The sequence below is a fragment of the Thauera aromatica genome, from assembly GCF_023093595.1.
Classification (GTDB): Bacteria; Pseudomonadota; Gammaproteobacteria; order Burkholderiales; family Rhodocyclaceae; genus Thauera; species Thauera aromatica_A.
On the sequence record NZ_JALLIK010000110.1, the window covers coordinates 114550 to 172220 of the forward strand.

Genomic DNA, 57671 nt, shown 5'->3' on the forward strand with positions numbered 1-57671 from the left:
GCCTGGCCGAACCTGCCCGCCCTCGACACCCTGACCGATTATCGGCCGCGCGTCCCCTTGCGCGTCTATACCGCCGACGGCCACCTGCTCGGCGAGTTCGGCGAAGAGCGGCGCGACGTGGTGCGCATCGCCGAAGTGCCCTCGGTGCTCAAGCATGCGATCCTCGCCGCCGAAGACGAGCGCTTCTACGAACATCCGGGCATCGACCTGATGGGGCTCGTGCGTGCCGCGCTCGCCAATCTGTCTTCCGGCGGCCGCAGCCAGGGGGCGTCGACGATCACCATGCAGGTCGCGCGCAACTTCTTCCTGACGCGCGAAAAGACCTACAACCGCAAGCTGTACGAGATCCTGCTCGCACTCAAGATCGAGCAGAACCTGTCCAAGGACCAGATCCTCGAGCTCTACATCAACCAGATCTACCTCGGCCAGCGCGCCTACGGCTTCGCGGTGGCCGCACGCGCCTATTACGGCAAGCGCCTGGACGAGCTGACCCTGCCCGAAGCGGCGATGCTCGCCGGCCTGCCGAAAGCGCCGTCGGCCTTCAACCCGGTCGTCAATCCGGCGCGCGCCGCAGTACGCCAGCAATACGTGCTGCGACGCATGCTCGAGACCGGACTGATCGACCCGTCCCAGTACGAGCACGCGCTGACCTTCGCCACGCCGAAGCAGGGGCAGCGCGACAGCACCGCGGTACGCCGGCAGCAGGACCTGTTCGTCGCCGGCGGCGAGCACGTTGCCGAGATGGCGCGCCAGATCGCCGTCGAGCAGTTCGGCGAGCAAGCCTACGAACTCGGCATCCGCATCGTCACCACGGTCACGCGCAAGGACCAGGAAGCGGCCTACGCGGCGCTGCGCAAGGGGGTGCTCGACTACGACCGCCGCCACGGCTACCGCGGCCCGGAAGCCTTCGTCGACCTGGCGGCGAACGAAACCAGCGCCGAACGCTTCGATGAACTGCTCGGCGACACCGCCGACCACGGCGACCTGCTCGCCGCCCTGGTGCTGAAAGCCTCGCCGAAGGAGGTCACCGTCTATCGCCGCGGGCGCGAATTCCGCATCGAGGGCAAGGGCCTGCGCTTCGCCGCACCGATGCTGGCCGACAAGGCGCCGCAGAGCCGGCGTATCCGCCGCGGCGCAATCGTGCGCCTGCGCGACACCGGCAAGGGCGACTGGGAACTCGCCCAGCTGCCCGAAGTGCAGGCCGCGCTGGTGTCGCTCGATCCACACAGCGGCGCAGTGCGCGCCCTGGTCGGCGGCTTCGATTTCGACCGCACCAAGTTCAACCACGTCACCCAGGCGCTGCGCCAGCCGGGCTCGAGCTTCAAGCCCTTCATCTTCTCGGCCGCGCTCGAACGCCATTTCGGCCCCGGCGACGTACTTGCCGACGAGCCGCTGTACTACCCCGCCGGCGTCACCGGCAGCCAGGACTGGGAGCCGAAGAACTACGACGGCAAATACGCCGGCCCGATGACGCTGCGCGAGGCGCTGACGCGCTCCAAGAACATGGTGTCGATCCGTCTGCTGGAGCGGATCACGCCCGAATACGCGCGCGACTACATCACCCGCTTCGGCTTCGACGCCGCCCGTCACCCCCCCTACCTGACCATGGCGCTCGGCGCCGGCACCGCGACCCCGTGGGAGATGGCCGCCGGCTACGCGGTGTTCGCCAACGGCGGCTACCGCGTCGAGCCCTATGTGGTGAAGGAAATCTACGACAACGAAGGCCGGCTGATCGCCCGCATCGACCCTCCTGTCGCCGGGCGCAGCGCGCCCCGGGTGATCGACGCACGCAATGCCTGGCTGATGGATTCGATGATGCGCGACACCGTCCAACACGGCACCGCGACCCGGGCGCGCAGCCTCAAGCGCGGCGATCTCGCCGGCAAGACCGGCACCACCAACGACTACGTCGATGCCTGGTTCTGCGGCTACCACCCCGAGCTCGTCGCCGTCACCTGGGTCGGCCACAGCCAGCCGCGCAACCTCGGCCGCGGCGAGACCGGCGGCGCCGCCGCGCTGCCGATCTGGATCGACTACATGGGCAGCGCGCTCGAAGGCGTCCCCGAAGTGCAGCGCCCCCGCCCCGACGGCCTGCTCCTGGTCGACAACGGCCTGCACAGCGGGCAGGACTACCACTACGCCGAGTACGCCCCGCCCGAACCGGCGCCGGCACCGGGCTGGCTCGAGCAGCTGTTCGCCGGCGACAAGCCCAGGCAGATCCTCCACGCCCCGATGGAAGCGCCCGAGGAAGCGATTCCGGCGCTTCCCCCGGCGGCCGCTGCGCATCCGCTGCCGCGTCCGGCGCAGGCTCCGGCACCGGTCGAAGAGCGCGCGCCGGTGCCGATCCGGCGCTGACCGCAGGCTGCGCCCGGCGCCGCCGGTTCAGGCCGGCGGCTGCAGGTCGATCGCTTCTCCCGCCTGCGCCCCGAGCAGCGCCGCGAGCATCGTCCACAGCTCGGTGCCGTCCCGGGTATTGACCCAGCGCCCGCCTTCGGGACGGAAGTGAAAGCCTCCCGACTTGGCCGCGACCCAGATCTCGCGCGCCGCGGTGTGGCGGTTGAGGATCATCTTCGTACCATTGGCGAACTCGAGCTCGAGCACGCCGCCGGGCTTGGGCTCGATGTCGATGTCCACGCCGCAGTCTTCCAGCGCATGCTCGATGCGGGCGAGCTCGGCCTCGGCCAGGGCATTGAATGCAGACTCTTCCATGCTGACTCCTTCTGTTAGGATTCCGGTTTTTTGCGAACGACGGCGATGCGAGCCCACTTTCCTGCGATCGCGCTTGCCTGCGCGCTACTGACGGCCTGCGGCATCAAGGGGCCGCTCTACCTCCCCGCGCCCGCCACCACCGGCCAGCCGGAACCGGGCGCCGATCATAGCAAACCCATCATCCCGCCGGACCTGATTCCCGAGCCTCTGATCGAATGAATCCCCCCGCCCCGCTCCCCCCGACCGCAGCACGCCCCTCCTGGCCCGTGCCCACCCTGCACGCGCACGACGGCGCACTGTGGCTGGAAGGCCTCGCCCTCGCCGAGCTCGCCGCCCGCTTCGGCACGCCGACCTACGTGTATTCGAAAGCCGCGCTGGAAGCCGCTTTCGCCGGCTGGCAGGAAGCTCTCGCCGGGCGCCGCGCGCTCGTCTGCTATGCCGTGAAGGCCAACTCCAACCTCGGCATCCTGTCGGTGTTCGCCCGCCTCGGCGCCGGCTTCGACATCGTCTCGGGCGGTGAGCTGGCACGCGTCCTGGCGGCCGGCGGCGAAGCCGGCAAGGTGGTGTTCTCCGGCGTCGGCAAGACCCGTGCCGAAATGCGCCAGGCCCTGCAGGCCGGCATCCGCTGCTTCAACGTCGAGTCGGCCGCCGAACTCGAACGCCTGGATGCGGTGGCCGGCGCGCTCGGCACCCGCGCACCGGTCGCGCTGCGGGTCAATCCCGACGTCGACCCGAAGACCCACCCCTACATTTCCACCGGTCTCAAGGGCAACAAGTTCGGCGTCGCTTTCGCCGACGCCCACGCCCTCTACCGGCGCGCCGCGGCGCTGTCCAACCTGCGCGTCACCGGCGTCGCCTGCCACATCGGTTCGCAGCTGCTCGACCCGGCGCCGATGGCCGAGGCCGCGCACAAAGTGCGCGGGCTGGTCGAGCGGCTCGCCGCCGACGGCATCGCCCTCGACCATGTCGACCTCGGCGGCGGCCTCGGCATCCGCTACCGCGACGAGGCTCCGCCCGCCGTCGCCGACTACCTCGCTCCGCTGCTCGAAGCCTTCGAGGGCTGCACGCAGGAACTGTGCTTCGAGCCCGGGCGCTCGCTGGTCGGCAACGCCGGCCTGCTGCTGACCCGCATCGAATACCTGAAGCCGGGCGAGACGAAGAACTTCGCCATCGTCGACGCGGCGATGAACGATCTCGCCCGCCCCGCCCTGTACGACGCCTGGCACGAAGTAGTGGCGGTGGCACCGCGTGCGACGGCGGCGCAGCGCTACGAGATCGTCGGCCCGATCTGTGAAAGCGGTGACTTCCTCGCCCACGACCGCAGCCTCGCGGTGGCCGAGGGCGACCTCCTCGCCCTCCTTTCGGCCGGCGCCTACGGCATGACGATGAGCTCGAACTACAACACCCGGCCGCGCGCCGCGGAAGTCATCGTCGACGGCAGCAGCGCGCACCTGGTGCGCGCGCGCGAGACCGTGACCGAGCTTTACGCCGGGGAAAAAGCGCTGGATTGAACTCAGGGCAGGGAGGGCGCGGCGGCACGAGCCGGCAGATTCTCCGCCTCCTCGTACAGCGCCCGCCCGAACGCCTTCCACGCCGGCCCGCCACGGGTGTGCACCCCGATCTGCGCGCTCTGGCGCATGGTGACCAGCATCAGCTCGGAAAGCGCGAAAAATTCCCCCTTGCTCCGCTCCATCAGATCCGGGTGGCGCAACAGGCCGATACGGCATGCCGGCGAGCAGCTCAGCGCCTCGCGCGCCAGTGTCCGCAGACGCGCCGTGTCGTCCCAGTCGAGGTTGATCACCCTGGCGTAACGGCGGATTTCCCGTTCGAGCGCCTGTGCAGTTTGATCGTAGTGCCCGAATCCACTCATGCTCTTTCCCGTCCTCTGGCCGCGCCCCGAGCCGGCATCGTCGGTCGCTGCTGCAGCTAAAATGGCGCTCTCACCGGAGCGCCGAAGGCAGGGATTCTACCCCCCTGCGGCGCATCCTGCTCAGGAAACCTGCATATGCAATTCGACTTATCGCCGATAGCCTTCCAGCGTCTGCTCGCCGCCCTGGCCCTGACCCTGGTTCTGGCACCAGGCCTCCAGCGCCCGGCTCTCGCCGACGGCCCCCTGCCGCCACCGGTAGCGCTCGCGCTCGGCGCCGCCGGCATCCCCGCCGCGGCGGCTGCGGTCTGGGCGCAGCCGGTCGATGGACAGCAACCCGTCCTCACCCTGAACGCCGCGCAGCCGATGAACCCGGCCTCGGTGATGAAACTGGTCACCGCCTTCGCCGCCTTCGAACGGCTCGGCCCGGCTCACACCTGGCGCACCCGGATCGCCGCCAGCGGCACGCTGCGCGAGGGCGTGCTGCACGGCGACCTCTACCTGGTGGGCGGCGCCGACCCGATGCTCGGCCAGGAGCGCCTGTGGAAGCTGCTGCGCCGGCTGCGCGCGCTCGGCATCAAGCACATCGCCGGCGACATCGTCCTCGACGCCTCGGCGCTGCGCCTGCCGCCGCACGACCCCGACGCCTTCGACGGCCGCGGCCTGCGCCCCTACAACAGCGGCCCGCACGGCCTGCTGCTGCAGTACAACACCGTGCTCCTCGGCCTGTTCCCGGGCCGCGCCGCCAGCGAACCGGTGGCGCTCGCCGCCGAACCGCCGCTCGCCGGCGTCGTCATCGACAACCGCATCCTGACCTCGGACGCGCCCTGCGGGCTGTGGTACGGCGACCTCCAGGCCCGCCTCGAAGCCGGCCCCCGCCTGGTGCTGAGCGGCAGCCTGCCGGCCGCCTGCGGACCCCGCACATGGAGCGCGGCGCCGCTGCCGCCGGCCGACTTCGGCATCGCCCTGGTGGCCGGGCTGTGGGCCGAAGCGGGCGGCAGGGTGGACGGCAGGGTGCGCCCCGGGGTGCTGCCCACCGCCAGCCGCGAACTGCTCGGCGACGACTCCCCGCCGCTCGCCGAAGTCGTGCGCGAGATGAACAAGTGGTCGAGCAACGTCATCGCCCGCCAGCTCCTCGCCACCCTCGGCGCGCACAGCACAATCGGCGACGCTGAGGCGGACACCACCCTCCCCCCGGCGACGCCCGGGGATCGGTCGCCGGTGCCGGACATGGTCGCCGGCGGTGCCCGCGCGGCCGTGGCCCTGGTCGCCGCCGCCGGGATCGACACGACCGGGCTGGTGATCGAAAACGGCTCCGGGCTGTCGCGTATCGAGCGCATCCGCGCCGACAGCCTGGGCCAGCTCCTGCTCGCCGCCTGGCGGCGGCCGTGGATGCCGGAATTCCTCGCCGCACTGCCGCTTGCGGGCGTCGATGGCACCGCCCGCGGGCGCCTGGCCGCCAGCCCGGCGCGCGGCCACGCCCACATCAAGACCGGCACCCTCGACGGCGTCCGGACGATGGCCGGCTACCTGCTCGACCGCCACGGCCGCCGCCACGCGGTGGTGATGATGGTCGCCCACCCCGAAGCCGCGAGCGCTGCCGCCGCCCAGGACGCGCTGCTCGAATGGCTGTGGGCCAACGGGGCGCCATAGGCGGCCCGCCGCTCAGCGCATCGGCAGCGTGCGCCGCCCGGCCAGCACCCACCAGCCGCGCCCCACCCGGTACACCACCCACAGACCGAGCAGGGCGACGACCAGCAGCGCGAACGGAAAGCCGATCACGGTGAGCACCATCAGCACCGCCAGCGCGACCCACAGCACGGCGAACCAAAAAGTGCGGATCTGCCAGCGGAAATGGCTCTCCAGCCAGGTACCGCGCACCGCGGCCTGGTTCCAGTAGTTCAGCACCACCGCGGCGATCGACGGCAGGCTGGCGATGAAGCTGCCGACGATGGTCGCCGAGCCGACGACCCCGGAAAACACCGCGAAGGCGTGCAGGGCATAGACCAGATGGGCGACGGTGACCATGTTCTCGCTCGGCTGGCCGGCCTGCAGGGGCGGGGGGGAAGGTTCGGGATAGTTCATGGGCAGAAGAGCCTCCGCTCGGGATGGAATGGAAAGTCCGCCGGGCCGGCAGCCGCCCGGACCCTATGGCCCGCTCCGGCGCATTCGCCGCAACGATACCCCGGGGCGGCCTTCGCGCACACCCACTTCACAAGCCGAACTCGGCCCAGCGCGCGTCGACCCGGTGCTTGACCGCCTCGTCCATGACGATCGGACGCCCCCATTCGCGGTTTGTTTCGCCCGCCCACTTGTTGGTCGCATCCAGCCCCATCTTGCTCCCCAGCCCGGCGACCGGGCTGGCGAAGTCGAGATAGTCGATCGGGGTGTTGTCGACCAGCGTGGTGTCGCGGGTGGCGTCGATGCGCGTGGTCAGCGCCCAGATCACCTCCTTCCAGTCGCGGATGTCCACGTCGTCGTCCACCACGATGATGAACTTGGTGTACATGAACTGGCGCAGGAAGCTCCAGATCCCGAACATCACGCGCTTGGCATGGCCCGGGTACTGCTTGCGGATGCTGACCACGGCGAGGCGGTAGGAGCAGCCTTCGGGCGGCAGGTAGAAGTCGACGATTTCGGGAAACTGCTTCTGCAGCAACGGCACGAAGACCTCGTTCAAGGCCAGGCCGAGCATCGCCGGCTCGTCGGGCGGCTTGCCGGTATAAGTGCTGTGGTAGATCGGGTCGCGCCGCATGGTGATGCGCTCGATCGTGAACACCGGGAACTCCGAGACCTCGTTGTAGTAGCCGGTATGGTCGCCGTAGGGGCCTTCGGGCGCCATGTCGCCGGGGTGGATCACGCCTTCGAGGACGATTTCGCTCGAGGCCGGTACCTGCAGCTCGGAGCCGAGGCAGCGTACCAGCTCGGTCTTCGCCCCGCGCAGCAGGCCGGCGAACTGGTATTCGGAGATCGTGTCCGGCACCGGCGTCACCGCGCCGAGGATGGTCGCCGGATCGCAGCCGAGCACCACCGCCACCGGGAAGGGCTCACCGGGGTGGGCGAGCTGGTGTTCGCGGAAGTCGAGCGCGCCGCCGCGATGCGCCAGCCAGCGCATGATCACCCGGTTGCGACCGATCACCTGCTGGCGGTAGATGCCCAGGTTCTGGCGCTTCTTGTGCGGCCCGCGCGTCACCACCAGCCCCCAGGTGATCAGCGGCGCGGCATCGCCCGGCCAGCAGTGCTGGATCGGCAGCCTCGCCAGATCGACCTGATCGCCTTCCCACACCACCTGCTGGCAGGGGGCGGAGCGCAGCACCGACGGCGTCATGTTGAGCACCTGCTTCAACACCGGCCACTTCTCCCAGGCGTCCTTCAGCCCCTTCGGCGGTTCGGGCTCCTTGAGGAAGGACAGCAGCTTGCCGACTTCACGCAGCGGCGTGCGCCAGTCGCCGGCGGCGCCGTCGACCTCCTCGCCCATCCCCATCGCCACCCGTTGCGGCGTGCCGAACAGGTTGGCGAGCACGGGAATGGCCTGGGCCACGCCCTGCGTCACCGGCTGCTCGAACAGCAGCGCCGGGCCGCCGGCGCGCAGCACGCGGTCGGCGATCTCGGTCATCTCGAGGTGGGTGTCGACCGGCGCGGTGATGCGCTTGAGTTCGCCGCGGGCTTCGAGCTGGGTGAGGAAGTCGCGCAGATCGTCGTATTTCATGCGGAGTCTCGGACGGGGGGCGGAAGAGGTGGGGAAGGACGCCGGCAGCCGGCAGACGCGGGCGGCGGCGCACCGGCCCGCGGCGCGCCGCCGCGGGTTCAGCGGTGGGCGTTGATCGCGTCGCGGGTGTCGAGCGCGGCGCGGCGGGCGGCGGCGGCGAAGTCCTCGTCCGCTCCGGCGTACAGGATCGCACGCGAGGAGTTGATCATCAGCCCGGTGCCGTCGGCGCTGCGCCCGGCGGCCACGGTCGCGGCGATGTCACCGCCCTGGGCGCCGATCCCCGGCACGAGCAGCGGCATCTCGCCGGTGAGCGCGCGCACGCGGGCGATCTCGTCGGGGAAGGTGGCGCCAACCACCAGCCCGCAATTGCCGCTCGCGTTCCAGTCCTCGGCGACCAGGCGGGCGACGCGCTCGTAGAGTTTTTCCACCCCGCCGCCGGGCCTGCCGACCTCAAGAAACTGCAGGTCGGAGCCGCCGGGGTTGGAGGTGCGGCACAACAAAATCACGCCCTTGTCAGCGTAAGCCAGATAGGGCTCGACCGAATCGCGCCCCATGTAGGGATTGACCGTGATCGCGTCCGCCCGGTAGCGCTCGAACGCCTCCACCGCATACTGCCCGGCAGTGCTGCCGATGTCGCCACGCTTGGCGTCGAGCACCACCGGGGTGGCCGGATGGCGCTCGTGGATGTGGGCGATCAGGGCTTCGAGTTGGTCCTCGGCGCGCTGCGCGGCGAAGTAGGCGATCTGCGGCTTGAAGCAGCACACGAAGTCGGCGGTGGCATCGACGATGGCCTTGCAGAACTCGAAGACGGCGTCCGCGCGCCCCTCGAGGTGGGCGGGGAAGCGGGCCGGATCGGGGTCGAGGCCGACGCACAGCAGGCTGTCGCGCTGCTGCCACGCGGCGCGAAGGGCGCTCATGAAATGCATGGGAGAAGAGTCCGGGTTGGGTGCGGGCTGAATGATAAGCCGGATCGCCGCCCGGGAGCGCATCGCCGCACGGCGCCCGGAGGGGAGGACAAGGGATGGGAAAAGTCGCGCCGACGAGCACGCGCAAGGCGCTCGGCAAACGCCCCGCCCTCCCCGCGCACCAGATGGCGGACGCCCAGCGGCGACGCGGGCGAGAGGCGCGCTGCGCTCAGATGCCGAGCATCTTCATCGCCTTGGCCAGCGTATCGACGGACTCCTGGTGCTTGCCGGCCTGGTGAAGCATTTCACCCTCGGCGCGCAGCTTCTGTACTTCGGCGAGCTGTTCGGCGCTGAGCGCCGGCTTCATCGACAGCGCCTCGTCGATCTTCTTCATGTCGGCGGGGCAGTGGAAGGCGAACGCCGCCGATGAAGACAGCACGGCCAGCGCGGCCAACAGCGGATAGCGGATTTTCATTGTGGCTCTCCTGGTGTGCGGGCACCTGCCCGCTCACCGTTGACCGGCCACGCGGCGAAGGGTTGCGCAGATGACGGCGGATTCATTTCCAGACCTCGCGCCAAGCATGGAATTCACTGGGCCTTAGGCGATATCGGGCAATGTTGCCTTCGTGAAGACTGAGCAGTTGGGTCTCGACCACTTCAATGAATCGTTCGCGATCCGGTGCCTCGATCCGCTCCTGCGCAAAGTGGTGGATATGGCTGATTGCCTGTGGTTTGCTCAGTTTTTCATGAACCACGGTCGCGACCACTTGAGTGATGCGCTGCCTGTGCTGCAAACGGAAGGGATCAGGGTCGCCCAGCGACTGGCGCACAGCAGAATAGCGCGCGCAGGATCGTTTGTAGGCCCATACAAAGACGTCGCGCAACAACTCGATGCGATTGAGTTCATAGATACCCAACATGGCGCTGATGTAAGTTGTCTGCGAGACATCGACGAAGGACAGCGGGCAGAGGTTGCGCCGAATCAGCGAAATATTGGCAGCCAGGCGGGAAACCCGCTTATTGACATCCTCAAAGGGCTGCAAATACGGCAAATGCACCATGGCAAAAAACGCCTGTTCGAAGGGGTCTCGTATGGCAGCGGCCGTATCCAGCACCTGGTCAAAACACTCCTCGATCCGTTGTGGCCCTTCCAGCGGCAGGAATGTGGTCCGGCCAATGCCAACGGCAATCGTGCGCAAGCGGCCACTGGCGGTGGGGTCGTCCAGCAGGTTATCGGACAGCAAGGCGTGCAGGTTGAGCAGGGTATAGCGGTTGAAGCCAATCTCCCCGGCCGAGTCGATCAAGAATTCGATGGCCTCCTTGTGATTCAGAATCATCTGCGCTTCGAGTGCATCCTTACCTGATGCGGCCTCGCCAGCCGAAATCAATCGTTCGGTTTCCAGAAGGGAATAGGTGTTGCCCTCCAGTCGGCTGGAGTTCCAGGAGAGGTCGATCAGCAGACGATTGGCCAGTTGCCGTGCATAGGTTCCCGCAGGTTCATTGCTGCTGACGGCTTGACCCTTTGATAGCAGTTCGTCTCGAATCACTTCGCTGAGGTAGTAGGTTTCGTTGGGTCGGTAGTCATCCAGAAATGCGCGGTTGTAGCCAACGGGCGTGCGCTGCGCCAAGGGTTGCCGGACCTGTTTCTCGACCGCTTTCGCTTCAGGTGATAGGGGAATCAGGATTTCTGCGTGAGCGGTTGCAGTTATCGTCAGGACGACATTTCCCTGCCCCCTGACCACCTTGCCACGCAGATATTTGACCGCGCGGCCCTGGCCTTCACGACGCACTCGCTCCTGAGCAATCAGGCTGTTGAGCCAGCGCTGCAGCGTTCGACGGCTAGGCGGCGCAGACAGGTTTTCTTCAATCTGCTCGATGCTGGCGCCGTCGGGAAAGCGAGCGATGGCTTCAAGAACAGCCTCGTAAGTCTCTGTCGGGATCATTCTGGCCACGGTTCTTCCTGTCGCGCACCGCCTAAATTGCGACACCAAACGGGATCGAGTGTCGCGATACCATTATCGCGACACTCGATTGTGTCGCGCAATCTCTCCCAGGCACTCAAGGAGTTCTTGTGCCGCCTGGGTGACCGTCAATTCCAACGCCGGCAAAACATCCTCGCGCAGGGTTTCGCCGGGGTGCGGGGGCCGCCGCAGGGGGGGCCGGAGTGCTTCGGGCACGATGTCACTCTCCCCGCCGGAGCCCGGCTGGCTGCGCAGCGGCCCCGGCTCAATGCAGCCGGCGCAGCAGGTCGTCGATGAAGATGCCGGCGAAGATCGCCCCGCCGACCCAGTTGTTGTGCAGGAAGGCCTTGAAGCAGGGAGCACGCTCGCGGCCACGGATCAGGGTGTAGTGGTAGAGCGCGAGGCCGCAGGCGATGAGCAGCCCGAGGTAGAAGGGCAGACCGCTGCCGGCGAGGGCGCCGGCCAGGGCGAGCAGGGCGAAGGCGGCTGCATAGCAGCCCATCACCGCGGCGACGTCGAAGCGGCCGAAGGTGATCGCCGAAGTCTTGATGCCGATCTTGAGGTCGTCGGGGCGGTCGACCATCGCGTACTCGGTGTCGTAGGCGATCGCCCACAGGATGTTGGCGAGCAGCATCAGCCAGGCCAGCGCCGGCACCTCGCCGAGCACCGCGGCGAACCCCATCGGGATGCCGAAGCCGAAGGCGATGCCGAGATAGGCCTGAGGAATGGCGAAGAAGCGCTTGGTGAACGGGTAGCTCACGGCGAGGAACAGCGCCGGCAACGACAGCCAGCGTACCAGTGGGTTGAGCGGCAGGATCAGGACGAAGGCGATCGCCGCGAGCGCGCTCGCCAGCAGCAGGGCTTCCTGCCCGCTCACCGCGCCGGTCGCCAGCGGGCGGCTCTTGGTGCGCTCGACGTGGCCGTCGAAGCCGCGGTCGGCGTAGTCATTGACCACGCAGCCGGCCGAGCGCATCAGGAAAGTGCCGACGACGAAGATCGCCAGGATATGCAGCGGCGGCCAGCCGTCGGCGGCGAACCACAGCGCCCACAGCGTCGGCCACAGCAGCAGCAGGGTGCCGATCGGCTTGTCGATCCGCATCAGGCGGGCGTAGAGGGGTAATTTGTCGGTCAGCGTCATCGATCCGGCTCCCGGGAAAAACCGGCCGATGATACCGCGCCCGCAAGGCTGCATGGCAATCGAGCCGAGCCGTCGACCGAAACCTGCCGCCCCCCTCGCTCAGGCGCGCAGCAAGGCTTCGCGCCCACCCAGCCAACGCGTCATCAGCGCCTGCGCGAGGGCAGGCTCATGGCTCAGGAGGTGCTCGGCGAGCTCACGCGCGGGTTCGATCAGCGCGGCGTCGGCTTCGAGGTCGGCGTAGCGCAGCAGCGGCACCCCGCTCTGGCGCGCGCCGACGAACTCGCCCGGACCACGGATGCGCAGATCCTCCCGCGCAATGACAAAGCCGTCGGTGTGCTCGTAGATCACTTTCAGCCGCGCGCGGCCGGCTTCCGACAGCGGCCGGGCGAAGATCAGGATGCACTCCGATTCGGCCGCGCCGCGCCCCACCCGACCGCGCAGCTGGTGGAGCTGGGCGAGGCCGAAGCGTTCGGCGTGCTCGATTACCATCAGGCTGGCGTTGGGCACATCGACGCCGACTTCGATCACGGTGGTGGCGACCAGCACGTCCAGCGCGCCGGCGGCGAACGCGGTCATGGTCGCGGACTTCTCATCGGCCTTCAGCCGACCATGAACGAGGCCGACGCGCAGTTCGGGCAGCGCCGCGGCGAGAGCGTCGAAGGTTTCCTGCGCAGTCTGCAGCTGCAGGGCTTCGGAGTCCTCGATCAGCGGGCACACCCAGTAGGCCTGGCGCCCGCCCGCGCATGCCGCACGCAGACGGGCGACGACCTCGTCGCGGCGCGCCTCGGACACCAGCCGGGTGCGGATCGGAGTGCGCCCGGGCGGCAGCTCGTCGAGCACCGAGACGTCGAGGTCGGCGTAATGGGTCATCGCCAGGGTGCGCGGGATCGGCGTCGCCGACATCATCAGCAGGTGCGGGCGCAGCGCCGGGTCCGCGCCCCCCTTCTCGCGCAACGCCAGGCGCTGGCGCACACCGAAGCGGTGCTGTTCATCGACGACGGCGAGCGCCAGCCGCGGCAGGATCACCGGATCTTCGATCAGCGCGTGGGTGCCGACCGCGAGCAGCACTTCGCCGCGCGCGAGGCGCGCGAGTTCGGCCTCGCGCGCGCGCTTTCTGCGGCTGCCCGACAGCCAGGCCACCTCCAGCCCGAGCGGCGCCAGCCAGGCGGCGAGCTTCTTCCAGTGCTGCTCGGCGAGGATCTCGGTGGGCGCCATCATCGCCGCCTGCCAGCCGTTTTCCGCCGCCTGCAGCATCGCCAGCGCGGCGACCAGGGTCTTGCCGCTGCCGACGTCGCCCTGCAGCAGGCGCTGCATCGGGTGCGGCGCGGCGAGGTCGGCGGCGATGTCGGCCACGGCGCGCGCCTGCGCCGCGGTGAGGCGAAACGGCAGCGCCGCGAGCAGGCCGGCGCCCAGCGTGCCGCGTCGCGGCAGCGGCGGCGCGGCGCGCGCACGGCGCGCCAGATAGGCACGGCGCAGCGACAGCTGCTGGACCAGCAGCTCCTCGAACTTGATCCGCCGCCAGGCCGGATGCGCGCGCCGCTCGAGGGTCACCGGGTCGGCATCGGGCGGCGGATGGTGGAGTTCGCGCAGCGCAGCGGCGAAGCCGGGCAGATCGAGGCGCGCACGCCAGGATGGCGGCAGCAGTTCATCCTGCGCTTCGCTGCACAGGGCGCGCTCCACCAGCTTGCGCAAGGTCGCCTGGCCGACCCCGGCGGTCGTCGGGTACACCGGCGTCAGCGCCTCGGGTAGGCCCTCGTCCGCTGCCACCACGCGCACCCGCGGATGCACCATCTCGTCGCCGAAGAAACCGCCGCGCACTTCGCCGAACAGGCGCACGCGGCGGCCGACGGCAAGCTGCTTCTGGTGCGAGGGATAGAAATGCAGCCAGCGTGCGGCCACCATGCCGGTGGCGTCGCGCACGCGGGCGACGAGCTGGCGGCGCGGATGGAGCACGACTTCACAGGACGCCACCTCGCCCTCGATCTGGGCCGGAAAACCGGGGCGCAGCGCGGCGATCGGCGTCAGCCGGGTCTCGTCCTCGTAGCGCAACGGCAGGTGGAGCAGCAGATCGCGCGGGCGGAGCAGGTCGAGCTTTGCCAGCCGCGCGGCAAGCGCGCCACCGACTCCGCTCCAGCCCTGTTCCGCTCCGGCCACGCCCGGCGCCCCGCTTTCCGCCTGTCAGTCGAGCACCAGCACCAGGTCGGCCTCGACCAGCGCGCCGCGCGGCAGTTCGCGCACACCGACGGTGGCGCGCGCCGGGTAGGGCTCGGCGAAATAGCGCGTCATGACTTCATTAACGGTGCCGAAATTGCCCAGGTCGGTGAGGTAGATGGTGATCTTGACGACGTCCGCAAACGAACCACCGGCCGCCTCGGCCACCGCCTTCAGGTTGTCGAACACGCGCACGGCCTGGGCCTCGACGCCCTCGACCAGCTGCATCGTCGCCGGATCGAGGCCGATCTGACCGGACAGGAAAACCTGGTTGCCGGCCTTCACGGCCTGGGAATAGGGGCCGATCGCGGCGGGGGCGTTGGGGGTGGAGACGATGCTTCGGGCCATGACATGAACCTCGGGGATGAGAAAGCGGGCATTGTAACCGGGCCCTCCTTCCTGCACGCCGGCAATCCCCCCGTGCGGTCGTGCGCATCGCCACCGGAGCGGGCGGTGGGAGAGAGGCCCGACCCGACCCGACCCGGCCCGGCCGCCTTCAGCCGCCCTTGAACTGCGGCTTGCGCTTGTCGAGGAAGGCGGTGACGCCTTCGACGAAATCCGCATCCGCGGAACAGCGACCGAACGCTTCGGCCTCGCTTTGCAGCTGGGCCTGCAGCGAGGCGTCGTGCGAATCGAGTAGCAGGCGCTTGATCTCGGCCTGGGTGCGGCGCGGCCCGGCCAGCAGGCGGGCGGCCAGGCGCGCGACTTCGGCATCGAGTTCGGCCGGCGCGGCGACCCGGTTGAGCAGCCCGAGGCGGAGCGCTTCGGCGGCGTCGAAGCGCTCGCCCAGCAGCAGCAGCTCGGCGGCGCGGCGGCGGCCGACGATACGCGGCAGGAAGTAGGACGCGCCGCCATCGCCGGGCAGGCCGATGCCGACATAGGCGGTGGTAAACAAGGCGTTGTCCGCGGCGACGGCAAAATCGCAGCCGGCCATCAGCGACAGGCCGAACCCGGCGCAGGCCCCGCGCACGCGGGCGATCACCGGCTGCTCCAGGCGCTGCAGGGTGTCGATCACCGGATTGACGTGCTGCTCGATCAGCGCGCGGAACGCCGCCTGGCGGCTCTCTTTCGACAGGCTGAAGTGGCGGGCGAAATCCTTCAGGTCGCCGCCGGCCATGAAGTGATCGCCGGCGCCGGCGATCACCACCACGCCAAAATCATGGCGTGCTCCCAGTTCGCGCACGGCGGCGCCGAGGTCCTGCATCATTTCCACCGACAGCGCGTTGAGCGCGGCGGGGCGGTTCAGGGTGAGGGTGGCGACATCGTCGCGGACGTCGAGCAGTACGGTTCCGGCCATGAAGATCCTCGAATAAAAATGCCCGCGCCCGCGTTCGACACGGCGGGCACGGGCACGGCGGCGGGGGCGCCGGAGAGGCGAGGCCGACGCGCCCGGCGCGGGACTCAGCCGCCGAAGTCGTCGAGCATGATGTTCTCGCGCTCGACGCCGAGATCGAGCAGCATCTTGATCACCGCGGCGTTCATCATCGGCGGGCCGCACATGTAGAACTCGCAATCCTCGGGCGCCGGGTGGTCCTTGAGGTAGTTCTCATAGAGCACGTTGTGGATGAAGCCGGTGTAGCCGGTCCAGTTGTCCTCGGGCAGCGGATCGGACAGCGCCAGGTGCCAGGTGAAGTTCGGGTTCTCCGCGGCCAGCTTGTCGAACTCGTCCACGTAGAAGGCCTCGCGCATCGAGCGCGCGCCGTACCAGAAAGTGATCTTGCGCGTGCTGTGCAGGCGCTTGAGCTGATCGAAGATGTGCGAGCGCATCGGCGCCATGCCGGCGCCGCCGCCGATGAACACCATCTCGTGGTCGGTGTCGCGGGCGAAGAACTCGCCGAACGGGCCATACACCGTGACCTTGTCGCCCGGCTTGAGGCCGAACACCCAGGACGACATCTTGCCCGGCGGAATGTCGTCGCGCCCCGGCGGGGGGGAGGCGACGCGGATGTTGAACTTCACCACCCCCTTCTCGTCCGGGTAGTTCGCCATCGAGTAGGCGCGGATCACGGTTTCATCGACCTTGGAGACGAAGCGCCAGAGGTTGAACTTGTCCCAGTCGCCGCGGAACCGGTCCTCGATGTCGAAGTCCTCGTACTTGACCACGTGCGGCGGGCACTCGAGCTGGACATAGCCGCCGGCGCGGAAATCCACGCTCTCGCCTTCCGGCAGGCGCAAGGTCAGCTCCTTGATGAAGGTGGCGACGTTGGGATTCGATTCGACCGTGCATTCCCACTTCTTGACCCCGAAGACTTCTTCCGGGACCTGGATCTTCATGTCCTGCTTGACCGGAGTCTGGCACGACAGGCGCCAGCCGGCGCGGGCGTCGCGCTTGGTGAAGTGCGATTCCTCAGTGGGCAGCATCGAGCCGCCGCCCTCCTTGACGATGCACTTGCACTGGGCGCAGGTGCCGCCGCCGCCGCACGCCGAAGGCAGGAACAGGCCGTTGCCGGCGAGGGTCTGGAGCAGCTTGCCGCCGGCGGGGACGATGAGCTTGTGCTCGCCGTTGATGTCGATGGTGACGTCACCGCTGGCCACCAGCCGCGAACGGGCAACGATGATGAAGACCGCGAGCGCGAGCACGATCGCGGTAAACATGCCGATGCCGAGGATGATTTCGGTATTCATGCGTTCATTGCCTCCTTACAGCTGCACGCCGGAGAAGGACATGAAGCCCAGCGACATCAGCCCGATGGTGACGAAGGTGATGCCCAGGCCCTGCAGCCCCGCGGGCACGTCGCTGTACTTGAGTTTCTCGCGGATGCCGGCAAGGAGCGCGATCGCCAGCGCCCACGAGGCCCCCGAGCCGATGCCGTACACCGTGCTCTCGGCCAGCGTGTAGTCGCGCTCGACCATGAACAGCGAACCGGCCATGATTGCGCAGTTGACCGTGATCAGCGGCAGGAACACGCCGAGCGCGTTGTAGAGGCTGGGCACGTACTTGTCGAGCAGCATTTCGAGGATCTGCACGATCGCCGCGATCACGCCGATGTAGGACAGCAGGCCGAGGAAGGACAGGTCCACGTCGGGCAGGCCGGCCCAGGCGAGCGCGCCGTCGCGCAGCAGCCAGGTGTAGATCAGGTTGTTGGCCGGCACGGTGATGGTCTGCACCACGACCACCGCGATGCCGAGGCCGATCGCGGTCTCGACCTTCTTCGAGATGGCGATGAACGTGCACATGCCGAGGAAGAAGGCGAGCGCCATGTTCTCGATGAACACCGCACGCACGAAGAGGCTGATGTAATGCTCCATCTCAGTAGGCCTCCTTGGTGATCACCTGCGGCGCCATCCGGAACGCGGGCTTCTCGACCTGCTCGGTCCTCCAGGTGCGCAGCGCCCAGATGATCAGGCCGATCAGAAAGAACGCCGACGGCGGCAGCAGCAGCAGGCCGTTGGGCACGTACCAGCCGCCATCCTTGGCGAGCGGAATGATCTCGACGCCGAACAGCTTGCCTGCACCGAGCAGCTCGCGGATCACCCCCAGCGTGAGCAGCATCGCGCTATACCCAAGGCCGTTGCCGATACCGTCGAAAAAGGACAGGCCCGGCGGGTTCTGCATCGCGAAGGCCTCGGCGCGGCCCATCACGATGCAGTTGGTGATGATCAGGCCGACGAACACCGACAGCTGCTTGGACAGGCTGAACGCATAGGCCTTGAGGATCTGGTCGACCACGATCACGAGCGAGGCGATGATCACCATCTGCACGATCATGCGGATCGACCCCGGGATCTGGCTGCGGATCATCGAGATGAACATGCTCGAGAACCCGGTCACCAGGGTCAGCGCGATCGACATCACCAGCGCCGTCTGCAGGTTCGAAGTGACCGCCAGCGCCGAGCAGATGCCGAGGATCTGCAGGCCGATCGGGTTGTTGTGGAAAATCGGGTTGAGCAGGACTTCCTTGACGGTGGGTTTGGACATGATCAGGCCCCCTGTGCGCTACGCAGCCGGGCGAGGTAGGGGCCGAAGCCCTGCTCGCCGAGCCAGAATTGAAGCAGACGATCGACGCCGTTGCTGGTCAGCGTGGCGCCGGCCAGGGCATCGACCTGGTGACCGGCGTCCGCGCTCGCCGGATCGACGCCGCCCTTGACGATGCGGATTACCGGCTTGCCGGCCGCATCGAACAGGGTCTTGCCCGGCCACAGCGCCTTCCACTTCGGGTTGTCGACTTCGCCGCCCAGGCCCGGCGTCTCGGCGTGCTGGTAGAAGCCGAAGCCGACCACGGTATTGAGATCCGCCTTCACCGCCATGAAGCCGTGCAGCGTCGACCACAGGCCGTAGCCGCGCACCGGCAGGATCAGGGTGTCGAGCGCGCCGTCCTTCTCCACCAGGTACACGGTGGTGAAGCGCTCGCGGCGCTTGATCAGCGCGATGTCCTGCTCGCCCGCCAGGGCGGTCGACAGCTTCGGGTCCCGGGCCGCCTTCAGCGGGTCGAACACCGCCGGATCGTAGGCCTCGGTGTATTCGCCGCTTTCCAGATCGACCACTTTCGCGCGGATGCGGCGGGCGAAGAGCTCCTTGACCTCGCGTGCCGACATGCCCGCCCCGCCCAGCCCGGCGATGGCCAGGATGCTGCGCTGCTTGTCGAGCTGGCGGTTCTCGATCTGCACCGGCTTCAGCGACACCGCCGCGCCGGCGACGAAGATCGAACTGACCAGACTGACCGCGAGCGCCACCAGCAGCGTGCGGACGGTCGATTCCTTCTTACTGGACATTACGCGCGAGCCTCCGCTTGATGTTGGCCGCGACCACGAAATGGTCGATCAGCGGCGCACACAGGTTGGCGAACAGGATTGCCAGCATCATCCCTTCGGGGAAGGCCGGGTTCACCACCCGGATCAGCACCACCATGACGCCGATCAGGGCGCCGAAGATCCACTTGCCGGTGTCGGTCATCGATGCCGACACCGGGTCGGTGGCCATGAACATCATCCCCAGGGCGAAGCCACCGACGACCAGGTGCCAGTGCCAGGGCATCGAGAACATCGGGTTGGTGTCCGAGCCGACGGAATTGAAGACCAGGCTCATCGCGATCATGCCGAGCATGACCCCGGCGACGATCCGCCACGAGGCGATCTTCATCAGCAGCAGCACGCCGCCGCCGATCAGCAGCGCCAGGGTGCTGGTCTCGCCGATCGAGCCGGGCATGAAGCCGAGGAAGGCGTCGGTCCAGGTGAGGCCGCTCGCCACCACCTGGTCGATGCCGCCGGCGGCGGCCTGCGACAGCGCGGTGGCGCCGGTGTAGCCGTCCACCGTGGTCCACACCCCGTCGCCCGACATCTGCGCCGGATAGGCGAAGAACAGGAAGGCGCGCCCGGTCAGCGCCGGGTTGAGGAAGTTCTTGCCGGTACCGCCGAACACTTCCTTGCCGATCACGACGCCGAAGCTGATCCCCAACGCCACCTGCCACAGCGGGATCGACGGCGGGCAGGTGAGCGCGAACAGCACCGAAGTGACGAAGAAGCCCTCGTTGACCTCGTGGCGACGCACGGCGGCGAACAGCACTTCCCAGAAGCCGCCGACGATGAAGGTGACCAGATAGATCGGCAGGAAGTAGGCCGCGCCATGAACGAAGTTATCCCACAGGCTGCCGGGGTCGAACCCGGCCAGCGCACCGATGAGGCCGAAGCGCCAGCCTTCCTGCGCCGCCATCAGCCCGGAGTTGGCGGCGAGGATGGTGTTGGCCTGGTAGCCGGCGTTCCACATCCCGAACAACATCGCCGGGAAGGTGCACAGCCAGACCGTGATCATCATCCGCTTGAGGTCGAGGCCGTCGCGCACGTGCGCGGTGCTGCGGGTGACACTGGCCGGCTTGTACAGGGCGGTGTCGATGGCTTCAAACAGGGCGTAGAACTTCTCGTACCTGCCGCCCTTGTCGAAATGATGCTCGATGCTGTCGAGCCAGGAGCGCAGACTCATACTCAACCCTCCTTCTCGATGCGCGTGAGGTTGTCACGCAGGATAGGACCGTACTCGTACTTGCCGGCACAGACGTAGGTGCACAGGGCGAGGTCTTCCTCGTCCAGTTCAAGGGCGCCGAGCTTCTGCGCCATCTCGGTGTCGCCGACGATCAGCGCGCGCAACAGCTGGGTGGGCAGGATGTCGAGCGGCATCACTTCTTCGTAGTTACCGATCGGCACCATCGCCCGCGGGCTGCCGTTGGTGCTGGTGGTGAAGTCGAACAGGCGCGCGGGGTCGAGCTTGGAGAGGTAGAGGTTCATCACCGAATGCTTGTTCACCCCGGCGCGCAGGTAATGCAGCATCTCGCGCTCGGTGCCTTCCTCCAGGCACGACACCTGCAGGTGGTAACGGCCGAGGTAGGCACAGGCGCCGCGCGACGTGCGCCCGCCGAACACCGACCCGGAAATCACCCGCACCTTTTTGCCGACCCGGATCTCGCCGGCGGTCAGCTCGTCCAGGTTCGCCCCCAGCCGGGTGCGCACCAGGCGGGGTTTGCCGATCATCGGCCCGCCGAGCGCGACCACCCGCTCGACCCACAGCCGGCCGCTGGCGAAGAGTTTGCCGACGGCGATGACGTCCTGGTAGTTGAGGTACCACACGCTCTTGTGCGCATCGGCCGGATCGAGAAAATGGATGTGGGTGCCCGGCAGGCCCGCGGGATGCGGCCCGGCGAAAGCTTCGGCACCGACATCGGCGAGCCCCGCGCCCGGCAACCGGGCACCGGCGGCATGGCACACGACGACGCGGGCGATGCGCGCCAGCACTTTCAGGCCGCGCTCGAAATCGGCCTCGTGCTCGGCGATCACCACCGCCGGATCGGCCGCCAGCGGATGGGTGTCGATCGCGGTGACGAAGATCGAACTCGGCTTCGCGTCGACCGCCGGCACCTTGCTGAAGGGACGCGTACGCAGCGCCGTCCACAATCCGGAGCGGATCAGGTTGTCGCGCACCTGGGCATCGGACAGGGCGCCGAGCTCGGCGTCGCCGTAGCGCGCGAACTCGACCGCGCTGTCGGCGGCGTTCTCGTCGTCGAGGTCGATCACCACCGATTGCAGCGCACGCTGCTCGCCGCGATGGATCGCGCTGACCGTACCGGCCCCGGGCGCGGTATACACCACGCCGGGCGTCTTCTTGTCGGAAAAAAGGACCTGTCCGAGCTTGACCCGGTCACCGACCTGCACCGCCATCGTCGGCTTCATGCCGTGATGGTCGAAGCCGATGACGGCCACGCTGCGCACGGCACGCCCGGCCTCGATGCGCTGCGCCGGCGCACCGGTGATGGGCAGGTCCAGGCCGCGTTTGATTCTGATCATGCGCTTCTCGCCCAAAGACTCGTGAGAATGAACGAGGCCTTTCCCCCCTTGGCAGCCTGCTGCTACCGGACGGGGGGACAGGCCTCGCGTCGACAAACGGGCGGATTATAAAAGATTGTTACCGAACGATCACCTCGACTTTGGCTGGAGTTTACGTGGATTGCGTTCCCGGCCGGGACACGGCCTGCCCGGCAGGCGGCCCCGGGCACGCTCAGACGCGCTCGAACACCCCTGCCGCCCCCATCCCGGTGCCGATGCACATGCTGATCATGCCGTAGCGCAGGGCGGGGTCGCGCCGCATCGCCGCGATCAGGGTCGCGCTGCGAATCGCCCCGGTGGCGCCGAGCGGATGACCCAGCGCGATCGCCCCCCCGAGCGGATTGACTCGCGCCGGATCGAGCCCGAGTTCGCGCATCACCGCCAGCGCCTGGGCGGCGAACGCCTCGTTGAGTTCGATCCAGCCGATCTCGCCGAGCCCCACCCCGGCGCGCGCGAGGGCGCGTGGAATGGCCTCGACCGGCCCGATCCCCATCAGCTGTGGCGCCACCCCGGCCACCGCATAGCCGGCGAAACGGGCGACCGGCGCCACCTCGTAACGCTTCAGCGCCGCCTCGCTCATCAGCAGCACCGCGGCCGCACCGTCCGACATCTGCGAGCTGTTGCCCGCGGTCACCGAGCCGCGCGCGGCGAACACCGGCTTGAGCTTCGCCAGACGCTCGGGCGAAGCGTCCGCGCGCGGTCCTTCATCGTGCTCGACGACGCGCTCGATCACCCGCACCGCGCCGTCCTCGCCCGGCACATGTGACTGCACCGTGTATGGCCGGATCTCGTCGGCGAAGCGCCCGCCGGCGATCGCCGCGCAGGCGCGGCGGTGCGATTCGAGGGCGAAGGCATCCTGGTCGGCGCGGCTCACCTGCCACTGCGCCGCCACCTTCTCCGCGGTCAGGCCCATGCCGTAGGCGATGCCGACGTTCTCGGCACGGGCGAAGATCGCCGGGTTGAGGCTGACCTTGTTGCCCATGATCTGCGGCATCGCGCTCATGCTCTCGGTGCCGGCGGCGATCATCACGTCGGCCTCGCCGAGGCGGATGCGGGCGGCGGCATCGGCCACCGCCTGCAGGCCCGAGGCGCAGAAGCGGTTGATCGTGACGCCGGGCACGCGCTCGGGCAGGCCGGCGAGCAGCAGCCCGATGCGCGCCACGTTCATGCCCTGCTCGGCTTCGGGCATCGCGCAGCCGGTGATCACGTCACCGATCTCGCCGGCGTCGAGCGCGGGCACCGCGGCCGCTACCGCAGCCAGCACCTGCGCCAGCAGGTCGTCCGGGCGGACGTGGCGGAAGGCGCCGTTGCGCCGCGCCACCGGAGTGCGCAGCGCGGCGACGATGTAGGCGTCCTGAATCTGCTTGCTCATGGCTCGTTCCTCGCTCAGTTGCGCAGCGGTTTGCCGGTTTCCAGCATGTGGGCGATGCGCTGCCGGGTCTGTTCGGTCTGCAGCAGGGCAACGAACTGGGCACGCTCGACGTCGAGGATCCACTGTTCGCTGACCGCCGCCCCCGATTCGACCTCGCCGCCGCACAGCGCGGTGGCCGCGGCCTTGGCGACGCGGTAGTCGTGTGCGGAAATGAAGCCGCCCTCGGCCATGTTCACCAGCATCAGCTCGCAGGTGGCGATGCCGTTGCGCCCGGCCACGGTCAGCGCCGGGTTCGGCAGCGGCGGATGCCAGGCCGACTCCGCCATCGCGCGCGCGCGCCGGATCGCGGCATGGAGCAGCTCCCCGGAGTGGAACAGGATGTCGTCGGCGGTGGTGCCGAAGCCGAGTTCGACCGCTTCGCGCGCGCTCTTCGCCACGGTGGCCAGGGCGATGGTCTGGAAGGCGTTCTGGATGTAGGGGAAGACATCGCCGCCGGCCGCACGCTGCGCCAGCGCATGCGCCTGCACGGCGAAGGCCTTGCAGCCGCCGCCGGCCGGAATCAGGCCGACCCCGGCCTCGACCAGACCGACATAGCTCTCGAGCGCGAACACCCGGTGCGCGGCGTGCATCGCGAACTCGCAGCCGCCGCCCAGGGCCATCCCCTGCACCGCGGCCACCACCGGCACCTGGGCATGGCGGATCGCCATCGAGACACGCTGGAACTTCGCCACCATGCGCTCGAGGAGAGCGAACTGGCCCTCGGCGCAGGCTTCGGCGAGCTGCTGCAGGTTGGCACCGACCGCGAACGGCGCCGGATGCCAGATCACCAGGCCGTCGAGTTCGGCCTCGGCGCGTGCAATCGCTTCGAGCAGGCCGTCGACGGCGACGCTGCCGATCGCATGCACCCGCCCGCTGAGCGACACGATGCCGATCCGCGCATCCTGATCGGGGCGGCACCACAGGCGCACTCCGCCCTGCCCGGCCGGGCTTTCCCACAAGGTTTCGCCGCGCGCATCGGGCGCCTCGCCGAGCACCCGGTCGGGGTAGAGCTGGCGCCGATACACCGGCAGCGCGGTGCGCGCCACCAGGGTGTCGGCGGCAGCGCTGTAGGAGCCGGCCGGCGCATGCACGCCGTCACGCCCGGCCACCCAGGCCGGCAGCGGCACCGCCGCCATCGCCCGACCATGGGCGATGTCGTCCTCGATCATCGCCGCCACTTCGCGCCAGCCTGCCGCCTGCCAGGTCTCGAACGGCCCCTGCGCCCAGCCGAAGCCCCAGCGCATCGCCAGGTCGACGTCGCGCGCGTTGCCGGCGATGGTGCCGAGGTGATGAGCGCAGTAGTGGAACAGGTCGCGGAACACCGACCACAGCAGCTGCGCCTGGGGGTGCGGATGGGCGGCGAGCGCGGCGAACTTCTCCACCGGGTCCTTGAGGGCGAGGATCTCCTCGACGTCGGGGAAGAGCTCGCCGGCGCTGTCGCGGTAGCCCCCCGTCGCCGGGTCGAGCACCTGGACGCGCCCGCCATGCTTGCGGTAGATGCCGGCGCCGCGCTTTTGCCCCAGCGCCCCTTGTGCGATCAGTGCCTGGAGCCAGTCGGGGACGACGAAATGGCGGTGCCAGGGATCGGCGCTGCCGCCCCCCTCCTCGCCGAGCGTCGCCTGCAGGGTGCCGACAACGTGGGCGAGGGTGTCCAGCCCGACCACGTCGGCGGTGCGGAAAGTGGCGCTCTTCGGACGCCCGATGCGGGTGCCGGTGAGCAGATCGACATCGTCGAAGGCCAGACCGAGGCGCGCGGTGTGGTGAATCACGGCGAGAATCGAGAACACGCCGACGCGGTTGGCGAGGAAACCGGGAGTGTCCTGCGCGCGCACGATGTTCTTGCCCAGGCGGGTGGTCAGCCAAGCCTCGAGCGCATCGACCAGCGCCGGCTCGGTGTCGGCGGTGGGAATCAGCTCGACCAGCGCCATGTAGCGCGGCGGGTTGAAGAAATGGACCCCGCAAAAGCGCGCCCGCCGCGCCGCCGGCAGCCCGGCCGAGAGCGCGGCGATCGACAGCCCCGAGGTGTTGGAAGCGAACACCGCATCGGCGCGCAGGTGGGGGGCGACGCGGGCGTAGAGCGCGAGCTTCCACTCCATCTTCTCGGCGATCGCCTCGATCACCAGGTCGCACTCGCCCAGCCGGGCGAGGTCGTGCTCGTAGCTGGCGGCCTCGATGTAGTGCGCACAGCCGCGCGCCGCCAGCGGCGCCGGATCGAGCTTGACGAGCCCGGCGATGGCGCGCGCGGCGACGGCGTTGGCCGCGCCCTCCGGCGCGGCGAGGTCGAACAGGATCACCGGAATGTCGGCACTGGCGCAATGGGCGGCGATCTGCGCCCCCATGACGCCGGCGCCGAGCACGGCGATCTTGCGGATGATCAGTCGATTCACTTGGGCCTCCTCCCCGCGGGGTGCGGTGTGCTCAGGAATGGGTCGGTGGAGCGGGTCGCTCGGGCGCAGTCGGCGACGCCGGTGGAGGCGACGCCGGTGGAATCAGCTGCTTGCGCCCGTGCTCGTCGAGCGCGACGTAGGTCAGCCGCGCCTCGGTCACTTTCACCACCACCGGGTTCTCGAGGTCGCGCTCGGCATACACCTCGACGTCGACGGTGACCGAGCTGCGCCCGGTGGCGACGACTTCGGCGTAGAAGCTGACCAAATCGCCGACCGACACCGGCTGGCGGAACGCGAAGGAATTCACCGCCACCGTCGCCACCCGGCTCCGGGCGCGGCGGTGGGCGGGAATCGCGCCAGCGATGTCGACCATCGACATGATCCAGCCGCCGAAGACGTTGCCTTCGGGGTTGAGGTCGGCCGGCATCGGCATCACCCGCAGCTCGGGCTGCCGGTGCGCCGGCAGGCAGGTCCGGGGATCGGGGCTATCGTTCATCGTCGGAGAGGCTCCACGGCAAGGTCGCGCCGCTCAGGGCGCGGGAGTAGGATTACGACCCGGGTTACGACCCGCGGATGCGGCGCCGAGGGCCTCGGCGAGGCCGAAATCGAGGGGAAAATCGTCGACGCGGATGACCTTGTCGCGGAGCCGGTTGCGGCGCTCGACGAGAGCGTATTCCTCGGCGCCGATCACGCCGGCATCGCGCGCGCGCCGCCACACTTCATCGACGTCGCCGCTGGCGAGCACGCCGGGGCTGAAGCGGCCCTCGCGCTCGGCCTGCCTCAGGCGCGCCTCGACCGGCTCGGCGGCGAGGGTGGCGGCGAGCGCGGCTTCGAGCGCCCCCAGCGGCTCGTCGACGTCCTGCGGCAGATGGACCGCGGCGGTCAGGCGGTCGCGAGTGGGAGAGGGCTCGATCAGCAGCGCCGCGACCTGATGGCCGAGCTGATCGGAAGGCACCACGTAGGGATGGCCGAGGGGGAACACCACCACCCGGCGCAGCAGCGCGGCGGCGAGCTTGTTGGGGAAGTTCGCGATCACCCCTTCGAAGGCGAGCTGGATGCGGAACATGCAGTCCCAGATCGCCCAGTGCATCAGCGGTGCGTCTGCGGCCTGGCGGCCTTCGGCCTCGTAGCGCTTGAGCGTCGCGCTCGCCAGGTACATCAGCGACAGGATGTCGCCGAGCCGCGCCGACAACTTCTCCTTGCGCTTGAGCGCGCCGCCCAGAATGCCCATCGAGAGATCGGCGAGGAAGGCGAACGCGGCCGAGAAGCGGGTCAGCTGCTGGTAGTAGCGCCGGGTCTCGGGGGCGACGTCGGCACCGACGCGGACGAAGTGCGAGCCGGTCAGCCCCATCACCAGGGCGCGCGCGGCGTTCGACGCGGTATACGCGGCATGGCCCCACAGCGCGCGGTCGAAGGCTTCGAGATCGCCGCCGCGGGCGGCGTCCATTTCGGCGAGCACCCAGGGATGGCAACGGATCGCGCCCTGGCCGAACAGGATCAGGCTGCGGGTGAGGATGTTCGCCCCCTCCACCGTGATCCCGACCGGAATCTGCTGGTAGGCGCGGCCGAGGAAGTTCTGCGGCCCGAGGCAGATGCCCTTGCCGCCGATCACGTCCATGCCGTCGTTGACGGTCTGGCGGGCGCGCTCGGTGACGTGGTACTTGACGATCGCCGACACCACCGCCGGCTTCTCGCCGAGGTCGAGCGCGCCCGCGGTCAGCACCCGCGCGGCGTCGCTGAGGTAGGTGTTGGCGCCGATCCGGGTGAGCGCCTCCTCGACCCCTTCGAAGCGCCCGATCGGCGTCCTGAACTGCTGGCGCACGCGGGCGTAGGCCCCCACCGCGCGCGCGGTGAGCTGCTGCATGCCGGCGTTGGAGCCCGGCAGCGAGATCGAGCGCCCCGCCGCCAGGCACTCCATCAGCATCCGCCAGCCCTGCCCGGCCATCGCCGGGCCGCCGATGATGAACTCCAGCGGCATGAACACGTCCTTGCCGCGCACCGGGCCGTTCATCCACACCGCGTCGAGCGGGGCGTGGCGGCGGCCGATGTCGACGCCCGGATGGTCGCGCGGCACCAGCGCGCAGGTGATGCCCACATCCTCGTCGCCGCCGAGCAGGCGCTCCGGGTCGTAGAGACGGAACGCCAGCCCGAACACCGTGCACACCGGCGCCAGGGTGATGTAACGCTTGTCGAAGCTGACCCGCATGCCGAGCACTTCGGCGCCGTTCCATTGCCCCCGGCACACCACCCCGGCGTCGGGAATGGAGGCCGCGTCCGACCCTGCCCACGGGCTGGTGAGGGCGAACGCGGGAATCTCGCGCCCGCTCGCCAGCCCCGGCAGATAGCGCTGCTTCTGCTCGGGCGTGCCGTAGTGCAGCAGCAGCTCGGCGGGGCCGAGCGAGTTCGGCACCATCACCGTCACCGCCGGCGTCGACGACCGCGTCGCCAGCCGGGTGATGACTTCGGAATGGGCGAGGGCGGAGAAGCCTTTCCCGCCGTATTCCTTCGGGATGATCATGCCGAGAAAGCCGCGCGCGCGGATGAACGCCCAGACTTCGGCGGGCATGTCCTGACGCCGGGTGCAGTCCCAGTCCCGCACCATCCGGCACAGCTCCTCGGTGTCGTTGTCGACAAAGGCACGCTCCTCGGCGCTCAGCTGCGGCCACCGCAAGGCGGCGAGCTTCGCCCAGTCCGGGCGACCGGCGAACAGCTCGCCCTCCCACCACACGGTGCCGGCTTCGAGGGCGTCCTTCTCGGTCTGCGACATCGTCGGCAGGGCGCGACGGAAAAGCGCGAACACCGGCGCCGTCAGCCACCTGCGGCGCAGCGCCGGGTTGCGCAGCACGTACATCGCCGCGGCGAACGCGGCCATCGCCAGCACGGTCAGCGCCGGCGCCCAGTCCGCCGCCCAACCCAGCGCCGCGAGCCAGGCCAGCCCGGCCCACAGCCAGGCGAAGGACACCGCGCGCCGGGCGACGAGGCCGACGACCAGCACGGGAAGCACCATCAGGACCAACCAGACCATCTTTGTCTCCAGGCTTGGCGGAGCCTGCGTCCGGCTCCGGGAACGGCGCCCACCGGCGCCGGCCAGCTCCCATCATAGCCGCCATGCCATGCACCCGGGCAAGCGCAGACCCCGCCAGCAGCGGCAAGCTTGCCCGTGCGCTGTTCCAAACCGGCCGCATAACGGCGACAATCCGGACTCAAACGCCTGCTTCGATCGCGCCGACACCCCCTCCGGCACGCATCGGCAGGCACGCGCCGTCGGTCCCGGCATGGTCCACCTCTTCGCGCCGCGACCCCGTTTCGGTCCTCACGCTCATCCCTTTTCTCCTTCCGTTCATGTCATGCTCGATTTCGACACCGCCCTCGCCTTCCTCGGCATCAGCTTCCTGATCACCCTCGCCCCCGGCCCCGACAACCTGATGGTGCTGGGGCAAAGCCTGGCGCGCGGGCGCATGGCCGGATTCGGCATCGCACTCGGTTGCGCGCTGGGCTGTTTCACCCACACCTTGTGGGCGGCGCTGGGGGTGAGCGCGGCGCTGGCCTCCTCACCCACCGCCTTTCTCGCGCTCAAGCTCGCCGGCGCCGCCTACCTGGCCTGGATCGGCATCAACGCCCTGCGCCATGCCGCTGCCGTGCACCTGGACGCCGCCGCCCCGCAGCCCCCCGCACCGTGGCACGCCTACCTGCGCCGCGGCTTCATCGCCAACGCAATCAACCCCAAGGTCGCGCTCTTCTTCCTTGCCTTCCTGCCGCAGTTCGTGCGCCCCGCCGACGGCGCCGCCAGCGTGCAGATGGCCCAGCTCGGCCTGCTCTTCGCCGCCCAGACCGTGCTCATTTTCGGCGCCCTCGCCTTCGCCGCCGGCGGCATCGGCCGCCTCCTCGCCCGTCGCCCCGGTGCCGGCGCCTGGCTCGAGCGCATCGCCGGCCTGCTCTTCATCGGCCTCGCCTTGCGCCTGGTGGTCGACGACGCGCCCCTGCCCGCCGCGGCACGCTGAGGCGGACGATGCGACGCGCCCCTGCCGCCGCCCTCCCCGGCCCCGAACCCGCCCAGCGCCACGACTGGCAGACGCTCAAGAGCCTGCTGCCCTTCATCTGGGCCTACAAGGGCCGGGTGATCTTCGCGCTCGGCTGCCTGCTCGCCGGCAAGGGCGCCAACGTCAGCGTGCCGATCGTCTTCAAGCATCTCATCGACGGCCTCTCGCTCACCACCGAACAGGCGTTCATCGTGGTCCCGGCCGCGCTGCTGCTGGCTTACGGAGTGCTGCGCTTTTCCGCCTCGCTATTCACCGAGCTGCGCGAGATCGTCTTCGCCCGCGTCACCCAGCAGGCGGTGCGGGCGATCTCGCTGCGCGTGTTCCGCCACCTGCACGCGCTGTCGCTACGCTTTCACCTCGAGCGCCAGACCGGCGGCCTGACCCGCGACATCGAGCGCGGCACGCGCTCGATCGGCTCACTGATCAGCTACACGCTGTACTCGATCCTGCCCACCCTGGTCGAGATCGGCCTGGTGATCGGCATCCTGCTCGTGCAGTACGACGCCGTGTTCGCGATCATCACCCTGGTGACGCTGGCGCTGTACATCGTGTTCACGGTGCAGGTGACGAACTGGCGCACCGCGTTGCGCCGCCGCGCCAACGAGCTCGACTCGGCGGCCAACGCGCGCGCGATCGACAGCCTGATCAACTTCGAGACGGTCAAGTACTTCAACAACGAGGCCTTCGAAGCGCGCCGCTACGACGACGAACTGCAGAAATGGACGAAGGCGCAGGAGACCAACCAGTATTCGTTGTCCGCGCTCAACATCGGCCAGGCCGCGATCATCGCCGTCGGCGTCACCGCGATGATGTGGCAGGCCGCCGACCGGGTGGCGGGCGGGGCGATGACGATCGGCGACATCGTGCTGGTCAACGCCTTCCTGATCCAGCTCTACATCCCGCTCAACTTCCTCGGCGTGATGTACCGCGAACTGCGCCAGGCGCTCACCGACATCGAGCGCATGTTCGGCCTGATGCACGAGCACCGCGAGATCGCCGACGCCGCCGATGCGGTGGCGCTGCCGCCCGGCCCGGCCGGGGTGCGCTTCGAGCACGTCGGCTTCGCCTACGACGCCCGCCGGCCGATCCTGTTCGACGTCGATTTCGACATCCCCGCCGGCAGCACGGTGGCGGTGGTCGGGCACTCGGGCTCGGGCAAATCGACCCTGGCACGCCTCCTGTACCGTTTCTACGACGTCCAGGGCGGCGCCATCCGCATCGACGGCCATGATCTGCGCCAGCTCACCCAGGACAGCCTGCGCGCGGCGATCGGCATCGTCCCCCAGGACACGGTGCTGTTCAACGACACCCTGTTCTACAACATCCAGTACGGTCGCCCCACCGCCAGCCGCGCCGAAGTGGAGGCCGCCGCCCGCGCCGCGCAGCTCGAGGACTTCATCGCCCGGCTCCCCGAAGGCTACGACACCCGGGTCGGCGAGCGCGGCCTGAAGCTGTCCGGCGGCGAGAAGCAGCGCGTGGCGATCGCGCGCGCGCTGCTCAAGGACCCGGCGATCCTGATCTTCGACGAAGCGACCTCGGCGCTCGACTCGAAGACCGAGAAGGCGATCCAGGCCCAGATCGAGCGCGCAGCCCGCGGCCGCACCGCGCTGGTGATCGCACACCGGCTGTCGACGGTGATGGACGCCGACGAGATCATCGTCCTCGACGACGGGCGCATCGTCGAGCGCGGACGCCACGCGACGCTGCTCGCCGGCAACGGCGCCTACGCCCAGATGTGGCTGCTGCAGCAGCAGGAAGAAGCGGACGACGGCAGCGCTGCGGCCGCGGTATGCGCCGGGATGGCACCCGGCGCCCCGGCGTGAGCTGAATTCCCTCCCCGCGACTCCCCGACGACACTCCGATGGACGCCCACGGCAGCTTCCCCTTCCTGAAGGAAATCATCCTCTTCCTCGCCCTCAGCGGCGTGCTCATTCCGCTCCTCGGGCGGCTGCGCATCAACCCGGTGCTCGGCTTCCTGTCGGTCGGTGCCGTGCTCGGCCCCTACGGCCTGGCGAGTCACGCCGACACCTGGCCGCTGCTGTCGTGGCTCACCTTCGCCCGCCCCGAAGACGTCGAATTCCTCGCCGAGCTGGGCGTGATCTTCCTGATGTTCATGATCGGCCTGGAAATGTCGGTCGAGCGCCTGTGGTCGATGCGCCGCCAGGTGTTCGGACTGGGCGGACTGCAGGTGGCGCTGTCGGCGGCGGCGATCGGCGGGCTGGCCTGGTCCTTCGGCAACGCCGTCGAGGCTTCGGTGATCCTGGGCACGGTGCTGGCCTTCTCCTCCACCGCGATCGTCATGCAGCTCCTGATCCAGCGCCGCGAGCTGGGCACGCCGCTGGGCCAGTCGGCGTTCGCGATCCTGCTCTTCCAGGACCTCGCCGTGGTGCCGCTGCTGGTGCTGATCAGCATCCTCGGCGCCGCCGCCGGCGAAGGCAGTTTCGCCGTCCTCCTCGGCAGCGCGCTGCTCAAGGGCGTGCTGACGGTGCTCGCGCTGTACCTGATCGGGCGCCGCGTGATCCGCCCGCTGTTCCACCAGATCGCCTCCAATCGCCAGCCCGACACCTTCACCGCGCTGACCCTGCTGACCACCCTGGGCGTCGCCACCCTGACCTGGATGGCCGGGCTGTCGATGGCGCTCGGCGCCCTGCTCGCCGGCCTGCTCATCGCCGAAACCGAGTTCCGCCACGAAGTCGAGATCACCATCGAGCCGTTCAAGGGCCTGCTGATGGGCCTGTTCTTCATGTCGGTCGGGATGGGCATCGATCTGCGCGCGCTGCTCGCCGAACCGCTGTGGATTCCGCTCTCGGTGCTCGGCCTGCTGGCGCTCAAGGGCCTGATCCTGGTCGTCCTGCTGCGCCGCTTCGGGCTGTCCTGGGGGCGCGCGGCCGAAGGCGGCCTGCTCCTCGGCCAGGGCGGCGAGTTCGCCTTCATCGTCATCGGCCTGGCGCTGGGCTTCAACCTGCTCGAGCGCGAAATCGCCCAGTTCATGCTGATCGTGGTCGGCGTGTCGATGCTGTGCACCCCGCTCGTCGCCCGCTTCGGCCAAGGCCTGGGGAACCTCATCGACCGCCGCCTGGTGCCGCCCGAAGCGGCGCCCGATGCCGAGCTCGGCGAGCTCCACGGCCACGTCATCATCGCCGGCTTCGGCCGCGTCGGCCAGATGGTGGGCAGATCCTGGCCGAACAGGGGGTACCCTTCGTCGCCATCGAGAACGACGCCAAGCTCGTCGCCCAGCAGCGCAAGGCCGGCGTGCCGCTGGTGTTCGGCGACGCCAGCCGGCCCGAGCTGCTACGCAAGCTGCGCATCGACCGGGCGCAGTCGGTGGTGCTGACCATGGACCACACTGCCGCAGCCGAACATGCGGTGCTGGGCATCCGCCGCCTGATGCCGATGCTGCGCATCATCGCCCGCGCCCGCGACGAACGCCATGCGCTGCGGCTACGCGAAGCCGGCGCTTCGGTCGTGGTCCCGGAAACACTGGAGTCCGGCCTGCAGCTCACCGGCTGGGTCCTCGAGAGCCTGGGCGTACCGCCGGAAGCCTCGCTGCGCCTGCTCGAGCAGGAGCGCGAGCGGCGCATCGTCGCGCTGCGCGACGACCGCCCTTCCACCCCCTGAGGCCGCACACCCGACCCTGGTCCTTCTTGCCGAGCAAACCGTTCCCGGGCCGCCTTCCCCGCGTCCACGTTCCCGGACGTCCCCCGCGGCCCGCACTTCCACAGGAGTCCACCCCGTGCCCGCCGCCCGTCCTCGCATCGCCCTGATCACCACCGGCGGCACGATCGCCGGCGCCGCCGCCTCGGCGACCGATCTGCGCGGCTACACCGCCGGGCAGTTCGGCGGCGCCGAGCTGCTCGCCGCCGTGCCCCAGCTCACCGGACTCGCCGCCGTCACCGCCGAGGCCCTGTTCGCACTCGACAGCAAGGACATGACGCCCGCGCACTGGCTGGCACTGTCGCGCCGCGTGCAGGCGCTCGCCGACGACCCCGCAGTGGACGGCATCGTCATCACCCACGGCACCGATACGCTGGAAGAGACCGCCTATTTCCTCACCCTCACCGTCGCCCGCCGCAAGCCGGTGGTGCTCACTGCGGCGATGCGCCCGGCCACCGCACTGTCGGCCGACGGCCCGCTCAACCTCTATCAGGCCGTGCAGCTCGCCACCCGCCCGGCGGCCGCGCGCGCCGGCGTGCTCGCCGTGCTCGGCGATCGCATCCTGCCCGCGACCACGCTCGCCAAGCGCCACCCCAGCGCCATCGACGCCTTCGCCCAGCCCGGTGCGCTCACCGTGACCGCCAGCGACACCGCCCTGCAGGCCCTGGACCGCTCTGCGGCCGCCCCCCTGCGCCTGCCCGCCGGACTGGCGCAGCTGCCGCCCGTGGAAATCCTGACCGTGGCCGCCGGCAGCGCGCCGGACCTGCTCGGCGCGGCGGTGCGGAGCCTGCACCACGCGCCCGGCAGCGGGGAAGAAAACGGCACGGGCGGCACCGGCGCAGGCGCGACGCGGCAGCACCGAGGGCCTGCCCGCCCCGGCGGCGGCCTGGTGCTGGCCCTGCCCGGCAACGCCAGCCTGCCCGCGCCCTGGCGGGCGGCACTCGAAGCACTGCCGCCGACGCTGCCGGTGGTGCTCGCCAGCCGCTGCGGCGGCGGCACCGTCGCACGCGGCCACGCGTTGCCCGCGCACTGGCTGCACGCCGGCCCCCTCGACGCGCTGAAGGCACGCGTGCGCCTGATCGCCGCCCTCGCCGCCGGCCTGCGCGGCGCCCGCCTGCAGCGCTGGTTCGAGCACGTCTGAGCCCCCCGCCGCCGGCCGGCGCCACCCGCGCGCCACGCCCCGGGGTCACCGGCCGGAGTCACCGGCCGGAGTCACAGGCCGGGGTCGGTGCCGCCGCCGGCGAGCGCGGTCTCGACCATGCGCCGCGACAGATGGGGGGCGAAGCCCTCGATGAAGGCGTACACATAGGTGCGCAGCCAGGCGCGCCGGCGCAGGCCGATGCGGGTGGTGCTCGACTCGAACAAGTGGGAAGCGTCGACCATCCCCAGGCGGCGGTCCTCGTCGGCGTCGTAGGCCATGCGCGCGAGGATGCCGATCCCCAGGTCGAGCTCGACGTACTTCTTGATCACGTCCGAGTCGATCGCCGACAGCACCACGTTGGGCTTCAGGCCGCGGCCGAGAAAGGCCTTGTTGATCAGGCCGCGACCGGTGAACGCGTCGTCGTAGGTGATGATCGGGTAGCGCGCGATCGCCTCCAGGGTGAGCGGCGTCTCGCGCAGGATGGGGTGGCGCGGCGTGGCGACCACGCAGCGGTTCCACTGGTAGCAGGGCAGCATCACAAGCTCGTCGAACTCGGCGATCGCCTCGGTGGCGATGGCGAGGTCGGCAGTGCCGTCGAGCACCATCTCGCCGACCTGGCGCGGATTGCCCTGGTGCAGCGAGAGCTTGACCTGCGGGTAGCGCTGCATGAAATCGCGCACCACCCCGGGCAGCACGTAGCGCGCCTGGGTGTGGGTGGTGGCGATCGACAGGCTGCCCACCGCCTCGTTGGCGAACTCGTCGCCGACCTGCTGCAGGTTGTCGAGGTCGCGCAGCACGCGCTCGGCAATCGCCAGCACCGTGCGCCCCGGCTCGGTGACCGCGATCAGACGCTTGCCGTGGCGCTCGAAGATCTCGATCCCGAGCTCGGCCTCGAGCTGGCGGATCTGCTTCGACACGCCCGGCTGCGAGGTGAACAAGGCGTCGGCGGCCTCGGAGACGTTGAGCCCGCGGCGGGCGACTTCGTGGATGTAGCGCAGCTGCTGCAGGTTCATGGCACGGCCAATATAACAACAGGTTCTTAAAGTCTAACTTAAAACTCCTTTTTAAAGCTAAGCGGAGTCTTTACGATGCGCCGCACCATCGAGGAGCGCAGCACCTATGGAATTCGCTTATACCATCGCCGGTTTCGCCGTAGGCGCCATCGTCGGCTTGACCGGCGTCGGCGGCGGCTCGCTGATGACACCGCTGCTGGTGTTGCTGTTCGGCATCCACCCCTCGGTGGCGGTCGGCACCGATCTGCTCTATGCCGCAATCACCAAGACCGGCGGCACCCTCGCGCACGGTCTCAAGGGCACGGTGGACTGGAAGATCACCCGCCTCCTCGCCGCCGGCAGCCTGCCCGCCGCGGTGCTGACCCTGGTGCTGGTCGGGCGCTTCGCCCCCGGCGGCATCGACGGCGCCGCCAGCCTGATCAAGGTCGCGCTGGGCTTCGCGCTGCTCCTGACCGCAGTCGCGCTGATCTTCCGCAAGCACATCCAGGCCTTCGCCCTGGCGCGCTTCGGCGGCACGTCGAACCCGGCGCGCACGGCCCGGCTCACCGTGCTCACCGGCGCGGTGCTCGGCGTGCTGGTGTCGATCTCCTCGGTCGGCGCCGGCGCCCTCGGCGTCACCGCCCTGTTCTTTCTCTACCCGACGATGCCTGCGCTGCGCATCGTCGGCTCCGACATCGCCCACGCGGTGCCGCTGACCGCGGTCGCCGGGCTCGGCCACTGGTTCCTCGGCAGCATCGACTGGCTGCTGCTGGGCAGCCTGCTGGTCGGCTCGCTGCCCGGCATCTGGCTCGGCACCCACATTTCGACCCGCATCCCGGACCGCGTGCTGCGTCCGATCCTGGCGACGATGCTGGTGCTGGTCGGCGCCAAGCTGATCAGCCACTGAGCAACGCATTCCGCCCTCCACCCCGGAACCGACAAGAGAGACACCATGTACCAGTACGACGAACACGACCAGCGCCTCCTCGACGAGCGGGTCGCTCAGTTCCGCGATCAGACCCAGCGCTATTTCGCCGGCGAACTGAGCGACGACGAGTTCCGCCCGCTGCGCCTGCAGAACGGCCTCTACATCCAGCGGCACGCGCCGATGTTCCGCATCTCGGTGCCCTACGGCAACCTCGCCAGCCGCCAGCTGCGCATGCTCGCCCACCTCGCGCGCACCTACGACCGCGGCTACGCCCACTTCACCACGCGCACCAACGTCCAGTTCAACTGGTCACCGCTGGAAGCCATTCCCGAAATGCATGCCCAGCTCGCCAGCGTGCAGATGCATTCCAACCAGACCTCGGGCAACGACATCCGCAACATCACCGCTGATCCGTTCGCCGGCGTCGCCGCCGACGAGATCGCCGACCCCCGCCCGTTCGCCGAGATCCTGCGCCAGTGGTCGACCTACAACCCGGAGTTCGCCTACCTCCCGCGCAAGTTCAAGATCGCCTTCAACAGCGCGCGCGAAGACCGCGTCGTCCTCCGCGTCTATGACATCGGCCTCGACCTGATCAAGAATGACGCCGGCGAGCTGGGCTTCCGGGTGCTGGTCGGCGGCGGCCTCGGGCGCACTCCGATCCTCGGCGAGGAAATCGCCGCGTTCGTGCCGTGGCCGCACCTGATCACCTACTGCGAGGCGATCCTGCGCGTCTATAACCGCTACGGCCGCCGCGACAACGTCTGGAAGGCGCGGATCAAGATCCTGGTGAAGGCGCTCGGCGTCGCCGAATTCCGTCGCCTGGTCGAGGAGGAATGGGCCCAGGCCAAGGATGGCCCCAACACCCTGACCGAAGCCGAGCTCGCGCGCGTGTCGGCCCACTTCGCCCCGCCCGCCTACGAGGCCCTGCCCGCGCGCGACGCCGCCTTCGATGAACTGCTCGCCGGCAACAAGGCCTTCGCCACCTGGGTGAAGCGCAACCTGCGCGCCCATCGCCAGCCCGGCTACGCCTCGGTGATCCTGTCGCTGAAGAAGACCGGTACCGCCCCGGGCGACGTCACCGCCGAGCAGATGGACCGGATCGCCGATCTCGCCGACCGCTTCAGCTTCGGCGAGGCACGCATGCTGCACGAGCAGAACGTGGCGCTCGCCGACGTCCGCCAGGCCGACCTCTTCGCGCTGTGGCAGCTCGCCCGCGAGGCCGGACTGGCGACGCCCAACATCGGGCTGCTGACCGACATCATCTGCTGCCCCGGGGGCGACTTCTGTGCGCTCGCCAACGCCCGCTCGATTCCGATCGCGGCGGCGATCCAGCAGCGCTTCGACGACCTCGACTACCTCCACGACATCGGCGAGATCGACATCAACATCTCCGGCTGCATGAACTCCTGCGGCCACCACCACGTCGGCCACATCGGCATTCTCGGCGTCGACAAGAACAACCAGGAGTGGTACCAGATCACCCTCGGCGGCACCCAGGGCAACGCCACCGCGCTCGGCAAGGTGATCGGCCCGTCCTTCGCCCACGACGAAGTGGTCGGCGTCATCGAGCAGCTGATCCAGACCTATCTCGAACTGCGTCATGCAGACGAGCGCTTCATCGACACCGTCCATCGCGTCGGCATCGACCCCTTCAAGGACCGCGTCTATGCCGAGCGCCAGCCGCAAAGGAACCCCGCCCATGTCTGACAAGATCATCAAGAACGGCCGCATCGTCACCGACGAGCGCCGGCTCGTCGTTCTCGCCGAAGGCGAAGCCGCAGCCGACATCGCCGTGCCCGCCGGTCCGGTACTGGTGCCGCTGGCGGTGTGGCAGGCGCGCCGCGACGCGCTGCTGGCGCGCGCCCAAGGCGGCGAGCTGGGCGTCTGGCTGGCCGCCGGCGAAGACGTCGCCGCGCTCGCCGACGACCTCGACACCCTGACCGTGATCGCCCTCCAGTTCCCGAAATTCACCGACGGCCGCAGCTACTCGGCCGCCACCGTGCTGCGCATCCGCTACGGCTACCGCGGCGAGCTGCGCGCGATCGGCGAAGTGCTGCGCGACCAGTTCAACTACCTCACCCGCTGCGGCTTCGACGCCCTGCAGCCGCGCCCCGGGCGCTACACCGACGAACAGCTCGCCGCCGCGGTCGCCAGCATCGGCGACTTCAGCCAGCCCTACCAGCGCTCGGTGCAGGACCCGCTGCCGCTGTTCCGCCGCGTCGAACGCAGCGCTCCGCCCCAGGTGCAGCGGTGAGCGGCGCCGTCTCCGCGCTGCGCCCGGCGGCGGCCAACCCGGCCACCCGCCCGCAGCTGAGCGCCGAATTGCGCGCCGCGGTCGACGCGAAGGCCACCGCCGCGCTCGCCCTGCTGCGCGCGGCGGTGGCCGAATTCGGCGCCGACGGCGAACTCGCCTTCGCCAACAGCTTCGGCGCCGAAGACATGGTCCTGACCGACCTGATCCTCGCCAACGCGCTGCCGATCGAGATCTTCTCGCTCGACACCGGGCGCCTGCCGGCCGAAACCTACACCCTGATCGGCGACGTCGAGCGGCGCTACAGCACGAAGCTGAAGATCTACTTCCCCGACGCCGGCGCGGTCGAGCACTACGTCCGCAGCCACGGCATCAACGCCTTCTACGACTCGGTCGAGCTACGCAAGGCGTGCTGCGGGGTGCGCAAGATGGAGCCGCTGCGCCGCGCCCTGGCGGGCAAGAAGGCCTGGATCACCGGCCTGCGCGCGGCGCAATCGGTGACCCGCAGCGGCCTGCCGGTGCGCGAATTCGACGCCGCCAACGGCCTCGACAAGCTCAACCCGCTGTCGGACTGGAGCGAGACCGAGGTCTGGGCCTATATCCGCATCCACGACCTTCCCTACAATGCACTCCACGACCAGTTCTACCCCAGCATCGGCTGCGCCCCGTGCACCCGCGCCATCGCCCTCGGCGAGGACGTGCGCGCCGGGCGCTGGTGGTGGGAAGATCCGGCCAGCAAGGAATGCGGCCTTCACGTGAAGAAGGGCTGACCATGCACGGCAAGCATCCCGCCCGCGCGCCCCACGGCGCGGCCGTCGGCGCCGACCGGCGCAGCCTGCAGCAGCGCCTCGCCGCCTTCCACGCCGGGCTGCGGGCCGCCCTGCGCGCCTTGCGCTCACACCCGATCAAGCATCCGCAACGGTAACCACATCATGTCCACGCTGACCAAACAGACGCTCACCCATCTCGACTGGCTCGAAGCCGAAGCCATCCACATCCTGCGCGAAGTCGCCGGCCAGTGCGCCAACCCGGTGCTGCTGTTTTCCGGCGGCAAGGATTCGATCTGCCTGCTGCGCCTGGCCGAGAAGGCCTTCCGCCCGGGGCGCTTCCCCTTCCCGCTGATGCACATCGACACCGGCCACAACTATCGGGAAGTGACCGACTTCCGCGACAAGCGCGCGTCCGAACTGGGCGAGCGCCTGATCGTGCGCTCGGTGGAAGATTCGATGGCGCGCGGCACGGTGGTGCTCAAGCACGCGCTGGAGAGCCGCAACAAGCACCAGTCGGTGACCCTGCTCGAGGCGATCGAGGAGTTCGGCTTCGATGCCTGCATCGGCGGCGCGCGGCGCGACGAGGAAAAGGCGCGGGCAAAGGAGCGGATCATGAGTTTCCGCGACGAGTTCGGCCAGTGGGACCCGAAGAACCAGCGCCCCGAGCTGTGGAACCTGTACAACGCGCGCAGCCACAAGGGCGAGAACATCCGGGCGTTTCCGATCAGCAACTGGACCGAACTCGACGTCTGGCAGTACATCGAGCGCGAGCAGCTCGAGCTGCCGTCGATCTACTTCGCCCACGTGCGCCCGGTGGTGAGGAAGAACGGCCTGCTGCAGCCGGTGACCGAGGTCACCCCGGCAAAGGACGGCGACGTGGTGGAAAACATCCGGGTGCGCTTTCGCACCGTGGGCGACATCACCTGCACCGCGCCGGTCGAATCCGACGCCGACACGGTGGACAAGATCCTCGCCGAAACCGCGACCACCACGATCACCGAGCGCGGCGCGACGCGGATGGACGACCAGACCTCCGAAGCGTCGATGGAGCAGCGCAAGAAAGAAGGCTACTTCTGACCTGCGACCGAACACAGAGAATTGAAGGAATCATGACCATGTCCGCCCCTGAACACCTGCCCGAGATCGACAACGGCCTGCTGCGCTTCCTCACCTGCGGCAGCGTCGATGACGGCAAGAGCACCCTGATCGGGCGCCTGCTGTTCGACACCAAGACCATCCTCGCCGACACCCTCAACGCGATCGAGAAGACTTCGGCCAAGCGCGGCATGAGCGCGGTCGACCTGTCGCTGCTCACCGACGGCCTGCAGGCCGAGCGCGAGCAGGGCATCACCATCGACGTCGCCTACCGCTACTTCTCCACCGGCCGGCGCAAGTACATCATCGCCGACGCCCCGGGGCACGAGCAGTACACGCGCAACATGGTCACCGCGGCGTCCACCGCCAACCTCGCGATCATCCTGATCGACGCCCGCCGCGGCGTGCTCACCCAGACCCGCCGCCACTCGTATCTGGCCAGCCTGGTCGGCATCCCGCACCTGGTGGTGGCGGTCAACAAGATGGACCTCGTCGACTACGATCAGACCGTGTTCGAGCGCATCAAGGCCGACTACCTCGCCTTCGCCGCCAAGCTCGGCATCAAGGACGTGCGCTTCATTCCGATCTCGGCGCTGGCCGGCGACATGATCGTCGACCGCGGCGAGCGCCTGTCCTGGTACGACGGCCCGACGCTGCTCGACATCCTCGAGAACGCCCCCGCCGCCCACACCGAGCAGGCCGAGGACTTCCGCTTCCCGGTGCAGTACGTGTGCCGCCCGCAGGACTCGGCCAACCCCGCGCTGCACGACTACCGCGGCTTCATGGGCCGGGTCGAGTCGGGCGAGATCGCCGTCGGCGACGCCGTCACCGTGCTGCCCTCGGGCGCCAGCAGCCGGGTGAAGGCGATCGAACTCGGCGGCGCCGCACTGCCGCGCGCGATCCACGAGCAGTCGGTGACCCTGCTGCTCGAAGACGAGATCGACATCTCGCGCGGCGACCTCATCGTCAAGTCGGCCGAAGCGCCGGAGCCGGTCAAGCAGATCGACGCCACCGTGTGCTGGCTCGCCGAGGCGCCGCTGTCGCCGGCGCGCACCTACCTCGTGCGCCACACCACGCGCGAAGTGAAGGCCAAGCTGGCGAAGATCGACTACCGGCTGGACGTCAACACGCTCGAGCACGAAGCCACCAGCGGCCTGGGGATGAACGACATCGCCCGCGTCACGCTCAAGCTCGCGCAGCCGATCGTCGCTGACCGCTACGCCGAAAACCGCGCCACTGGCGCCTTCATCATCATCGACGAGAGCACCAACAACACCGTCGGCGCCGGCATGATCGGCTGACCGGCTTCGCATCGCGCCCGGCCCGGGCGTCACGGGGTCGCCGGCAGTCCGGGCGACCCCGTTTTTCATTCCGTCGCCGCACCATCCAGCGCGACCCCGAAGAGTTGGTCGCCGCCGCGCGGATCGAGCCGGCGGAGCGGCGCACAGCGATGGCGGCGCAGGCGGCGAAGGTCGCGCCCGTACACGCAGCGGCAGGGCGGCTACCCCCGGCGCCCGGGTTCCGATCGGTTTCCCTTAACAAGCCGCAGCATTATTAAAGTTTAAGCGCTAAGCTTGATCAGACCTGAATCCTGTCAAAGCCACCGGTGCGCAAATCCGACCTCTCTCCCGAACGCCAGACGCGGCTCGAGCCCGTACCGGGCAAGCCCGGCGTGTTCGCGCTCGACCCACCGCCGATCGGGCGCCTGGAGGACTTTGCAGGCAGGCTCGCAGCCAGCGACCGCATGGGTGAAGCGCTGCGCCTGCTGGAACATTTACGCGAAGAAAGCGCCCGGCTGCCACAGCCCGATCTTGTCACCCGCACCCTGATCCGCCGCGAAGCGGTGCTCAGCAGCCATATCGAAGGCACCCGCTCCGAGTTGGAAGACCTGTTCGAATACGAATGCACGCTCGACGACAGCCGCCTGCCCGCCGATGTACGCACGACGCTCGCTTATGTGGATGCGCTCGAGATCGGCCTGCGGACCGTGCGGGCCGAGGGCTCGGCCGCCTTCCAGCTTCCCTTCATCCAGACGCTCCACCGCCACCTGATGGAGGACGACGCCTCCTATCGGGACGTCCCCGGGCAGCTGCGGACGGTACAAAACTGGGTTGGCGGCCTGCGGATCGAGGACGCCCGCTTCGTGCCCCCCCTTCCCGAGCGCCTGCAGGCCGGTCTCCAGGATCTGATCGGGAACGTGCTGGACTATCGCCCCGAGGGCGTGATGGCAATGCACGTGCTGCGCCGTGCCGCGATCGGGCATGCGCAGTTCGAGAGCCTGCACCCGTTTCGCGACGGCAATGGTCGTACCGGACGCTTGCTGATCCCACTGCAACTCGCGGCCGAGGGCTACCCCCCGCTCTACGTCGCTGGCCCGCTGTACCGCAATCGTCACGAATACTTCGACCGCCTGCTCGACGTACAGCTGCGCTCGGACTGGCAGGGCTGGATGCGTTTCTTCGCGCAGGCCGTGATGGTCGCCTGCGCGGAGGCGCTCGACACGACCGGGGCGCTGATCGCGCTACGCGAGCGCTGGCGGCGGGCGGTGTCCAGCCAGCGCGCCGACTCCGCCAGCCGCCGGCTGGTCGAACTCCTGATCGGTCAACCCGTGGTCACGGCGATGCAGGTCGGCCGGCAGCTCGGCGTATCTTTCCCCACCGCCAACCATGCGCTGACGACCCTTGTGCGTGCGGGCATCCTGCGGGAGCCGGGCAGTCGGCGTAACCGGATCTTCGTGGCGGACGAGGTGATCCGCATCCTGGAAGGCCGCTCCGCCTCGCCACCGGATCGACAAGGACAGGCGTAGGCCGCGGCGCGCGCCCCATCCACCCGCCTGCACCCTCGACGCACTGCGCTTTCCACTGCACGGCAGCCGGCGGATCGAAGCTCCCCAGGACAACCGGCCCCGGCAGTGCGATCCGCTGCCGGCGCCTACGGCTCAGAACCCCAGCGCAGCCCCCGCGCCGAACAGGGTCGCGACCCCGAGCGCGGCGAAGAGCGCGGCGGCGATCCCATGCACCAGCCTCACCGGCATGCGCTGGGCGATGCGCTCGCCGAGCAGCACCGCCGGCACGTTGGCGACCATCATCCCGAGCGTGGTCCCGGCCACCACCGCAGCCAGCGCCTGGTACTGCGCGGCCAGCGCCACCGTCGCCACCTGGGTCTTGTCGCCCATCTCGGCGAGGAAGAACGCCACCAGCGTGGCGCCGAACACGCCCAGCCGCGGCAGCCGGGCGTCGCCTTCGTCGAGCTTGTCCGGAATCAGCGTCCACAGCGCCATCGCGATGAAGGACAGGCCGAGCACCCAGCGCAGGGCCTGCGGCCCCAGCAGCGTGGTCAGCCAGCTTCCGAGCGCGGCGGCGAAGGCATGGTTGGCCACGGTCGCGGCGAAGATGCCGAGCACGATCGGCCACGGGCGGCGGAACTTGGCGGCGAGCAGAAAAGCGAGGAGCTGGGTCTTGTCGCCGATTTCAGCGAGCGCGACGATGGCGGTGGAAATGAGAAAGGCATTCATTCGATCGGGATGGTCTCGGTATCGGGTGCGGGTCGGGCGCGGTACTGCGCCTCGAATTGCGCGGCCGTCATCGGCCGGGCGAAATGATACCCCTGGACCATGTCGCAGCCGCGCTCGGCCAGAAAGCGCAGCTGCGCCTCGCTCTCCACCCCTTCGGCCACCGTCCTGATCTTCAGGATGCGGCCCAGTTCGATGACCAGGTTCACGATCGCCGCGTCCTCTGGGTCGGTGGAGATGTCGCACACGAACGCCTGGTCGATCTTCAGCTTGTCGATCGGGAAGCGGCGCAGGTAGGCGAGGCTGGAAAAGCCGGTGCCGAAATCGTCGATCGCCAGGCTCACCCCCAGCGCCTTCAGCCTGCGCAGGCGCTCGAGGGTGACGCCCCCGCTATCCTGCACCAGGACCGACTCGGTCAGCTCGAGCTCGAGCTGCGCGGCCGGCAGGCCGCTCTCGGCGAGCACCCGCTCGAGCAGTTCCACCGGGTCGCTGCGGTGGAACTGCAGGGCCGAAAGGTTGACCGCCACCGGCACCGCAAAGCCTGTCCGGCGCCAGCTCTCGGCCTGGCGGCAAGCCTCGCGCAGCGCCCATTCGCCGAGCGGCACGATCAGCCCGCTTTCCTCGGCGACGGGAATGAAGCGCGCCGGCGACACCTGCCCGAGTTCGGCGCTGTTCCAGCGCAGCAGGGCCTCGACACAGGCCACTTCGCGCGAGCCGAGGTCGAACTGGGGCTGGTAGTGCAGGCACAACTCGCCGCGTTCGGCGGCACCGCGCAGCAGGGTCTGGATCTGCAGCCGCTCGCGGGCTTCGGCATTCATGCGCTCGGTGAAGAAGCGGTAGGCGTTCCGCCCCGCTTCCTTGGCATGGTACATCGCAGTGTCGGCTTTCAGCAGCAAGGTGTCGAAGTCGGCGCCATCGTCGGGGTAGAGCGCGATCCCGATCGAAAAGCTGCAGGCCAGCGCATGGCCGTCGACCTCGAAGCCGGGCGCCATCGCGTCCAGGATGTCGGTGGCGATGCGCGACACGCTCTCGAGCTCGCTCAGTGCAGTCAGCACGATCAGGAACTCGTCCCCGCCCTGGCGGCTGACCGTGTCGCTGCGCCGCACGCAGCCCTCCAGCCGGGTCGCCACGGACTTCAGCAGGGCATCGCCGACGCCGTGGCCGAGGGTGTCGTTGATGATCTTGAAGTGATCGAGGTCGAGGAACATCAGCGCCACCCGCTGCTGGGTGCGCGCCGCCAGCGCCAGCGCCTGCTCCAGACGGTCGCGCGCCAGCATCCGGTTCGGCAGTCCGGTGAGCACGTCGTGGTGGGCCAGGTAGGCGAGCCGGGCCTCGATCGCCTTGCGCTCGCCGATGTCGGCAAAAATGATGATGTAATGAGTCAGGACATCCCCCTCGTCACGCACCGCGCTCGCCACCAGCCAGGCCGGATACGGCGTATCGTCGCGCCGCCGGCCGCGCACCTCGCCCTGCCAGTGGCCCAGCTCCCCGACCGCGGCCCAGATCCCGGCCAGCGTGGCTGCTTCGCCGCCGTCCTCGCCGCACAGGAAAGCGGGCTCGCGGCCGAGCACCTCCGCCTCGGCATAGCCGCTGATGCGGCTGAACGCGCGGTTGGCGGCGATCACCCGGTGTCCGGCATCGACGATCAGGATCGCCTCGCCGCTGTTTTCGAACACCTGGGCGGCCAGGCGCAGCTGCTCGCGCGCTTCGGCCTGCGCCCGCAAGTCGATGTCGACGCAATACATTTCGACGCCGCCGCGCGCATTGCGCAGCATCGTGTGGCTCGAGAACGCCGGGACGCGGCTGCCGTCCTTGGCGAGAACTTCGATCTCGCCGGCAGGAATCGGCTGCCCGTCCTCGACCCAGGCGCGATGCAGGCGCCGCGCCTGCGCGCGCCCCTCCGGGGGCACGATCAGCTCGTCGAAGCAGCGCCCGAGCACCTCCTCCCGGCGATAGCCGTAGAGCCGCTCACTCGCCCCGTTCCAGAACAGCACGCAGCGGTTTTCGTCGTAGCCCTGCACGGCGATGTGCTCGACGTCCTCGAACAGCGCGCGGAAGCGCTGCTCGCTGCTCTTCAGATCGGTGATCTCGCGCACCACCGCGAGCACGTCTTCCCCGCTTCCGGTCCCCGCTTCCCGCGTCATCGGCGACAGCCGGGCGCTGAACCAGCGCCGCTGGCCGCCGTAGGGCAGCGGGTAATCGATGGTCCGCGCCCGGCCCTCGCCGCGCACCGCCGCCAGCGCGGCAACGTAGGCCGCACCGACCTCGGCGGGCAGGCCGACCTTGTCCACCGGATGGCCGTGGAATGCCGAGGGCGGAACGAACAGCAGCGGATGATCGGCCGGGTAGTGCTCGACGATGTGGTTGTCGGTGTCGAACACGAACACCAGGTCATCCACCGAGGCCAGCGTCAGCTTCAGGCGCTCGGCCAAGCGCCGCGCGCGCGCGCTCGAGGCTTCGAGGGCACGGAACTGCGACAGCAGCAGCACGAACAGCAGGGCGGCGGTGACGGCGACGAACACCCCGCCCTTCCAGGTCTGCAGCTCGGCGTAGCGCCCCGGCTCGCTCGCCAGCAGCGCCAGCCGGGCGTCGGAAAATGCGATCCACAAGCCTGCGCCGAGCGCATAGGCGAGCGCTACCAGCAGCGCCCTGCGCAGGGGAGAGTAGCGGCGTACGGGCTTGCTCATATCGACAGATCCTGATTGCTCCGGGGCCAGCATGCGCGTCTGCGAGTGTCGGCCGCCAGGAAATGGTTCACGTCGGATATCCAGAATGTAACAGCCTGGCCGGCTGCTTCAAACCACCCGCGCCCGCATCGCCATCCGGTACACCAGCGGCACCGCGAACAGCGTCAGCACCGTGGAAAACCCCAGCCCCCAGACGATGCTCGCCGCCACCGGCCCCCACATCAGCGATTTTCCGCCCAGCCCCACCGCGAGCGAGAACAGGCCACCGATGGTGGTGGTGGACGTGATCAGGATCGGCACCACCCGCCGCCGTCCGGCATAGATCGCGGCGTGCTGCACGCTCATCCCGGCGGCGCGGCGCTCGTTGGCGGCATCGATCAGCACGATCGCCGAGTTGACCGCGATCCCGGTCAGGGCGATGACCCCGTACAGCGTGTACAGCGACAGCGGGTTGCCCGACACCAGCAGCCCGAACACCACTCCGGTAAACGCCAGCGGCACCGTCAGCAGGATGATGAAGGGCTGCCAGTAGCTGCGGAACTGGGTGGCGAGGATCAGGTAGATCAGGCCCAGGCCGAGGGCGAAGAGCTTGCCCATCGCATCGAGGCTTTCCTCGATGTCCTCGAGCTCGCCGGAGAAGTCCAGCTCGACCCCGGGGTATTGCGGCCCGAGTCGCGCCCAGGCCGCCTTCAGGCGGTCGTTGGCGGCCACGGTGTCGAGCTGGCTGCGGTCAAGCTCGGCCTCGACGGTGATCGCGCGGGTGAGCTGGTAGTGGCGGATGTAGCCTTTCGACAGCCGCAGCTCATGCTGGAGCAGTTCTCCGAGTTGGACGCTGCCGCCGCCGGCCAGCGGCACCGTGCGCTGCAGCAGCGCGGTGACATCGGCGAAGGTTTCGGGGCGGGCGCGCACCAGCACTTCCACCTTTTCCCCGGCGTCGCGGGTGGTGGCGACGACTTCGCCTTCGCCGTACAGGCGCAGCAGGCGCGCGACTTCGGCCGCGCCGACGCCGGCGCGGGCGAGCTTCTCGCGGTCGAGCAGCAGGCGCATCTCGTTGCGCCCCGGAACGTCGTCGTCGGTCAGGTCGCGGACGCCGGGCAGGCGCGCCACTTCGGCACGCAGCGCATCGGCCGCGGCGCGCAGCCGGACGTAATCGTCGGACTTCAACTTCACCGAGATCGGCTTCGCCGTCGGCGGCCCGCCCCGCACTTCGAGGAAGGCGTAGCGCGCCTCACCCTGCAGCACCTCGATCCGCGGGCGAACGGCGGCAATGATTTCACCGGTGTCGCGCCGCACGCCGCCGCGCGGCAGCAGGGAAACCAGCACCTGGCCGTACTGGTCGCCATACACCGGCTCGGTATCGGTGAACTTCAGCCCGGCGTAGCTGGCGAGGGCGCGCAGCTCGGTGCCGTCGATCGCCTCCGCGAGCACCGCGGCAGCCCGCTCGGCGGCGGCCAGCGTGCGCTCGGGGGGAGTGCCGGCGGGCATGTCGACGCTGACGTAGAACAGGCGCTTCGAATCGAAGGCGAAGAACTGGACCTTCACCAGCCCGCCCGCCACCGCGCCCCCCGCCACCGCCATCACCAGCACCAGCGCGCCCAGCCCGAGGCGCGGCCGGCGCAGCACGCCGACCAGGGCGCGGGCGTACTTCACCCGCAGCGCGTGAGTGAAGCGCTCACGCAGCACCTGCGCCCGGGTGCGCCGGCGGGCGGGCTCCGGGCGCAGGCCGAGGATGTGCGCGGGCAGGATCCAGAACGCCTCGAACAGGCTCACCAGCAAACCGACAGTGACCACGAACGGCACCACGAACATGAACTTGCCGAGGATGCCGGGGAGCAGCATCAGCGGCAGGAAGGCGGCGATCGTGGTCAGCACCGCGCTCAGCACCGGCAGGCCCACTTCGCCCACTGCCGCAACCACCGCCGCGGCCGGCGCTTCGCCGCGCTGCAGGCGGTAGTAGACCGCCTCCACCACCACCACCGCGTCATCGACCAGCATGCCGAGCGCAATGACCACGCCGAGCAGCACGGTCAGGTTCAGGGTCGAGCCGATCAGGTCGACGGCGATGAAGGTGCCGGCGAGCGCGAACGGCACCCCCAGCCCGACCAGCAGCGCGAGGCGCGAGCCGAGGAAGACCCAGCACATCCCCAGCACCGCGGCGAGGCCGAACAGCGCGTTCGTCTCCATCACTCCGATCGCCTGGCGGGTGGCATGGGTCTGGTCGTCGATCAGCGTCAGCTGCAGTCCCTCACCGGCAAGCAACGGGTTGCGCTCGGCGGCGAAACCCTGCAGGCGCTCGACCAGCGCCAAGGTGTTGGCGCCGGCCTGCTTGGTGATCGACAGCATCACCGCCGACCGCCCGTTGTAGCTGACCAGTTGGTCGGCACGCTCATGGCCGCGCACCACCGTCGCCACTTCATCCACCGCCACCCGCCCGGCGGGAGTCACCACCGCCACCTGGGCGAGGGTCTCGGGGTCGGGAGTCTTGCCTTCGAGACGCGCCAGCCACTCCCGATCCGTGACCCGCACCCGGCCGGCCAGGGTGTTGCGGAACCAGGCCGCCACTCCGTCGGCGAGCGCGACCGGCGACAGCCCCGCCGCGGCCACTCGCGCCGGATCGAAATCGACCTGCAGCTGCGGCTCGTCGAAACCGGCGGCAATCACCTGATCGACCCCGGCGAGGCCTTCGAGCGCCTTCTTCATCGTGAACGCGGCGCGCCGCAACGGCTCCCCGCCCGCCCCGTGCAGCACCAGGATCGCGGTCGGGAAGCCGTTCGAGCTGGTGATCTCGACCACCACCGGGTCCTTCGCCTCGGGCGGCAGCTCGGCCGCCGCCTTGTTCTGGATTTCGCGGCGCAAGTCATTGACGCGCTTGTCGAAACGGCGCTCGGACAGCTCGTCGAAGCGGACCAGGATCGAGGACACGCTCTCGCGGCTCGACGAGGACACGAAACGGATGTCCTTGACCTGGCGGATCGCGTCTTCGAGCGGCCCGGTGAGCTCGCGCTCGACGTCTTCGGCCGAAGCTCCGGGCAGGCTGGTGACGATGCTGACCCAGTTGAAGTTGATCTCCGGGTCCTGCGCCCGCGGCATCGTCAGATAGCTCAGCAGCCCGCCGAACAGCACCATCAGGAAGGTGATGTTGGCGAGCGGCGCGTTGCCGATCAGGCGCGCGTAGAGGGTCTTCATCACGCCCTCTTCACGGCGCGGCCTTCACTGCGGGCGCGGCGCGCTCGAGGGCGAAGCGGCCCTCGTCGATGAGCGCGGTGGCGGGCGGCCAGTCCACCGCCACCGGACGGCCGGCCTGGGCGTCGGGGAGGGCGACAAAAACCGGCCGGCCGTCGCGCTCGACCCAGGCCCCGAGCACGCCGTCGCGCTGCTGCACGTAGGCCGGCGGCAGGTGGGGCTGCGCGCTGCGCCAGCGCAGCTCGCCGGCAAGACCGGGCGGCAACACGGTAGCGGCGGCAAACACGGCTTCGCGCACCTGGCCCGCGGCCTCGAGCAGCGGCGACACCCGCAACAGGCGCAGCGCATGGCTGCCGCCGCCGGCGTCGAAGGTCCACCCGCCGGCGGCGAGCAGGCTGTCGATCTGGACTGCCGGCACCTGCGCGCGCACTTCGGCGTCGGCGCTGGCGGTGAAGCGCAGCAGGGGCGTACCGGGCGCGGCGAGGTCGCCGACCGCGGCCAGGCGCGCGCGCACCACGCCATCGAAGGGGGCGCGGATCACGCAGCGCGCGAGCGCCAGCTCGGCCCCCGCCAGGGCGGCCGCGGCCGCGGCGCGCTCGCTTTGCAGGACCCCGAGCTCGGTTTCACGGATGCGCAGGCCATCGGCGCTGATGAAACCACGCGCGGCCAGCGCGCGCGCCTGATCGAGCTGGGCGCGGGCCAAGCCAATGCGGCGCTCGACGAGGACGAGCTGGGCCCGGCTGCGCTCGCGCTCGATGCGGTAGGCGGCGTCGTCCAGGCGCGCCAGTTCGGCGCCGCGCCCGGCGGCTTCACCTTCGCGCACCGGCAGGGCGACGACACGCGCCGCCACTTCGGCCGCAAGGCTCGCCTCTTCGCGCGGGCGCACCGCCGCCGAGGCACGGAATTCAGGGTGGAGGGCGATCGTCGACAGGGGACGGCTGTTCCAGTCCTGGGCGGACACGAGCAGCGGCCACAAGGCGAGCAGGGCGGTGAAAACCTTCATCAGGGGAGCGGGAGCGGAGGGGGCGGGAGGGGAAGAGCGCAAGCGCAGGACGGCGGCCCGATCAGCCTTCATCGATGACGCGGAACCCGAGCGTCGGCGCGGTGAGGTCGTCCGGCGCCGTGCCGAGGACGATTTCGCCCTCGCCGTGCAGCGTGCATCGTTCGCGGCGCAGCTGCACCGGCGCCGCGGCGCCGGCGAAGTGCACCCAGCTGCCGTTGCTGCTGAAATCGGTGAGCACGCACTGCTCGCCGGCCCATTCGATGCGGGCATGGCGCCGCGACACGCGCGGATCGTCCACCGCGAAGCCCGCGCCTTCGCCGCGGCCGATGATCAGCGGGCCGTCGCCGGGGTAGAGCTCGATATGCTGGTCGAGGCAGCCGAGATCGACGCGCTGCAGCGGACGCGCGCCGTCGAGCAGTTCATGGTAGTCGAGCAGGCTCGCCAGGGTGGTTTCGGCGGTGCGCGCGAAGTCCACCCGCCACACCCGCAGCGGCTCGGCCTTGCCCTTGAGGGTGATGCGGTCAAGGCTGTGGCAGGCCAGGCGCAAGCCCTCGGACAAACCGCCGAACACCGCTTCGCCGATCAGCACTTCACCGGCCTGGGCGCGGTCGCACAGGCGCGCGGCGACATTGACCGGGTCGCCGTAACAGTCGCCGTCGTATTCGACCACGGCGCCGCGGTCGATACCGGTCTTGACTCCCAGCGGAGCACAGCGCAGTTCGACGCTGGCCAGCTCCTGCAGCACTTCCTGCATGCGCGCGCTGGCCTGCACCGCGGCGACCGGATCGTCGAACAGCACCAGCACGCCGTCGCCGAGGAACTTCACGATGTAGCCCCCGGCAGCAGACAGGTGGCGGCTCAGTACGTGCGTGCACCGGGTGACGATCTGCGTCGCCACCACATTGCCGGCCGACTCGAACAGGCCGGTGCTTCCTGTCAGGTCGGCGAATACCACGGTCCTCGTCGATTGCTCCACACCGCCCTCTTCTCTGGCTATCCGCCCGCCGCCCCGGCACGGCGGGACGCACGGCTATCGCTGCATTGCGGGAATGCCGGATGCTAGCATTCCGACCGCGTGCCGTCACCGCTCCGCCCGAACGCGCTCCGCCCGAATCCCGCCACCCGAATGCCGCCGCTGGCCGCGGCATTCAGCCCAGGTTGATCTCCCGCAGTGCGGCGGCGAGCATCGGCGCGACGCTCACCGCGTTGCTCGGATGCGCGATGCAGTCTGTGCTCCAGACTTCGCCGACGCCAGCGGCACGGATCCGTTCGAGGGCCCCGTCGGCGAACAGCGCATGGGTGACCGCGACATCGACCGAGGCGGCGCCGGCCGCGCGCAGCCGCTCGGCGGCGCGCGCCAGGGTGACCCCGGAGCTGGCAACGTCGTCGACCAGCACCACCGCACGCCCGGCCACCGGCGCCTGCGGCGGCAGCGCGATGTCGACCTCGCGGTCGCCGCGCCGCGTCTTCGCGCACACCACCGCCTCCAGACCGTGGCTCGCCGCCGCCGCCTCCACCCACTGGCGGGACTCGGCGTCCGGCCCCACCAGCACCGGCCGGGCGCGCCGGGCGACAGCGAGATCGGCGAGCAGCGGCGCTCCGCACAGGGCGACGGCATGGCGCACCTGCACCGCCTCGGCCAGGGTGGCGATGCGGTGCAGGTGGGGGTCGATGGTGATCACCGCCTCGAACAGCCCGGCGAGGAAATCGCCGACGATGCGCTGGCTCACCGCCTCGCCGTCGTGGAAGGCCGCGTCCTGGCGCATGTAGGCGAGATAGGGCGCGACCAGGCCCAGGCGGCGGGCCCCCAGAGTCGTCGCGGTGCGCGCCGCCAGCAACAGCTCGACCAGCTTGTCGTTGGGGCGGTGCAGGCCGCGGTACACCACCACCTGCGGCGGCAGCAGCGGCGGCAGGCGCAGGCGCAGTTCGTCGTCGGGAAAGCGGTGGCGCTCGATCGCCGCCGCCGCCAGCCCGGCATGCGCGGCCAGGCGCAGGGCAGGAGCAGCCTCGTCGTCGAAATACAGCAGCATGGTCTCGGCAGTCGTCATTGCAGCCCCCGGAAAAACGTTGTTCGATTCACGGCGGGTGGAGAGCACCGTCCACCGCCCAAGGCGTCCGGCAGGCTCAGAATTCCACGAACAGCAGCGGCATTTCGCCCGCTTCGCCCAGGCTGTAGCCCGAAGCGCGCTGCGCCGCCTGGCGGGCGAATTCGAGATCGGCCGGATAGTCGGCATGGACACGGTACAGGGCCTCGCCGCGGCGCACCGACTCGCCGAGTTTTTTCAGCAGATCCACCCCCGCGCCCTGGACCTTGGGCGCGCCGGCGAGGCGGGCGATGCGCGCGAGCTGGTGGTTGTCGATGCCGATGACCATGCCGTCGGCTTCGGCGCGGGCCTCGAAGTTCAGGCGTGCGAGCCGGGGCGCATTGTGGTCGAAGGGCTTCGCCCCCTGGGCGCGGACGATGGCGTCCATCTTCGCCAGCGCGCGCCCCGAGTCGAGGATGTCGCGCGCGATCGCGAAACCGTCGCCGCCGCGCACGTCGGGGTCGAACTCGAGCATGCGCCCGGCCAGGCGCAAGGCCTTCTGGCGCAGGTCGTTGGGTGCGCGCGGGTCGTTCTCGAGCACGCGCATCACGTCGCGCGCCTCCAGCACCGGGCCGATGCCGTTGCCCACCGGCTGGCGGCCGTCGGTGATGACGACGTCGATCGCCAGGTTCATGCGCCCGGCGACGAACTCGAACAGCTTGCGCAGGCGCTGCGCCTCGGGCATCGAACGCACCTTGGCGCTGGGCCCGACCGGGATATCGAGCAGGAGATGGGTGGAGCCGGCAGCGACTTTCTTGGACAGAATCGAGGCCACCATCTGCCCCGGCGAGTCGATCGACAGCGGACGCTCGACCGAGATCAGCACGTCGTCGGCCGGCGACAGGTGGGCGGTGCCGCCCCACGCCAGACAGCCACGATGGGCGCGGACGATGTCGGACAAGTCCTCCATCGGCAGCTCGACGTTGGCCAGCACTTCCATGGTGTCGGCGGTGCCTGCGGGCGAAGTGATCGCGCGCGACGAGGTCTTCGGGCACAGCATGCCGTGGGCGGCGACGATCGGCACCACCAGCATCGAAGTGCGGTTGCCGGGAATGCCGCCGATGCAGTGCTTGTCCACCACCGGGCGCTCGCGCCAGTCGAGGCGCTGCCCGACCGCGGCCATCGCCTCGGTGAGGAACAGCACTTCCTCGCGGTCGAGCTCGCCCTGGTTGCTGGCGACGACGAAGGCGGTCAGCTCGATCTTCGAATAGCGGTGCTCGGCGATGTCGCGCACGATCGCGCGGAAGTCCTCACGGCCGAGGCGCTCGCCGGCGATCTTGCGGTGCAGCGCAGGAATCGACGACGGCGGCTCGGCCTGCGCGATCATCGCCGGGTGGCCGTCGTCCACGCCCATCTGGGCGAAGGCGTCGATCGACAGGCCGATTTCGCCGCAGCCGACGATCGCCGGATCATCGACGACGTTGAGGGTGGCGAGGATGCGCCGGCCGTTGGCGCGCACTTCGACCTTGGCCAGGGCCTGGAAGCCTTCGGCGCGGTAGATCGCGCACTCGCGGTGCAGGTAGGCGACGTTCTCGCGGTAAGTGTCGACCGCCACCCGGCGCAGCGTGAGCGGAAAGGCGGCTTCGCCCTCGCCGGGCGGGGAAGGAAGATCGGCGTTCATGGCATCAAGATTACACCCGCGGCGAGCGTAACGCAGACCTCCGCGGCGAACCCGGGCCGCAACTCCCCCCCTCCCGCACCACCGGCCGCCACGCTGCGGCGGGCCGGATGGGCGCGGGCGTGCCCGCGGAAAAGCCTCCCCCGGCTCAGCCGGTGAGTTCGCGCAGATCGGCCACCGGCTCGGCGCCAAAGCCCTCATCGAGCAGGTAATCGACGAGGTGCATCGCGGCTTCCTCCGGCGCCACCAAGCCGCCGCTGCGCTGCATTTCGGCGAAGCGGTCGCGCAGCGGAAAGCGCGCCAGCGGCGTGGCACGGATTTCGGCCTGCATGCCGGTGTCGAGCACGCCCGGCGCCAGGCTGCAGATGCGCAGCCCCTCCACGCCGTCGGCCGCCACCGCGCGTGCGTGGTGGTCGAGCGCGGCCTTGGTCGCGCAATACACGCTCCAGCCCGGATAGGGCTTGCGCGCGGCGCCGCTGGAGACGTGCAGCACGCGGCGGATGCAGGACGCTGGAGCCGCGGCGCACAGGGCGGCGCTCAGCATCAGCGGCGCAGCGACGTTGAGCGTCACCGCACGCGCCACCGCAACGGGGTCCTGCAGCGCGGGCGGGCCCATCGGCTGCAGCGTGCCGGCGTTGTTCACCAGCAGCGCCGTACCGGCGTCGGCCAGCCAAGCATGCAGCGCAGGGTCTTCCAGCCACGCGGCAAGCGCAGCAGGATCGGCGAGATCGAGCACTGCCTCCTGCAGCAGGCCGGGGTGGCGTGCCGCCAGCACCGGGTTGGTATGGCGCGCGAGCCCCAGCACCGCAATCCCGCGTGCGAGCAGCTCGTCGGCAAGGGCGGCACCGAGGCCGCGGCTATGGCCGCTGACGATGGCCTTGATCATGTGAATTTTCTCCTCGTCGCGACCATCGCCGCACGCCACGCGCCCGCCGCCACGGGGCGGGGCGAGGCGTCACGGCGGGCACACCCCACCGGGCTGCCGGCCGGCGTCAGCCGAACAGCTGCCCCGCGGTCGCGAGCGCGATCGTCAGCAGGCCGAGGACGAGGTTCGTCCCCACCAGCTGGCGGATGCGCCCGAGCGCGGCGCCGGCGCCTTTCCAGTCCGCGGCCTCCACTCCTCTGGCGAGAGCGGCATAGGGCACGAACACCACGTACACGAAGATCGCCATCATCGCCAGCCCGAGCAGCAGCATCAGGTGCTGGTTGAGCGGCGCCGCGGCGAAGCCGGCGCGCCCGATCAGCAGCAGACCGCTGCCGAGCACCGCCGCCACCGCCACCCACACCCAGGTGAAAAAGCGCGCCAGCACGCCCCGCCACAGGCGCAGCCGCGGCGGCGGCTCAAGCTGGCTGGCCGCTTCCGGGCGCAGGCACATGTAGGCGAAGAACATGCCGCCGACCCAGACCACGACACCGGCGACGTGCAGCAGCAGCAAGAGGGGATCGAGCATCATGATTGCGGACTCCCGGGCGGACAGGTAAAGGAGATTGTGCCGCAAATGCGCCCCGCGCGCGCGCATCGAAACGGCGCATACGGGTTCCCCCGGGGCGCCGGCCGGGTACAGGCCCCCCGCGCACGCATCGAAACCGCGGCGGCCCGCGCCCCTGCACAGGGAGATGGCAAAACGGCGGCGGCGTCCCGGCTCCGGTGGCACAGCCGCGGTTCGAACTGGGCGATAATCGCCCCACCCTTGCGCACATCCGCCCTGCCGCAAGCCACCCTCTGCGGGGCGGGCGCGAGGCGGCATTCTTCACCCTTCCGGCCCCTTCGAGCCCCCCGTCCCGCAGCCCGGTCCCTGCCGCCCCGCCCCATGCCGACCTCCCCCAGCGTCCCGTCGTCCGCCCCCGCCGCGCCCCTCGTCCTCGCCGGCCCGATCCTGCGCCGGCTCACGCCCGCGCGACTGACGATCTGGCTCGCCCTGCGCACCCCGGCGCGGGTCCGCCTGAGCCTGGACGCCGGCGACGGCACCCCACGCCGCCACACCCTCGCGCCGGGCGAGGCCGGCTGCCGCCATCTCGCCGCCGGTGCCCGGCTGCATTACCTGCTGCTCGAGCTGGCGCTCGATCCCGCGCTGCCCACCGGCTGCTGGATCGGCTACGACCTGGCGCTGCAGCCCCTCGACGGCGACGAGCCGGTCTGGCAGGGCTGGCAGGACTGGGCGCCGGACCTGTGCTATCCGGGCAAAAGCTCGCCCGGCTTCGTCCTGATGCCCACGGTGCACGCCCTGCTCCACGGCTCCTGCCGCAGGCCGCACCACCTCGGCGGCGATGGCCTGGCCGCCGCCGACCGCCTGCTCGCGCGCTGCATCGCCGCCGGCACGGACCGCCCCGGCACCGCCACAGGCGGCACCGACGAGGACGCTGCCGGTAGCGGCCACACCGCACCCGCCGCGCCTCCGGGCCACGGCGCCGACGCGGACGGCGACGCGCTCCCCGCCTGGCCCTCGGCGCTGGTCATGACCGGCGACCAGATCTACGCCGACGACGTCGCCGGCCCCATGCTGCGCGCGATCCACCGCCTGATTGCCGCCCTCGGCCTGCCCGCCGAAGCCCTCCCCGGCACCGACGATCCCGCCCTCGCCGAACCCGGCGCGCTGTATGCGCACCCGGCCGGCTACTACCGGCGCGAAGCCCTGCTGCCGCGCCTGCCCCACCACCGCGCGCTGGTCGACATCCTGTTCGGCGGCGCGGAAAAACCGGTATTCACCACCGCGAACGCGCACAACCACCTGATCACCCTCGCCGAAGTGCTGGCGATGTACCTGCTGGTGTGGTCGCCCGTTCCCTGGCAGGGACTGGAGATCGACCCGCCGCCCACGCTCGATGCCCGCGAACGTGCGCTGTTCGCGCAGGAGCAGCGCGCACTCGAAGCCTTCGTCGCCGAGCTGCCGGCGGTGCGCCGGGTATTCGCCCACCTGCCGGTGGCGATGATCTTCGACGACCACGACATCACCGACGACTGGAACCTGAGCCGCGAGTGGGAGGAAACCGCCTACGGCCACGCCTTCTCGCGCCGTGTGCTGGGCAACGCGCTCGCCGCCTACCTGATCAACCAAGGCTGGGGCAACTGCCCCGAAGCCTTCCCCCCGGCGCTGCTCGACGCCC

48 protein-coding genes and 1 pseudogene (2 of these 49 only partly in view) are annotated in these 57671 nt (G+C 69.7%); 18 read left to right on the forward strand and 31 right to left on the reverse strand.

What is annotated here, in order from left to right; genetic code table 11:
* On the forward strand, positions 1-2355 hold the 3' portion of the coding sequence (locus MXC99_RS16025; protein ID WP_247726416.1) for a penicillin-binding protein 1A. 84 nt of this gene lie to the left of the window's left edge; only the last 2355 of its 2439 coding nucleotides appear in the window; the start codon falls outside the window, past its left edge; the stop codon is at positions 2353-2355.
* Between the two features lie 27 nt (positions 2356-2382).
* Here MXC99_RS16025 and cyaY read toward each other — a convergent pair whose 3' ends face one another.
* On the reverse strand, positions 2383-2709 hold the full coding sequence (gene cyaY, locus MXC99_RS16030; RefSeq protein WP_247726417.1) for an iron donor protein CyaY: 327 nt from the start codon (positions 2707-2709) through the stop codon (positions 2383-2385).
* Positions 2710-2754: 45 nt separating this feature from the next.
* On the opposite strand from cyaY, the gene lptM reads away from it, so the two are divergent.
* Positions 2755-2928 (forward strand): LPS translocon maturation chaperone LptM, encoded by a 174-nt coding sequence (lptM, locus tag MXC99_RS16035; RefSeq protein WP_247726418.1) that lies wholly within the window; start codon positions 2755-2757, stop codon positions 2926-2928.
* Complete coding sequence (lysA, locus tag MXC99_RS16040) at positions 2925-4220, forward strand: diaminopimelate decarboxylase (RefSeq protein WP_247726419.1); 1296 nt, start codon at positions 2925-2927, stop codon at positions 4218-4220. The genes lptM and lysA overlap by 4 nt, the downstream gene beginning before the upstream one ends.
* Positions 4221-4222: 2 nt before the next feature.
* Here lysA and MXC99_RS16045 read toward each other — a convergent pair whose 3' ends face one another.
* Entirely contained in the window at positions 4223-4579 is a 357-nt protein-coding gene (locus tag MXC99_RS16045) for a hypothetical protein (protein WP_247726420.1), read from the reverse strand.
* A gap of 135 nt (positions 4580-4714) precedes the next feature.
* Between MXC99_RS16045 and MXC99_RS16050 the strand changes: the two genes are divergently transcribed.
* The gene (locus MXC99_RS16050) at positions 4715-6229 is read left to right on the forward strand and encodes a D-alanyl-D-alanine carboxypeptidase/D-alanyl-D-alanine-endopeptidase (RefSeq protein WP_247726421.1); all 1515 of its coding nucleotides are present in this window, start codon (positions 4715-4717) and stop codon (positions 6227-6229) included.
* A 12-nt stretch (positions 6230-6241) separates the two neighbouring features.
* Here MXC99_RS16050 and MXC99_RS16055 read toward each other — a convergent pair whose 3' ends face one another.
* The 19 genes from MXC99_RS16055 to MXC99_RS16150 form a co-directional block, all read right to left on the reverse strand.
* A complete protein-coding gene (locus tag MXC99_RS16055) occupies positions 6242-6661 on the reverse strand; it encodes a DUF4870 family protein (protein WP_247726422.1) in 420 nt (139 codons plus the stop codon).
* A 127-nt stretch (positions 6662-6788) separates the two neighbouring features.
* The gene (ubiD, locus tag MXC99_RS16060; protein WP_247726423.1) at positions 6789-8285 is read right to left on the reverse strand and encodes a 4-hydroxy-3-polyprenylbenzoate decarboxylase; all 1497 of its coding nucleotides are present in this window, start codon (positions 8283-8285) and stop codon (positions 6789-6791) included.
* Positions 8286-8383: 98 nt separating this feature from the next.
* The gene (pyrF, locus tag MXC99_RS16065) at positions 8384-9211 is read right to left on the reverse strand and encodes an orotidine-5'-phosphate decarboxylase (RefSeq protein ID WP_247726424.1); all 828 of its coding nucleotides are present in this window, start codon (positions 9209-9211) and stop codon (positions 8384-8386) included.
* Positions 9212-9419: 208 nt separating this feature from the next.
* The gene (locus MXC99_RS16070) at positions 9420-9665 is read right to left on the reverse strand and encodes a hypothetical protein (RefSeq protein WP_247726425.1); all 246 of its coding nucleotides are present in this window, start codon (positions 9663-9665) and stop codon (positions 9420-9422) included.
* Positions 9666-9747: 82 nt separating this feature from the next.
* On the reverse strand, positions 9748-11133 hold the full coding sequence (locus MXC99_RS16075; RefSeq protein ID WP_247726569.1) for a Fic family protein: 1386 nt from the start codon (positions 11131-11133) through the stop codon (positions 9748-9750).
* 283 nt (positions 11134-11416) lie between these two features.
* On the reverse strand, positions 11417-12289 hold the full coding sequence (gene ubiA / locus MXC99_RS16080; protein ID WP_247726426.1) for a 4-hydroxybenzoate octaprenyltransferase: 873 nt from the start codon (positions 12287-12289) through the stop codon (positions 11417-11419).
* A 99-nt stretch (positions 12290-12388) separates the two neighbouring features.
* Positions 12389-14443: an ATP-dependent DNA helicase RecG gene (gene recG, locus MXC99_RS16085; protein ID WP_247726427.1), complete on the reverse strand. Its 2055-nt coding sequence runs from the start codon at positions 14441-14443 to the stop codon at positions 12389-12391.
* Between the two features lie 24 nt (positions 14444-14467).
* Positions 14468-14848: a RidA family protein gene (locus MXC99_RS16090; RefSeq protein ID WP_247726428.1), complete on the reverse strand. Its 381-nt coding sequence runs from the start codon at positions 14846-14848 to the stop codon at positions 14468-14470.
* A 148-nt stretch (positions 14849-14996) separates the two neighbouring features.
* Positions 14997-15797, reverse strand: a complete 801-nt coding sequence (locus MXC99_RS16095; protein ID WP_247726429.1) for an enoyl-CoA hydratase/isomerase family protein — start codon at positions 15795-15797, stop codon at positions 14997-14999.
* A 104-nt stretch (positions 15798-15901) separates the two neighbouring features.
* Entirely contained in the window at positions 15902-17125 is a 1224-nt protein-coding gene (gene nqrF, locus MXC99_RS16100; RefSeq protein WP_247726430.1) for an NADH:ubiquinone reductase (Na(+)-transporting) subunit F, read from the reverse strand.
* A gap of 15 nt (positions 17126-17140) precedes the next feature.
* Entirely contained in the window at positions 17141-17749 is a 609-nt protein-coding gene (gene nqrE / locus MXC99_RS16105) for an NADH:ubiquinone reductase (Na(+)-transporting) subunit E (RefSeq protein WP_247726431.1), read from the reverse strand.
* Between the two features lies 1 nt (position 17750).
* On the reverse strand, positions 17751-18419 hold the full coding sequence (locus MXC99_RS16110) for an NADH:ubiquinone reductase (Na(+)-transporting) subunit D (RefSeq protein ID WP_247726432.1): 669 nt from the start codon (positions 18417-18419) through the stop codon (positions 17751-17753).
* Between the two features lie 2 nt (positions 18420-18421).
* Positions 18422-19213, reverse strand: a complete 792-nt coding sequence (locus tag MXC99_RS16115) for a Na(+)-translocating NADH-quinone reductase subunit C (protein WP_247726433.1) — start codon at positions 19211-19213, stop codon at positions 18422-18424.
* Positions 19203-20417 carry an NADH:ubiquinone reductase (Na(+)-transporting) subunit B gene (locus MXC99_RS16120; RefSeq protein WP_247726434.1) on the reverse strand — a complete coding sequence of 405 codons (1215 nt, stop codon included), beginning with the start codon at positions 20415-20417 and terminating at the stop codon, positions 19203-19205. The genes MXC99_RS16115 and MXC99_RS16120 overlap by 11 nt, the downstream gene beginning before the upstream one ends.
* A 2-nt stretch (positions 20418-20419) precedes the next feature.
* The gene (locus tag MXC99_RS16125) at positions 20420-21772 is read right to left on the reverse strand and encodes a Na(+)-translocating NADH-quinone reductase subunit A (RefSeq protein ID WP_247726435.1); all 1353 of its coding nucleotides are present in this window, start codon (positions 21770-21772) and stop codon (positions 20420-20422) included.
* Positions 21773-21983: 211 nt separating this feature from the next.
* The gene (locus MXC99_RS16130; RefSeq protein WP_247726436.1) at positions 21984-23183 is read right to left on the reverse strand and encodes an acetyl-CoA C-acyltransferase; all 1200 of its coding nucleotides are present in this window, start codon (positions 23181-23183) and stop codon (positions 21984-21986) included.
* Positions 23184-23197: 14 nt separating this feature from the next.
* Positions 23198-25609, reverse strand: coding sequence for a 3-hydroxyacyl-CoA dehydrogenase/enoyl-CoA hydratase family protein (locus tag MXC99_RS17005; RefSeq protein WP_348772107.1), 2412 nt, complete (start codon positions 25607-25609; stop codon positions 23198-23200).
* Between the two features lie 31 nt (positions 25610-25640).
* Positions 25641-26105: an acyl-CoA thioesterase gene (locus tag MXC99_RS16145; RefSeq protein WP_247726437.1), complete on the reverse strand. Its 465-nt coding sequence runs from the start codon at positions 26103-26105 to the stop codon at positions 25641-25643.
* 33 nt (positions 26106-26138) lie between these two features.
* Positions 26139-28634 (reverse strand): acyl-CoA dehydrogenase, encoded by a 2496-nt coding sequence (locus tag MXC99_RS16150; protein ID WP_247726438.1) that lies wholly within the window; start codon positions 28632-28634, stop codon positions 26139-26141.
* 322 nt (positions 28635-28956) lie between these two features.
* Here MXC99_RS16150 and MXC99_RS16155 point away from each other — a divergent pair, with 322 nt between their 5' ends.
* From MXC99_RS16155 to MXC99_RS16170, 5 genes and pseudogenes are all read left to right on the forward strand, one after another.
* Positions 28957-29610 (forward strand): LysE family translocator, encoded by a 654-nt coding sequence (locus tag MXC99_RS16155; RefSeq protein ID WP_247726439.1) that lies wholly within the window; start codon positions 28957-28959, stop codon positions 29608-29610.
* A gap of 8 nt (positions 29611-29618) precedes the next feature.
* A complete protein-coding gene (locus MXC99_RS16160; RefSeq protein WP_247726440.1) occupies positions 29619-31472 on the forward strand; it encodes an ABCB family ABC transporter ATP-binding protein/permease in 1854 nt (617 codons plus the stop codon).
* A gap of 38 nt (positions 31473-31510) precedes the next feature.
* A pseudogene (locus MXC99_RS17010) lies at positions 31511-32623 on the forward strand (cation:proton antiporter); the annotation flags it as partial.
* 44 nt (positions 32624-32667) lie between these two features.
* Positions 32668-33267: an NAD(P)-binding protein gene (locus MXC99_RS17015; protein WP_348772108.1), complete on the forward strand. Its 600-nt coding sequence runs from the start codon at positions 32668-32670 to the stop codon at positions 33265-33267.
* Positions 33268-33382: 115 nt separating this feature from the next.
* Positions 33383-34444: an asparaginase gene (locus MXC99_RS16170; RefSeq protein WP_247726441.1), complete on the forward strand. Its 1062-nt coding sequence runs from the start codon at positions 33383-33385 to the stop codon at positions 34442-34444.
* Positions 34445-34515: 71 nt separating this feature from the next.
* Here MXC99_RS16170 and cysB read toward each other — a convergent pair whose 3' ends face one another.
* Positions 34516-35457: an HTH-type transcriptional regulator CysB gene (gene cysB / locus MXC99_RS16175; RefSeq protein ID WP_247726442.1), complete on the reverse strand. Its 942-nt coding sequence runs from the start codon at positions 35455-35457 to the stop codon at positions 34516-34518.
* A 106-nt stretch (positions 35458-35563) separates the two neighbouring features.
* On the opposite strand from cysB, the gene MXC99_RS16180 reads away from it, so the two are divergent.
* The 8 genes from MXC99_RS16180 to MXC99_RS16215 all read left to right on the forward strand — a co-directional run bounded on the left by MXC99_RS16180 (position 35564) and on the right by MXC99_RS16215 (position 43286).
* On the forward strand, positions 35564-36343 hold the full coding sequence (locus MXC99_RS16180) for a sulfite exporter TauE/SafE family protein (RefSeq protein ID WP_247726443.1): 780 nt from the start codon (positions 35564-35566) through the stop codon (positions 36341-36343).
* Between the two features lie 45 nt (positions 36344-36388).
* Positions 36389-38071, forward strand: a complete 1683-nt coding sequence (locus tag MXC99_RS16185) for a nitrite/sulfite reductase (protein WP_247726444.1) — start codon at positions 36389-36391, stop codon at positions 38069-38071.
* Positions 38064-38618: a DUF934 domain-containing protein gene (locus tag MXC99_RS16190; RefSeq protein ID WP_247726445.1), complete on the forward strand. Its 555-nt coding sequence runs from the start codon at positions 38064-38066 to the stop codon at positions 38616-38618. Before MXC99_RS16185 ends, MXC99_RS16190 begins: the two co-directional genes overlap by 8 nt.
* The gene (locus tag MXC99_RS16195) at positions 38615-39385 is read left to right on the forward strand and encodes a phosphoadenylyl-sulfate reductase (RefSeq protein ID WP_247726446.1); all 771 of its coding nucleotides are present in this window, start codon (positions 38615-38617) and stop codon (positions 39383-39385) included. Before MXC99_RS16190 ends, MXC99_RS16195 begins: the two co-directional genes overlap by 4 nt.
* Positions 39386-39387: 2 nt before the next feature.
* Complete coding sequence (locus MXC99_RS16200; protein WP_247726447.1) at positions 39388-39540, forward strand: hypothetical protein; 153 nt, start codon at positions 39388-39390, stop codon at positions 39538-39540.
* Positions 39541-39547: 7 nt separating this feature from the next.
* Positions 39548-40462 carry a sulfate adenylyltransferase subunit CysD gene (gene cysD / locus MXC99_RS16205; protein WP_075147165.1) on the forward strand — a complete coding sequence of 305 codons (915 nt, stop codon included), beginning with the start codon at positions 39548-39550 and terminating at the stop codon, positions 40460-40462.
* A gap of 38 nt (positions 40463-40500) precedes the next feature.
* Complete coding sequence (cysN, locus tag MXC99_RS16210; protein WP_247726448.1) at positions 40501-41781, forward strand: sulfate adenylyltransferase subunit CysN; 1281 nt, start codon at positions 40501-40503, stop codon at positions 41779-41781.
* Positions 41782-42086: 305 nt separating this feature from the next.
* Positions 42087-43286, forward strand: coding sequence for a Fic family protein (locus MXC99_RS16215; protein ID WP_247726449.1), 1200 nt, complete (start codon positions 42087-42089; stop codon positions 43284-43286).
* Positions 43287-43418: 132 nt separating this feature from the next.
* Here MXC99_RS16215 and MXC99_RS16220 read toward each other — a convergent pair whose 3' ends face one another.
* The 9 genes from MXC99_RS16220 to MXC99_RS16260 form a co-directional block, all read right to left on the reverse strand.
* A complete protein-coding gene (locus MXC99_RS16220; protein ID WP_247726450.1) occupies positions 43419-43994 on the reverse strand; it encodes a TMEM165/GDT1 family protein in 576 nt (191 codons plus the stop codon).
* Positions 43991-46678, reverse strand: a complete 2688-nt coding sequence (locus MXC99_RS16225; RefSeq protein ID WP_247726451.1) for a sensor domain-containing protein — start codon at positions 46676-46678, stop codon at positions 43991-43993. The genes MXC99_RS16220 and MXC99_RS16225 overlap by 4 nt, the downstream gene beginning before the upstream one ends.
* A 108-nt stretch (positions 46679-46786) precedes the next feature.
* Positions 46787-49864, reverse strand: coding sequence for an efflux RND transporter permease subunit (locus MXC99_RS16230; protein WP_247726452.1), 3078 nt, complete (start codon positions 49862-49864; stop codon positions 46787-46789).
* A 10-nt stretch (positions 49865-49874) separates the two neighbouring features.
* Complete coding sequence (locus MXC99_RS16235) at positions 49875-50864, reverse strand: efflux RND transporter periplasmic adaptor subunit (RefSeq protein ID WP_247726453.1); 990 nt, start codon at positions 50862-50864, stop codon at positions 49875-49877.
* Between the two features lie 61 nt (positions 50865-50925).
* Positions 50926-51840: an adenylate/guanylate cyclase domain-containing protein gene (locus tag MXC99_RS16240; RefSeq protein ID WP_247726454.1), complete on the reverse strand. Its 915-nt coding sequence runs from the start codon at positions 51838-51840 to the stop codon at positions 50926-50928.
* Between the two features lie 172 nt (positions 51841-52012).
* The gene (locus tag MXC99_RS16245) at positions 52013-52912 is read right to left on the reverse strand and encodes a ribose-phosphate diphosphokinase (RefSeq protein ID WP_247726455.1); all 900 of its coding nucleotides are present in this window, start codon (positions 52910-52912) and stop codon (positions 52013-52015) included.
* Between the two features lie 76 nt (positions 52913-52988).
* A complete protein-coding gene (locus tag MXC99_RS16250) occupies positions 52989-54569 on the reverse strand; it encodes a thymidine phosphorylase family protein (protein WP_247726456.1) in 1581 nt (526 codons plus the stop codon).
* A gap of 145 nt (positions 54570-54714) precedes the next feature.
* Positions 54715-55452, reverse strand: coding sequence for an SDR family oxidoreductase (locus MXC99_RS16255; protein WP_247726457.1), 738 nt, complete (start codon positions 55450-55452; stop codon positions 54715-54717).
* 106 nt (positions 55453-55558) lie between these two features.
* Entirely contained in the window at positions 55559-56020 is a 462-nt protein-coding gene (locus MXC99_RS16260) for a CopD family protein (RefSeq protein ID WP_247726458.1), read from the reverse strand.
* Positions 56021-56377: 357 nt separating this feature from the next.
* On the opposite strand from MXC99_RS16260, the gene MXC99_RS16265 reads away from it, so the two are divergent.
* On the forward strand, positions 56378-57671 hold the 5' portion of the coding sequence (locus tag MXC99_RS16265; RefSeq protein WP_247726459.1) for an alkaline phosphatase D family protein. Its footprint extends 788 nt past the window's final position; the window shows 1294 of its 2082 coding nt (coding positions 1-1294); it begins with the start codon at positions 56378-56380; its stop codon lies beyond the right edge, outside the window.

Bases quoted from the DNA above. Each gene is read 5' to 3' on its own strand.
- MXC99_RS16180 (WP_247726443.1), top strand. From the start codon at position 35,564: ATGGAATTCGCTTATACCATCGCCGGTTTCGCCGTAGGCGCCATCGTC.
- MXC99_RS16155 (WP_247726439.1), top strand. From the start codon at position 28,957: ATGCTCGATTTCGACACCGCCCTCGCCTTCCTCGGCATCAGCTTCCTG.
- MXC99_RS16250 (WP_247726456.1), bottom strand. From the start codon at position 54,569: ATGAACGCCGATCTTCCTTCCCCGCCCGGCGAGGGCGAAGCCGCCTTT.
- cysB (WP_247726442.1), bottom strand. From the start codon at position 35,457: ATGAACCTGCAGCAGCTGCGCTACATCCACGAAGTCGCCCGCCGCGGG.
- MXC99_RS16115 (WP_247726433.1), bottom strand. From the start codon at position 19,213: ATGTCCAGTAAGAAGGAATCGACCGTCCGCACGCTGCTGGTGGCGCTC.
- ubiA (WP_247726426.1), bottom strand. From the start codon at position 12,289: ATGACGCTGACCGACAAATTACCCCTCTACGCCCGCCTGATGCGGATC.
- lysA (WP_247726419.1), top strand. From the start codon at position 2,925: ATGAATCCCCCCGCCCCGCTCCCCCCGACCGCAGCACGCCCCTCCTGG.
- MXC99_RS16190 (WP_247726445.1), top strand. From the start codon at position 38,064: ATGTCTGACAAGATCATCAAGAACGGCCGCATCGTCACCGACGAGCGC.
- MXC99_RS16120 (WP_247726434.1), bottom strand. From the start codon at position 20,417: ATGAGTCTGCGCTCCTGGCTCGACAGCATCGAGCATCATTTCGACAAG.
- cysN (WP_247726448.1), top strand. From the start codon at position 40,501: ATGTCCGCCCCTGAACACCTGCCCGAGATCGACAACGGCCTGCTGCGC.
- MXC99_RS16245 (WP_247726455.1), bottom strand. From the start codon at position 52,912: ATGACGACTGCCGAGACCATGCTGCTGTATTTCGACGACGAGGCTGCT.
- MXC99_RS16050 (WP_247726421.1), top strand. From the start codon at position 4,715: ATGCAATTCGACTTATCGCCGATAGCCTTCCAGCGTCTGCTCGCCGCC.
- MXC99_RS16160 (WP_247726440.1), top strand. From the start codon at position 29,619: ATGCGACGCGCCCCTGCCGCCGCCCTCCCCGGCCCCGAACCCGCCCAG.
- nqrE (WP_247726431.1), bottom strand. From the start codon at position 17,749: ATGGAGCATTACATCAGCCTCTTCGTGCGTGCGGTGTTCATCGAGAAC.
- MXC99_RS16145 (WP_247726437.1), bottom strand. From the start codon at position 26,105: ATGAACGATAGCCCCGATCCCCGGACCTGCCTGCCGGCGCACCGGCAG.
- cyaY (WP_247726417.1), bottom strand. From the start codon at position 2,709: ATGGAAGAGTCTGCATTCAATGCCCTGGCCGAGGCCGAGCTCGCCCGC.
- MXC99_RS16225 (WP_247726451.1), bottom strand. From the start codon at position 46,678: ATGAGCAAGCCCGTACGCCGCTACTCTCCCCTGCGCAGGGCGCTGCTG.
- MXC99_RS16200 (WP_247726447.1), top strand. From the start codon at position 39,388: ATGCACGGCAAGCATCCCGCCCGCGCGCCCCACGGCGCGGCCGTCGGC.
- MXC99_RS16185 (WP_247726444.1), top strand. From the start codon at position 36,389: ATGTACCAGTACGACGAACACGACCAGCGCCTCCTCGACGAGCGGGTC.
- MXC99_RS16150 (WP_247726438.1), bottom strand. From the start codon at position 28,634: ATGGTCTGGTTGGTCCTGATGGTGCTTCCCGTGCTGGTCGTCGGCCTC.
- lptM (WP_247726418.1), top strand. From the start codon at position 2,755: ATGCGAGCCCACTTTCCTGCGATCGCGCTTGCCTGCGCGCTACTGACG.
- MXC99_RS16255 (WP_247726457.1), bottom strand. From the start codon at position 55,452: ATGATCAAGGCCATCGTCAGCGGCCATAGCCGCGGCCTCGGTGCCGCC.
- MXC99_RS16075 (WP_247726569.1), bottom strand. From the start codon at position 11,133: ATGATCCCGACAGAGACTTACGAGGCTGTTCTTGAAGCCATCGCTCGC.
- cysD (WP_075147165.1), top strand. From the start codon at position 39,548: ATGTCCACGCTGACCAAACAGACGCTCACCCATCTCGACTGGCTCGAA.
- MXC99_RS16220 (WP_247726450.1), bottom strand. From the start codon at position 43,994: ATGAATGCCTTTCTCATTTCCACCGCCATCGTCGCGCTCGCTGAAATC.
- nqrF (WP_247726430.1), bottom strand. From the start codon at position 17,125: ATGAATACCGAAATCATCCTCGGCATCGGCATGTTTACCGCGATCGTG.
- MXC99_RS16260 (WP_247726458.1), bottom strand. From the start codon at position 56,020: ATGATGCTCGATCCCCTCTTGCTGCTGCTGCACGTCGCCGGTGTCGTG.
- MXC99_RS16125 (WP_247726435.1), bottom strand. From the start codon at position 21,772: ATGATCAGAATCAAACGCGGCCTGGACCTGCCCATCACCGGTGCGCCG.
- MXC99_RS16235 (WP_247726453.1), bottom strand. From the start codon at position 50,864: ATGAAGGTTTTCACCGCCCTGCTCGCCTTGTGGCCGCTGCTCGTGTCC.
- MXC99_RS16055 (WP_247726422.1), bottom strand. From the start codon at position 6,661: ATGAACTATCCCGAACCTTCCCCCCCGCCCCTGCAGGCCGGCCAGCCG.
- ubiD (WP_247726423.1), bottom strand. From the start codon at position 8,285: ATGAAATACGACGATCTGCGCGACTTCCTCACCCAGCTCGAAGCCCGC.
- MXC99_RS16045 (WP_247726420.1), bottom strand. From the start codon at position 4,579: ATGAGTGGATTCGGGCACTACGATCAAACTGCACAGGCGCTCGAACGG.
- MXC99_RS16070 (WP_247726425.1), bottom strand. From the start codon at position 9,665: ATGAAAATCCGCTATCCGCTGTTGGCCGCGCTGGCCGTGCTGTCTTCA.
- MXC99_RS16110 (WP_247726432.1), bottom strand. From the start codon at position 18,419: ATGTCCAAACCCACCGTCAAGGAAGTCCTGCTCAACCCGATTTTCCAC.
- MXC99_RS16130 (WP_247726436.1), bottom strand. From the start codon at position 23,183: ATGAGCAAGCAGATTCAGGACGCCTACATCGTCGCCGCGCTGCGCACT.
- MXC99_RS16230 (WP_247726452.1), bottom strand. From the start codon at position 49,864: ATGAAGACCCTCTACGCGCGCCTGATCGGCAACGCGCCGCTCGCCAAC.
- MXC99_RS16095 (WP_247726429.1), bottom strand. From the start codon at position 15,797: ATGGCCGGAACCGTACTGCTCGACGTCCGCGACGATGTCGCCACCCTC.
- pyrF (WP_247726424.1), bottom strand. From the start codon at position 9,211: ATGCATTTCATGAGCGCCCTTCGCGCCGCGTGGCAGCAGCGCGACAGC.
- MXC99_RS16090 (WP_247726428.1), bottom strand. From the start codon at position 14,848: ATGGCCCGAAGCATCGTCTCCACCCCCAACGCCCCCGCCGCGATCGGC.